Raw genomic sequence first — 57671 nt, 5'->3', positions numbered from 1 at the left:
TGGAAGAACGACTTGAACAGACCGCTGTACGCCGCGGCGAAGACGGGCGTGACCGCGACCAGACCGTCGGCCGCCGCCACCGCGTCGAGCGCGGCGGCGAGCCGGGCGGGCGGGAAGCCCGTGACGAAGTGCTGGGCGATCTCCGTGGCGAGGTCCCGCAGTTCGATCACCTCGACCTCGGCGTCCACCTGCTCCAGGGCCGCCGCCGCGAGGCGGTCGGCGAGCAGCCGGGTGGACGACGGGGAGCTCAGGCCCGCCGAGACGACGACGAGCTTCATGCGTGCGTGCCTTCCTTGTTCTCGGCGGCCGCGCGGGCCACACGGGCGGCGTGGGTGGGGGCGTCGGGGACGTTCGCCGGCTTGAGGTTCGCGAACTCCTTGCGCAGGACGGGGACGACCTCCTCGCCGAGCAGGTCGAGCTGCTCCAGGACGGTCTTCAGGGGCAGGCCCGCGTGGTCGATCAGGAACAGTTGGCGCTGGTAGTCGCCGACATAGTCGCGGAAGGACAGGGTCCGCTCGATGACTTCCTGCGGGGAGCCGACGGTCAGCGGGGTCTGCGAGGTGAACTCCTCCAGGGACGGGCCGTGTCCGTACACCGGTGCGTTGTCGAAGTACGGGCGGAACTCCCGTACGGCGTCCTGGGAGTTCTTGCGCAGGAACACCTGGCCGCCGAGCCCGACGATCGCCTGCTCCGGGGTGCCGTGTCCGTAGTGGGCGTAGCGCTGCCGGTAGAGATTCACCATCTGCTTCGTGTGGGACGCCGGCCAGAAGATGTTGTTGTGGAAGAAGCCGTCGCCGTAGTACGCGGCCTGCTCGGCGATCTCCGGGGAGCGGATGGAGCCGTGCCACACGAACGGTGCGACGCCGTCGAGCGGGCGGGGCGTGGAGGTGAAGGACTGCAGCGGCGTACGGAACTTGCCCCTCCAGGTCACCACGTCCTCGTCCCACAGGCGGCGCAGGAGGGCGTAGTTCTCGACGGCGAGGTCGATGCCGTCGCGGATGTCCTTGCCGAACCACGGGTAGACCGGGCCGGTGTTGCCGCGGCCCATCATCACGTCGACCCGGCCGTCCGCGATGTGCTGGAGCATCGCGAAGTCCTCGGCGATCTTCACCGGATCGTTGGTGGTGATGAGGGTGGTGGAGGTGGACAGGATCAGGTGCTCGGTGCGGGCGGCGAGGTAGCCGAGCATCGTCGTCGGCGAGGACGGGACGAACGGCGGGTTGTGGTGCTCGCCGGTCGCGAAGACGTCGAGGCCGACCTCCTCCGCCTTGAGCGCGATGGCCAGCATCGCCTTGATCCGCTCGTGCTCGGTGGGGGCGCGACCGGTCGTCGGGTCGACCGTGACGTCGCCGACGGTGAAGATCCCGAACTGCATGGCTGCTCACCTTCACTGGTTGTTTATGATTCAACTATATCAGCCGAACGGAGCGGCGGGTGCGGCTATTCCCCGGGCTCTCCCGGTGCCGGCGGCAGTGTCAGTGGGTCTGGCTAGGGTGCGCGCCATGGATCCGAGCGCCGCCGAGGCGGACACCCCGATCGCCGTCGAGCACGCCGCCCGTGCCCTGTCGGGTACCTGGAACGAGAGCCGGGAGGGCAGGGACGCCCTCGTGGCGCGCGGGGCGGACGCGGTCGGACCTGTCCTCGCGCTCCTCCTCGACGAGCGGGCGCCGGTGGAGTGGCGGTTGGCCCAGGACGTTCTGCAGAGGATCGGGGAGCCGGCGCTGGTGCCGCTGGTGCGGGTCCTGGAGGAGGCCGGATCGCGGGAGGCCGGAAGGCGGGAGGCCGGAACGGGGGAGGCCGGGGCGCAGGAGATCGAGCTCCGGTCCGGCGCCACCCTGAGCGGCCTGCGGGGGGCCGATCCGGGTGCCTACGAACCCCTGCTGCGCCACCCGCGTCCGCGTGTGCGGTCCGCCGCCCTGTCCTTCTTCCAGGGGCCGGCCGCCGCGGACCGGGTCGACCGGCTCGTTCCCCTGCTGGGTGATCCGGATCCGGAGGTGCGGCGGCAGGCGCTGCGGACGGTCGAGGCGGCCCGCGCCGCGGCGGTGCCGCGCCTGCGCGCCCTGCGCTCCGGGGCCGCCCCCGGCCGCTGGATCCGCGCGGGCGCGCTGGAGGCGCTCGCCGGCATAGCCGGCCCGGCGGGGCTCGACGGCCGAGACCTGGCTGCGTGGCGACGGCTGACCCGCATCAAGCAACGGGAGGAGATCCCGTACGGGCTGCACCTGTGCGGCAGTTGGTACGCCGTGGCGACCGCGGACCGGGACGCGGTGCTCGCGGCTTTCGACCTGAGCGATCCGGAGCCGGTCACGCTGCGCACGGGTGAGGCGGCCTGGAACCGCGACCATCACTCCTGGGACCGCACCTCCGCCCACGCCACGTGCGCCCGGCGCTTCGTCAGCCCGGTCCTGCACAGTGCGGACGGCACTGCGTGGACGCTGGTCTTCGGGCACACCTCCCAGGACGATCACCGCATCGAGGAGGACGACGACAGCGAGCGTGCGCACGACGTCGTGGTGCGCGAGCGGTGCACGGAGTTGAGCCGCCGCTTCGGAGTCGCGCACGCGTACGGGATGAGCTGCGGCGACGGGTGGACCATGTGGTGCATCGCCGAGGGCGGTGAGGTGGCGCGGCACTACGACGCGTACGCGGTGCACGAGGGGGAGGGCGCGGGCGTCGTCGGTCCCGCGCACCCGGCCGAGGACGGTTATCTCCTGCCGCACGAGGACGGGTTTCCCGACGATGCCTTCGACGGTGTGGAGCTCTCGGACCCCGAGGCGTTCCTGGCCCGCTACACGCAGGTCAAGAAGGAGCTCGGCATCCCTGACACCTGCTACGCCGCCGACATCGCGGCCCGCCTCTCCGTCGACCCGTCAGCCCTCGGCCCCGCGACCCGCCGCTCTGGTCCCGCGCTCCTCGCCCTGACCGCGTGCGGCCGCGGGCATGGTCACCCGGCGGGTGCCCTGCCTGCGTGAGGGCCTGCGGGGCAGGCTGTCGGTGGGAGTGGGTACCGTCGAGGCATGGGGAAGCAAGCACACATCGTCTGGGACTGGAACGGGACGCTGTTCCACGACATCGACGCCGTCATCCAGGCCACCAACGCCTCGTTCGCCGAGATCGGGCTCGCGCCGATCACGCTGGAGCGGTACCGGGAGCTTTACTGCGTGCCCGTGCCCAAGTTCTACGAGCGCCTGATGGGGCGGCTGCCGACCGCCGAGGAGTGGGTCGTCATGGATGAGGCCTTCCATCGGCACTACTGGGCGTTCGCCGAGTCATCCGGTCTCGCGGAGGGGGCGTCCCGGCTCCTCGCCGAGTGGCAGTCGGCCGGGCTGACGCAGTCGATGTGCTCGCTCGCCCCGCATGAGCGGCTGCTGCCGATCGTCCGTACCCACGGGATCGAGGAGCGGTTCGTGCGGGTCGACGGGCGCGTGGGGGACTCCACGGAGGGCAAGGCGCTGCAGATGGCGCGCCATCTGGCGGCGCTGCCCGGGGTCGATCCCGGGCGGGCCGTGGTGATCGGTGACGCGGTCGATGACGCGTTGGCCGCCGCGCATGTGGGCGCCCTTGCCGTGCTGTACACCGGGGGGTCGCACAGCAGGGCCAGCCTGGCCGTGGCGGGGGTGCCCGTGGTCGACACCCTGGCGGACGCGGTGGCCGAGGCGGAGCGGCTGGCGGCGTAGCCCCGCCCCGGTGTGCCGGACGGTCAGGTGACCGGCGCCTTCGCCCGCAGCACCGTGAGGAACTCGCGCATCCAGCGGGAGTGATCCGGCCAAGCACGCGCCGACACCAGCGTGCCGTCGACCACGGCCTCCGCGTCCTGGAAGGTCGCGCCGGCCGACTGCATGTCCAGCTCGAGGGCCGGATACGCCGTGACCCGGCGGCCGCTCAGGCCCCCGATCGCCGCCGTGAGCAGAGGGCCGTGGCAGATCTGGGCCACCGGCTTGTCCGTGTCGAAGAAGGTCTTGATGATCTTCCGGAGTTCCGGGTCGTTGCGCAGGTACTCGGGTGCACGGCCGCCCGGGATCACCAGCGCCACGTACTGCCCGGGGTCGACCTCCGAGAAGGCGAGGTCGGCCGGCCAGGTGTAGCCCGGCTTCTCCGTGTACGTGTCGAAGCCCGGCTCGAAGTCATGCACCACGAACTGGAGCTTCTTGCGGGCCGGCGCCGCGATGTGCACGTCGTAGCCCTCTTCGCGCAGCCGCTGGTAGGGGTAGAGGACCTCCAGGGATTCTGCCGCGTCACCCGTCACGATCAGGATCTTTGCTGACATCGCCGCTCCCGCTCCCCATGAGATGTGGACCCCGGGCGCCCGGTGGGACGGCCGGGCCGTCCCGGCCAACGTGCCCCCGCGGCGGGCGTTTGCCAAGAGGGGCCGTCACAGAAACGGCCCGATACGCCCCTTCCGTACCCCACGTCGCTGTCCGGAACGTCAAAGTTCACCCCCAGCTTTTGTGCCCATACGGCACATGCCGGTCCCGGGGGAGAGGGCGATAGCCTGTAGGGCGTGATCAGTGCGATAAGCCGCGGGGGCATCGGAGCCCCCTGCCTTCGCCCGGCCGACCGCCGGGCGCGGGAGGCCGCTGAGATCTCGTTCCGGGGCGCGCCAGTGACATTGGCCGATTACGCCCCTCGCTCTCCCGATTGCGGCATACCGTCGACAGCGACCCCCACCCCGGGCGCGACGTTGTGCCGTAATTTTTATGAATTCGGTGAGTTCGGTGCGTTTGCCGAGTTCACCGAGTTCGACCGATTCCTTCTACGTCACGCAACGGCGCGCGACAGGAGCAGAGGACATGCAGACCAAGCTGGACGAAGCCAAGGCCGAGCTGCTCGCAAGGGCCGCCCGAGTCGCTGAGCACAGCCCGGTCGGGGGACAGCTCCCGACCGGTGCCACGCGTGCGGACGACAAGCCGGACGGCGACACCGTTCTCACGTATCTCCAGCGCTACTACCTGCACACGGCGCCCGAGGATCTGACCGACCGCGACCCGGTCGACGTCTTCGGTGCCGCGCTTTCGCACTACCGCCTGGCCGAGAACCGGCCGCAGGGCACCGCGAACGTCCGGGTGCACACCCCGACCGTCGAGGAGAACGGCTGGACCTCCAGCCACTCCGTGGTCGAGGTGGTCACGGACGATATGCCGTTCCTCGTGGACTCGGTGACCAACGAGCTGTCCCGCCAGGGCCGCGGCATCCATGTCGTGATCCACCCGCAGGTGGTCGTACGCCGTGATGTCACCGGCAAGCTGATCGAGGTCCTCGCCGACAACACCGCGGCGCAGGCGGCCGCGGAGGCCGGGCACGAGACCCTTGTCGAGTCCTGGATCCACGTCGAGATCGACCGCGAGACCGACCGCGCGGACCTCAAGCAGATCACCAACGATCTCCTGCGCGTCCTGTCCGACGTCCGCGAGGCCGTCGAGGACTGGGAGAAGATGCGCGACGCCGCGCTGCGCATCGCCGAGGACCTGCCCGCCGAGCCCACCGCCGACGATCTGCGCGAGCAGGACATCGAGGAGGCCCGCGAGCTGCTGCGCTGGCTGGCCGCCGACCACTTCACGTTCCTCGGCTACCGCGAGTACGACCTCACGGACGACGACTCGCTCACCGCCGTGCCCGGCACCGGACTCGGCATCCTGCGCTCCGACCCGCAGCACGCCGGCGGCGACGAGGCCCACCCGGTCAGCCCGTCCTTCAACCGGCTGCCCGCCGACGCCCGCGCCAAGGCCCGTGAGCACAAGATCCTGGTGCTCACCAAGGCCAACAGCCGCGCCACCGTGCACCGCCCGAGCTACCTCGACTACGTGGGCGTCAAGAAGTTCGACGCCGAGGGCAACGTCGTCGGTGAGCGCCGCTTCCTGGGCCTGTTCTCGTCCGCCGCGTACACCGAGTCCGTGCGCCGCGTCCCGGTGATCCGCCGCAAGGTCGAAGAGGTGCTCAAGGGCGCCGGCTTCTCGCCCAACAGCCACGACGGCCGCGACCTGATGCAGATCCTCGAGACGTATCCGCGCGACGAGCTCTTCCAGACCCCGGTCGACGAGCTGCGCGAGATCGCCACCAGCGTGCTGTACCTCCAGGAGCGCCGGCGCCTGCGGCTCTACCTGCGCAAGGACGAGTACGGGCGCTACTACTCGGCCCTCGTCTACCTGCCGCGCGACCGCTACACCACCGGTGTGCGCCTGCGGATCATCGACATCCTCAAGGAGGAACTGGGCGGCGCCAGCGTCGACTTCACCGCCTGGAACACCGAGTCGATCCTGTCCCGGCTGCACTTCGTCGTCCGGGTCGCGCCGGGCACCGAGCTGCCGGAGCTCTCCGACGCGGACAAGGAGCGGATCGAGGCGCGGCTCGTCGAGGCCGCCCGCTCCTGGGCCGACGGCTTCGCCGAGGCGCTGAACGCCGAGTGCGGCGAGGAGCGCGCGGCCGAGCTCCTGCGCAAGTACTCGGGTGCCTTCCCCGAGGGCTACAAGGCCGACCACTCGCCGCGCTCCGCGGTCGCCGACCTCGTGCACCTCGAAGCCCTGGGCAAGAGCGAGCAGGACTTCGCGCTCTCGCTCTACGAGCCCGTGGGCGCGGGACCCGGCGAGCGCCGCTTCAAGATCTACCGCTCCGGCGAGCAGGTCTCGCTCTCCGCGGTCCTTCCCGTCCTGCAGCTGCTCGGCTGCGAGGTCGTCGACGAGCGCCCGTACGAGCTGCGCTGCAGCGACCGCAGCAACGACGCGTGGATCTACGACTTCGGTCTGCGGATGCCGAAGTCGAACGGCAACGGCGACTACCTCGCCGACGACGCCCGCGAGCGCTTCCAGCAGGCCTTCGCCGCCGTGTGGACCGGTGAGGCCGAGAACGACGGCTTCAACTCCCTCGTGCTGCGCGCCGGTCTGAACTGGCGGCAGGCGATGGTGCTTCGCGCGTACGCCAAGTACCTGCGCCAGGCGGGCGCCACGTTCAGCCAGGACTACATGGAGGACACCCTCCGCAACAACGTCCACACCACACGCCTGCTGATCTCGCTGTTCGAGGCGCGGATGTCCCCGGACCGCCAGCGGGCCGGCACCGAGCTGACCGACGGACTGCTCGAAGAGCTCGACGGAGCGCTCGACCAGGTCGCCTCCCTCGACGAGGACCGGATCCTGCGGTCCTTCCTCGTGGTCATCAAGGCGACCCTGCGCACGAACTTCTTCCAGGAGGCCGGGGGCGGCAGGCCGCACTCCTACGTCTCGATGAAGTTCGACCCGCAGGCCATCCCGGACCTGCCGGCGCCCCGCCCCGCGTACGAGATCTGGGTGTACTCGCCCCGCGTCGAGGGTGTGCACCTGCGCTTCGGCAAGGTCGCGCGCGGCGGGCTGCGCTGGTCCGACCGGCGGGAGGACTTCCGTACGGAGATCCTCGGCCTGGTGAAGGCGCAGATGGTGAAGAACACCGTCATCGTGCCGGTCGGCGCCAAGGGCGGCTTCGTCGCCAAGCAGCTGCCCGACCCCGCGAAGGACCGTGACGCGTGGCTCGCCGAGGGCGTCGCCAGCTACAAGACCTTCATCTCGGCGCTGCTCGACATCACCGACAACATGGTGGCCGGCGAGGTCGTGCCACCCGCCGATGTCGTACGGCACGACGAGGACGACACGTACCTCGTGGTCGCGGCCGACAAGGGCACGGCGACGTTCTCGGACATCGCCAACGCGGTGGCCGAGTCGTACAACTTCTGGCTCGGCGACGCCTTCGCCTCCGGCGGCAGCGCGGGCTACGACCACAAGGGCATGGGCATCACCGCCCGCGGCGCCTGGGAGTCCGTGAAGCGGCACTTCCGCGAGCTCGGCGTCGACACCCAGTCCGAGGACTTCACGGTCGTCGGCGTCGGCGACATGAGCGGTGACGTGTTCGGCAACGGGATGCTGCTCTCCGAGCGCATCCGCCTGGTCGCCGCCTTCGACCACCGGCACATCTTCATCGACCCGAACCCGGACGCGGCCGTCTCCTACGCCGAGCGCCGCCGCCTGTTCGAGCTGCCCCGCAGCTCCTGGGCCGACTACAACACCGAGCTGCTCTCCGCGGGCGGCGGGATCTTCCCCCGTACGGCCAAGGCGATCCAGCTCAACGCGCATATCCGCGAGGCACTCGGCATCGAGTCCGGCATCGCCAAGATGACCCCGGCCGAGCTGATGCAGACGATCCTCAAGTCGCCGGTCGACCTGCTGTGGAACGGCGGCATCGGCACCTACGTGAAGTCCTCGGCCGAATCGCACACGGACGTCGGCGACAAGGCCAACGACGCGATCCGCGTGGACGGCGCCGACCTGCGCGTCAAGGTCGTCGGCGAGGGCGGCAACCTGGGCCTGACCCAGCTCGGCCGCATCGAGTTCGCGCAGCACGGCGGGCGCGTCAACACCGACGCGATCGACAACAGCGCGGGCGTGGACACCTCGGACCACGAGGTGAACATCAAGATCCTGCTGAACGCGGTCGTGGCCGACGGCGACATGACGGTCAAGCAGCGCAACAAGCTGCTCGCCGAAATGACCGACGAGGTCGGCCACCTGGTGCTGCGCAACAACTACGCGCAGAACACCGCCCTGGCCAACGCCCTCGCGCAGTCCTCCAGCATGCTCCACGCCCAGCAGCGCTTCATGCGCACGCTGGTGCGCGAGGGCCGGCTCGACCGGGCCATCGAGTTCCTGCCGACCGACCGGCAGATCCGCGAGCGCCTCGGCAACGACCTGGGGCTGACCCAGCCGGAGACGGCGGTGCTCCTCGCGTACACGAAGATCACCGTCGCCGAGGAGCTGATCTCCACGGGTCTGCCCGACGACCCGTATCTGCAGAGTCTGCTGCACACCTACTTCCCGACGGCGCTGCGCAGCAAGTTCACCGAGCAGATCGAGGCGCACGCGCTGCGCCGCGAGATCGTCACGACGGTCCTGGTGAACGACACGGTCAACGCGGGCGGCACCAGCTTCCTGCACCGGATGCGCGAGGAGACCGGCGCCTCGCTCGAAGAGGTCGTACGGGCGCACACCGCGGCCCGCGAGATCTTCGGGCTCTCCGAGGTGTGGGACGGGGTCGAGGCCCTGGACAACGTGGTCGCCGCCGACGTGCAGACCCGGATCCGGCTGCACTCGCGCCGGCTCGTCGAGCGCGGCACCCGCTGGCTGCTCAACAACCGGCCGCAGCCGCTGGAGCTGGCCGAGACCATCGGCTTCTTCAGCGAGGGCGTCCACCAGGTGTGGGGTGAGCTGCCGAAGCTCCTGCGCGGCGCGGACCTCGAGTGGTACCAGCAGATCTTCGAGGAGCTGACCGCGGCCGCCGTCCCGGAGGAGCTGGCGCAGCAGGTGGCCGGGTTCTCCTCGGCGTTCCCGGCACTCGACATCGTGCTGATCGCCGACCGTGTGGGCAAGGACCCGATGGCCGTCGCCGAGGTCTACTACGACCTCGGGGACCGGCTCACCATCACGCAGCTGATGGACCGGATCAGCGCCCTGCCCCGTACCGACCGCTGGTCGTCCATGGCCCGCGCGGCGATCCGCGAGGACCTGTACGCGGCGCACGCGGCGCTCACCTCGGATGTCCTGTCGGTGGGCAACGGCAGTTCGACGCCGGAGCAGCGGTTCAAGTCGTGGCAGGAGAAGAACGCCGCGATCCTGGGCCGCGCGAAGACGACCCTGGACGAGATCCAGGGCTCGGACTCGTTCGACCTGGCGAACCTGTCGGTGGCGATGCGCACGATGAGGACGCTGTTGCGCACGCACTCGTAACGGGATAACGCCTCCTGGCCGAGCACCTCGGAGCCGACCGCTCCGGGGTGCTCGGCCGTTTTCCGGCGGGGGCCGTGGGTTTCCCCGGGCTGAGGGCCGTGGAGCTGACGCCCCTACACCGTCTTTATGCTGTTAAATCGGGCATTTGGGTTAAGGTGGGTGCGATTGTGTACGCGCACCGAGGACCTCAGATGCTGACGAAGACCCTTGAGTCACCGACGCCCCTGCCCGCGGCCTGGGCGGACACCGCGCTGACCGTCGTCATGCCCACGTACAACGAAGCGGGCAACCTGCCGCGGATGACCGAGACGCTGATGGCGCTCGGCCAGGAGCTGCCGGGCCTGAGCCTGCTCGTCGTCGACGACTCCAGCCCGGACGGCACCGGCGAGCTCGCCGAGTCCCTGGCCGAGCGCTACAACACGGACCGCGTCCGCATGCGGGTCCTGCACCGCACCGAGAAGGACGGCCTCGGCCGCGCCTACGCGGCGGGCATGAGCCGTGCCGTCGAGAACGGCGCCGCGTACGTGCTGCAGATGGACGCCGACGGCAGCCACCCCGCCGGGAAGATCGGCGAGATGCTCGGCGTCGCGCTGTCCACCGGCGCCGGTGTCGTGGTCGGCAGCCGCTACGTGCCGGGCGGCTCGCTCTCGGACGCCTGGGGCGCGCACCGCAAGCTGCTTTCGCGCTGGGCCAACACCTACGCGAGCGCGATCCTCGGCACCCGCGTCCGCGACATCACCGGCGGCTTCAACCTCTGGCGCGCGGACACCCTGCGCGCGATCGACCTCGCGTCGGTGGGCAGCGCGGGCTACAGCTTCCAGGTCGAGATGAAGTACGCGGCGCTTCGCCGCGGCTTCGGCGTCATGGAGGTGCCCATCCACTTCGAGGACCGCACGGTCGGGGAGTCGAAGATGAGCTTCGCGGTGCAGCTGGAGTCCATGGCGATGCCGTGGAGGCTGCGTGCCGCCGCCGCCCGGGGCCGGCGCTGAACACCCGCCGCGCAGAGACGAGTTGGTGAGCACTCCACGATGACCACTTTGCAGGACACCCCCACCGTGGCGCTGCCGGAGGCGGCGCCACGCCCTCGTGCGCGCCGCATGGTCCGCTACGGCAAGGAGCTGGCGAAGTTCGGGATCGTCGGCGGCAGTGGCGTCGGCGTCAACTTCGTCGTCTTCAACCTGCTCCTGCACGGCCTCGGCTGGGGCGCGATGACCGCCACGGTGCTCGCGAGCTGTATCGCCATGGGCACCAACTACCTCGGCTTCCGCTTCTTCGCCTACCGGGACCGCGACAAGCGCACCAAGCAGCAGATCCTGCTGTTCTTCGTGTTCAGCGGGATCGGGGTCGCGGTCGAGAGCGGCCTGTTCTACGTGGCGTACCACGGCATGGCGATGGACGGACCGCTCGGTTCGAACCTCGCCAAGGCCGGCTCGATCGTGCTCGCATCCGCGTTCCGTTTCCTGGTGTACCGGACCTGGGTCTTCCAGCATGACGCGCAGCGGGCATGAGGTGACGCGCACCGCGGCCGAACGGCCCGCCGCGCCCGCTCCGCACCGTCCCGCAGCGTCCCCACCGCTCGCGCCCGCAGCCGACTCGGCCGCGGCGCGGGCGGTAGCGCGTGCGGCGGTCCTGCTCATCGGGGCGCTGCTGCTGCTCGTCGTGGTCCGGCTGCCCTGGGTGGGCGACCTCGGGGTCCACGCGGCGACCATCGAGCGGCTGCGTACGGATCTGCTGTCGCCGGGCAATCCGATGGTCGACGCGGCGGGTGACAGCCCCTACTACTCGCCGTGGATGCTGCTGCTCGGCGCCCTCGCGAAGGTCACCGGGCTCGGCACGTTCACCGTCCTGCGGATCGCAGCCCTCGTCTCGCTCGCCCTGCTGCTCACCGGCATCCCGCATGTCGTCCGGACGTTCACGCGGCGCCGCTCCGCACCCGCCCTCGCCGTGCTCTGCGTGCTGCTCCTGTGGGGCCCCGGCCTCTTCGAGTGGAGCGGCTTCCTCGGCCTGAGTTCGCTCGCGCTCACCGTCGCCTATCCGAGCACCTTCGCGCTCGGCCTGTCCTTCCACTTCTGGGCGCTGCTCACCAAGGCCGTGCGGTCATCGGCGAGTTGGCCGGTGAGCATCGGACTCGGCCTGCTGTGGGCCGTGATCATGCTGAGTCACCAGTTCACCGGGGTGGTCGCCACCTTCGGGGCGCTCGGTGTGCTGCTCGGCGCGCGGCCGTGGCCGGGACGCGACGTCTGGCTGCGGCTCGGGGCGGGCATGGTGGCCGGGCTGGTGCTGCTGGTCGGCTGGCCGTACTACTCGTTCTTCGGGCTGTTCGGCGTGGGCGGCCTGGAGGAGATCCACCGTCCGCTGTACACCGGCCTGCTGCCGCACTTCGGGTTCGCCCTGATCGGTGTGGCGGCCCTCGCCCTGCGTCTGCGGCGGGACCGCCGCGATCCGCTGGTGATCTTCTTCGCGCTCGGGGCGCTGATGGTGACGGCCGGCTGGCTGACCGGGCACTACTCCTGGGGCCGGGCGCTGCCCGCCGTGCTCATCCCGGCCCAACTGGCCGCCGCGCTCGCTCGGGTGACGGGCGGCACCCGGCTCGTGCGCAACGCGTTCGCGGCGGTCGTGGGAGCGGCCCTGGTCGCGGGCGCGTGGACCCAGGCGGGGGTGCTCGGCTACGTGGTGCGCCAGGACGCGCTGCCGCCGGCCGTACGGGAGAAGACCAGGCAGCCGTGGGCCGGGTACGCGTGGATCACGCGCCATGTGCCGTACGGGGACACGGTGATGGTCAAGGGGCGGGCGGCGCGCCAGGCCCCGGCGTACGGGCCCTACACGGTCGCGCCCGGATACCCGGACTTCTTCCTGCCGGACCAGGAGCAGCGCCTGGCCACGGTGGCCGAATACTTCGCGCCGGGCAGCTCCCGCGCTCAGCGCCTCGACGCACTGCACCGCTACGGTGCGCGCTGGGTGCTCCAGTGGCGCAGCGACGGTGGCCTGCCGGCCGCGGACCCGGCGCTGGAGAAGGTGGCCGTCGGGCCGAACGGGCAGGTGCTGTACCGGGTCGTGGACGACGCCTGAGGCCGTGGTCCCGGCCGCGCGCCCCGGGGCAGCTCAGCCGAACGCCCGCCGCAGCTCAGCCGAACCCCCGCAGCCCAGCCGCCTCCGCCCGTAGCTCAGCCGAACCCCCGCAGCCCAGCCGCCTCCGCCCGCAGCTCAGCCGAACGCCCGCCGCAGCAGCGCCCCGCCCGGCCGTTCGACGAAGCGGTGGATCAGCCAGGCCGCGGCGAGCATCGTCGCGACGGCGGTGAGCAGCATCGCCCAGGGCGGCAGCTGCTCGCGCCACAGGTGGATGAGGTGCACACCGACCGCCTGGTGGATCAGATACAGCGGATACGAGATCGCCCCGCCGGTCGTCAGCCAGCGCCAGTCGACCCGGTCGAGGTACCCCAGCGCCACGGCCGCCATCAGGAGGTAGAACGCCGTCACCGCGGCCACGCACACCGTCCACGACATGCGCTGTGTGTCCGTGCTGTAGACCTTCGCCACCTCGATCATGCTGTGCTGCGCAAGCAGCCAGTTCACGCCGAGCAGCGCCCAGGGCGCGCCCTGGCGCGGGCCGTTCCTGCGGATCAGATAGAACGCGATCCCGGAGATGAACAGCGGTGCGTAGAGCGGATTCGCGAGCAGGCGGAGCACCGGCAGCCCGGCCGCCGGTGCGAGCACCGCGGCCACGGTCCACACCCAGCAGAAGGCGACCACCCGCTTGCGGGTCACACCGAGCCAGGCGACCACCGCGAAGAGCAGGTAGAAGCGCAGCTCGGACCAGAGGGTCCAGTACGAGTGGTCGACGTCGTCGACGCCGAGCGAGCTCTGCACCATCGTCAGGTTGGTGAGGATCTGGCTGATCGTCGGCCGGTCGTGGTCCGACGGCAGCCCCGGCAGCAGCAGGACGGCCCCGGTGGCGAGCACACAGAACCAGTACGCGGGGAACAGCCGCACCACGCGGCTGCGGACGAAGGACCTGAGCGGTCTGCCCCAGGCCGACATGCAGATGACGAATCCGCTGATCAGGAAGAAGAGTTCGACGCCGAGCCAGGTGTACTGGGCGAGGGGGCCGAGCACGGGAAAGGTCCGCGCGGGGTCGGACCAGCCGCCCTCGCGGAGGTAGTGGAAGAGCACCACGAGCAGCGCGGCGAGCAGCCGCAGGCCGTCGAGTACACGCAGCCGGCCGCCCGCGCGGGGGGTGTCGAGGGCGCGGGTGGGCAGGGACGGGGCGGTGAGGACAGACACGGTGAATTCTCCGGAGACGCGAACGCGGGGGCGGGCGGCAGCACGCGCCTAGCGCAGCGCCGCCGTCAGCTTGCGCAGCGCGCCCGCCCGCCGCTTCATCGGCCGCAGCGCCTTCGCCACCGCACCCACCGTCTCCCAGCGCACCTGAAGCCGCCCGGAACCCCGCCCCTCGGGCTCCACCGTCACCCGGTGCGCGATCCCGAACGAGGGCCGCATCACCGTGGTCAGCGCCGTGAACTCCAGCGGGGCGAGCAGCAGACCGGTGTTGCGCTGACGGTCCTGCTCCAGCTCCAGGATCGGGTGACGGACGCCCGTGAAGCCCTGCAGCGGCAGTCCGCCGGCGGACAGATCGAGGCGTACGGCCCCTCCGTAGACACCGGGGCCCCCCAGGTGGAGGCGGAGGCGCTGGGTGTGGCGGCGGCCGCCGGGGGCGATGTGCACGGCGGCCACATGCGGGCCGACGGCCAGCTGGCGCCCCGGGTCGTAGGTGCGGACCGTCAGGTCGAGCGTGCCCGCGGCGGCCGCCTCGACCGAGGTGATCTCGTGGCGGAAGTGCGCGGTGGTGAAGGGCCGGGTCGACAACTCCTCGTCGCTGAGGTCGAGTTCGCCCTTGGTCTGCTCGGTGACGGGGATCCGCGCGCCCCAGTACACCCGCCCGTTCTCGTCGGTGACCGTCTCGCGCGGCGCCACCCCGTGGCCCATGCCGCGCGCGGCGATCTGCGCGTCGGTCAGGCGTCCGTCGCGCAGCAGCTGGATCACCACGCGCTCGGCGCGCGGCAGCCGGGCCAGCGCGGCGGGGGAGACGGACTCCAGATACGGCACCACCGCGCCCGCGAACGAACGGATCCAGTCCTCGTCGCGGAACGGCAGGTCACCCGCGTACATTCGGAAGTCGTGCTTGAGGAACTTGTAGTCCTTGTCCTCGCGCAGCCCGCCATGCCCGCTGGAGACGAGGAACTCGTCGATCAGGGTCTGGACGTGGATACGGTCCCGTACGTTGCTGATCTTGTGGCGCTGATTCGAGATCGAGGCGGCGCCGGCGGCCGCGAACGGCTCGATGTACCAGCGGTAGACCGGCTCGGGCACGATCGTGAAGGCCTTGGCCAGGCAGTACGCCTGCGCCGAGAACAGCTGGTCCTCGTAGTGGATGCCCTCGGGGAAGCGCAGTTGGTGCCGGTCGAGGAAGTCCTTGGTGTACATCTTCGAGGTCGACAGGTGCTCGAAGAGCAGCCGCGGTTCGGCGTCGATGCCTTCGACCGTACGGCGCTCGGCGACCAGGTCGGGCATCCACAGGGTGCGCTTGCCGGTGTCGACGCGGACCCGCTCGACCTGTCCCATCGCGAAGTCGATCTCCCGCTCGCGGTGGGCCCCGAGGAGCAACTCGACGGCGCGCGGCGGCAGTTCGTCGTCGCTGTCGAGGAACATCAGATACGGGGCGCGCGCGATCTCCATGGCGCGGTTGCGGGGCGCGCTGCACCCGCCGCTGTTGACCGGGAGGCGCAGATAGCGCACCCGCCGGTCCTCGGACTCCAGCTGCCGCGCCACCTCGGGGGTGTGGTCGGTGGAGCAGTCGTCGCTGATGATGATCTCGATGTTGGCGTGGGTCTGCTCGCGCAGCGAGGCCACCGCGCGGGGCAGCCGGTCGGCGTCGTTGAAGACGATCACCGTGACGGTCACATCGGGCAGGGCGCTCATCAGGCTGCTTCTTCCGGGGTCGGTGCGGGCGTACGGTCCTCGACGGGAATGATCTTCGGCAGGGCCTCGGGCCGTTCGCCGAGGAAGACCCGGCGCACCACGCGCTCGGCCGCCGCCCCGTCGTCGAACTCGCAAAAGCGCTGCCGGAACGCGGACCGCAGCTTGGCGGAGCCGCTGTCGCGCCACGCGTCACCGCGCAGAATCTCGGTCAACTCGTCCTGGGTGCGGGCCACTTGGCCGGGCGGTTCGGCGAGCAGATCGAAGTAGACCCCGCGGGTGCGGGAGTACATCTCCCAGTCGTCGGCGTAGATCACGATCGGCCGGTCGAGGTTGGCGTAGTCGAACTGGATCGAGGAGTAGTCCGCGATCAGCGCGTCCGCCGCCAGACAGACGTCCTCCACGGGGTCGTACGCGGAGACGTCGATGACCCGGCCCGTGCCGCGAAGCCGGGCGAGCGGCGAGGCGGAACCGCCGTAGAAGTAGTGCCCGCGCACCAGGAGCACCGTGTCCTCGCCGAGCGATTCGGCGAGCGCGGCGAGATCCAGGCGCGGGGTCCAGCCGGCCTCGTAGTCGCGGTGCGTCGGCGCGTAGAGCAGCGCCCGCTTGCCGGGGGCGATGCCGAGCTTGGCGCGTACGGCCCGTACGTCGGCCGCCGTCGCCCGGTGGAACACGTCGTTGCGCGGATAGCCGTAGTCGAGCGGGGTGTAGTGCGAGGGGTAGGCGTGCGCCCACATCCGGGTGGAGTGGCTGTTGGCCGAGAGGCTGTAGTCCCAGCGGTCCACCCGGGCGAGCAGCGCACGGAAGTTGAGGCCCTTCGAGGCCGCCGGGAAGTCCATCTGGTCCAGGCCCATGCGCTTGAGCGGGGTGCCGTGATGGGTCTGGATGTAGGTCTGCTCGGGGCGTTTGACCAGCATGTTGGGGAAGTTGACGTTGTTCACCAGGAAGCCCGCCCGGCCCAGGACATCGAGGTAGGGCTTGCTGCCCGGCACCACATGGTCCGTGCCCGGCGGCAGCAGCGGCACCTTGTCCGCGCCGACCACCCACACCGGGTGGATCTCCGGGGCGAGTTCGGCGAGCTTCGCGGCGATCGCGCCCGGGTTGCAGGCCACGCCCCGGTCCCAGTACGCGGAGAACACGGCGAGCTCCCGGTCGACCGGCCGGCTGCGCGCCTTCTCGTAGCGACGGCGGCGCACGCTCGCGCCGAGCTTGCGCTTCCTCTTCTGCAGCGTCGCCGTCAGGTCGCGCTGCTTGCGATTGGCCTTCTGCAGGGTGCGATACGCGGCGAACTGGCCCTTGACCAGCAGGTTCTGCCGCACTCCGGCCAGCCCGTCGGGGGCGGCGTGCCCCTCGGGACGGAAGCGGACCGCGTGCTCGCAGGCGCGGCGGAAGAACTCGGGTGCCAGCTCCTCGGGCAGCAGCCCGGGGCGGGCGATGATCCGCAGATAGTCGGCCGTCATCCGGTCGTAGAGCACCCCGCGTACGGACGCCGGGGCGTTCTCGGCGAGCGCCCAGATCTCCTCGTACTCGTCGAAGAGCGCGTAGTGCTGCTCGGCGGTGAGGGGCGGCAGGCTCGCGCGGCGCAGCCGGCGCTCGGCGAGCAGCGCCGTGTCGAGGCAGGCGATGCGGTCGGCGAGCAGCAACGAGGCGTAGGCCGTGGCGAGTTCACCGGCCGGTGCCGGGTCGTCGAGCAGACCGCTGTCGAGGCGGTCGCGGTAGAACGCGGCGCGCAGCGCGCGGTTGCCGAGCAGCGGGGTGACATCGAGCAGGGTGGGCGCCGCGGAGAGCCCTCGTGCCTCGTGACCGGCCGCGGCCAGGAGCTTGGTGTCGGTGCTGGGGCGCGCGGGGTCCCACCAGTAGGCGCGGACATGGTCGAAGAGCAGCACGTCCGCAGGCGTGTCGGCGTGCTCGACGAGCGTGCGGACCGCTTCCGGGAGCAGCAGGTCCTTGCTGTCCAGGAACAGCAGCCACTCACCGCTCGCCGCCGCCGCGCCCGCGTGCCGGGCCGCCGGGGCGGAGGGCTCCACGGGCAGGACGCGAGCGGCATACCCGTCGCACTCGGTCCGGGCCGCCTCGTCGGCGGGCACGACGAGCAGCTCGGACTCGGCGCCCGACTGGCCGGCCACGCTGTCCAGGCACTCCCGCAGATGGCCCTGCACATCGGGCCCGGTCACGATCACACTGAGCTTCACCGTTGGGTCCTCACGGGTCGGTCCTCACGCCTTCGCGGGCTTGTCGAGTTTGTCGCCGAGCCAGACAAGCGCGGCCGGCACCTCGCGCTTCCAGGTGTTGAAGTTGTGGCCGCCCTCGTCCAGGATCATGCGCGCCATCCGCATGCGCCCCTCCTTGAGCTTCGACAGGAAGTCGAGGGTGTGGTGGTAGTCGTATTCGCCCTTGGCGCTGCTGGTCACGAGCAGTGACACGGGTGGCTGCGGCAGCTTCTCCATCCGCCACATCAGGTCGTTCTCCTGCTCCAGCTTCTTGTCGCCGTGGAAGAGATCGCCCGTGGTGTCGTCGGTCTTCGCCGCGAAATACGGGGAGAGCGCGGCGCCGGCCGTGAAGCTCTCCGGGTACGTCATGGGGAGCTTCAGCGCGCAGTAGCCCCCGGTCGAGTAGCCCGTCACGCCCCACTGCTTCGTGTCCGTGCCCACCCGGTAGTGCGAGGTGATCGCCTTCGGCAGGTCCTTCGCGAAATACGTCAGGACTTTGGGGCCGCCCGGGACGTCCACGCACTCGGTGTCCCGTGGCGGGGTCACCGCCGACCGGATGAAGATCATCACCGCGGGCGGCATCTTGCCCGTACGGGCTTTGTCGCGTGCGGTGTCCACGAAGCCCAGCTCGTTGATCATCCCGTCGACCGTGCCCGGGTAGCCGGTGATGGCGAGGATGGCCGGGAACTTCTTGTCCTTGTTGCCCTTCTGGAAGTACTGCGGGGGCAGATAGACCTTGGCGTCCGCGGCGATCCTCGAGCTCGTGCCGGTGATCTTCACGGACTCGAGGCGGCCGCCGCCGCTCAGCGCCTGGTCCGACTGGAGGGCCACGAGCTTGCCGCCCGGGCCGACCTCCTGGACCACGCCTTCGCCCTGCTCGGTGCCGAAGAGGTCGTCCCACGAGGCGTAGAACTCGAACTTGTCGTTCACATAGAGCAGCACCACGGAGAGCACCGCGAGCTGGGTGCAGACGAGCAGCAGGAAGCGGCCGAGCAGGGCCCGGACACTGCGTCCGGCCAGGCGCGGCCAGAGCCACATGGTGAGCGCGAAGAGCGCGATCGCCACGAGGACCGCGAGCAGCAGCAGCTTCTTGCTGGTGAGTCCCATCGGGTGCGTTCCTTGCTGGGGGCGAGGGGCTGCCCCCGACAAGAAGAGGCTAATTGTCCTATTTGGGTTCTACGAGTCGTGGGTGACGCCGGTCACGGGCCCCCGGATCCGCCGGAGGCTCACTTGCCGGTGAACCGCTCGTACTCCTCGAGGACCTCCTCGGTGGGCCCGTCCATCAGGAGCTCGCCCTTCTCCAGCCACAGGACCCGGTCGCAGGTGTCGCGGATGGACTTGTTGCTGTGGCTGACCAGGAACACCGTGCCCGCCTTGGCCCGCAGCTCGCGGATCCGCTCCTCGGAACGCTTCTGGAAGCGGGCGTCGCCGGTCGCGAGGGCCTCGTCGATCAGCAGGACGTCGTGGTCCTTGGCCGCGCCGATCGAGAACCGCAGTCGGGCCTTCATGCCCGAGGAGTACGTGCGCATCGGCAGCGAGATGAAGTCGCCCTTCTCGTTCACGCCCGAGAACTCGACGATCTCGTCATAGCGCTCCCGTACCTGCTCACGGGACATCCCCATGGCCAGGCAGCCGAGGGTCACATTGCGCTCACCGGTCAGATCGTCCATCAGGGCGGCGTTCACGCCCATCAGGGAGGGCTGGCCGTCCGTGTAGATCCGGCCGCTCTCGCAGGGGAGCAGTCCGGCGACGGCGCGCAGCAGGGTCGACTTCCCGGAGCCGTTGGTGCCGATCAGGCCGATGGCCTCGCCGCGGTACGCGGTGAAGGAGACGCGCTTGACCGCGTGCACCTCGCGCACGCCGGGGCGCTTGCCGCGGCCGACGATCCGGCTCAGGGCGGAGGTGGCACTGCCCCGTCCCGCGCCCGAGCCGATGACCCGGTAGACGATGTCGACGCCATCGACGATCACTGTCGGGACGCGCTCCCCGGTCCGCTGGGCGGGTACGGGGGAGGGCTCGGCGAGCGGGTTCGGGGTTGGGTTCGGGTTCACCAGAGGGGTGATCAGAGTGTCAGCCACGGCCGTAGGTCTCCTCTGCCTTCCAGAAGTAGATGAACCCGCCGACGCCCGCGAGCAGGGCCCAGCCCAGGGCCCAGGCCCAGACGTGGTGCGGGAGCTGGTTGCTGTGGAAGCTGTCGATCAGGGCGTACCGGATCAGGTCGATGAAGACGGCCGCCGGGTTGTGCTCGAGCGCGAAGTGGACCGCGTGCGGGACGCTCTTGCCCTTGGTGACCTGTTGCAGCGAGAACATCACGCCGGACAGGTACATCCAGGTGCGCAGCACGAACGGCATCAGCTGGCCGATGTCGGGGGTCTTGGCGCACAGCCGCGCCACGATCATCGCGAGGCCCGCGTTGAAGGCGAACTGCAGCACGAGGGCCGGGATCACGAGCAGCCACTTGGGTGTGAGCGGCAGTCCGAAGCCGAGGACGATCGCGACCAGGGCGATCATCGAGAAGAGCAGCTGCTGCAGCTGCTGCAGACAGAACGAGATCGGCAGTGCGGCCCGCGGGAAGTGGAGCGCCCGTACGAGGCCCAGATTGCCGGCGATGGCCCGGGTGCCCGCCATGATCGACGACTGCGTGAAGGTGAACACGAAGACGCCGGTGACCAGGAACGGGATGTAGTCCGGGACACCGCGCTTGACGTTCATCAGGACGCCGAAGATGAGGTAGTAGACCGCCGCGTTGAGCAGCGGGGTCATCACCTGCCACAGCTGGCCGAGCTTCGCCTGGCTGTACTGCGTCGTCAGCTTGGCCGTGGCGAACGCGGTGATGAAGTGCCGGCGCTGCCACAGCTGGCCGGCGTAACGGCCCAGTGAGGGGCGGGCATTGCTCACGGCGAGCCCGTACCGCGCGGCGAGCTCCTGCGCGGACGGGGTCGGGGTCGGTGCCGGGTGTTTCGGCGGCGCCTCGAGCACTTGACTCACTGACTTACCTCGCTTTTACGTCGGGACGGACCCGTATCGTCGCTTCGTGGAGCGTAGGACGGATCGACGTCGCAACGCAACCGTTTCGTCGTCACGGCCGTATGCTGGGGGCCATGACGTCCTCGACCTCCGCACCCGACCCGGCCCCCTCCGCGCCCAGAGATGAAGCGGCCAAGCCCGCCCGCCGCCGGGCTCCGGCCGGGGCCGCGGTGCTGCGCGAGGATGTGACCGAAGCCATTCGGGCGGCGGTCTTCGCGGAGCTCGCCGCGGTCGGCTACGGCCGGATGTCGATCGAGGGCGTCGCGCGCCGCGCGGGCGTCGGCAAGACCGCCGTCTACCGCCGCTGGCGCTCCAAGCTGCACCTCGTGCTCGACCTGGTCTCGGCGGTCGCCGTCCAGGGCCTGCCCGCCCCCGACACCGGCACCCTGGAAGGCGATCTCCGGCTGCTGTACGAGGTCACCTCGCGCGCCCTGCGTCACCCCGTGGCCGGCCAGATCATCCCGGACCTGCAGGCCGAGGCGGCTCGTAATCCGGAGATCCGCGAGGCCTTGGAGAAGGCGCTGCGCGAAGGCCAGCACTCGGTGGCCAGCGGGATCGTCCAGGCCGCGGTCTCCCGTGGCGAGCTGGACGCGGGCGTAGACGAGGAGCTCGCGCTCGACCTGATCTCGGGGCCCTTGTACTGGCGCTCGGTGGTGACGCGCGCCCCGCTGCCGAAGGGCTACCTGGACCAGCTCACCGCCGCCGCCGCGGCGGGACTGCGGGCGATACAGGGCCCGGGTGTGATGCGGGGCCCGGGGCCGGGGGCCTGAACCTGCCGCCCGGAGCCCGAAGGGTCGCGCGGAACCCGAAGCGCACGCCTAGCGTCGAACAAACTGGAACAAACCGTTACGGAAACAGGGTGACCATGACCTGGCTGATCACCGGCGGCGCCGGTCCCGTGGGACCGCCCGCCGTGCGCGCCCTGCCCGCGGCCGGCGAGCAGGCGGTCGTCTTCGACGACCTGTCGACGGGGATCGCCGAGCGGGTGCCCGAGGGCGTCGCGTTCGTCGAGGGCACGGTGCTCGACCGTGCCGCGCTGGACAAGGCGATCGCCGAGCACGGCGTCACCGGTGTCGTCCACCTGGCGGCCAAGAAGCAGGTCGGCGAGTCCGTCGAACTGCCGCTGCACTACTACCACCAGAACATCGAGGGCCTGCGCGTCCTGCTCGCGGCGGTCGCCGCCGGCGGAGTGCGCTCCTTCGTGTTCTCCTCGTCGGCGGCCGTCTACGGCATGCCCGACGTCGACCTCGTCACCGAGGACACCCCCTGTCTGCCGATGAACCCGTACGGCGAGACCAAGCTGGCCGGCGAGTGGCTGGTGCGCGCGGCCGGCCGCGCGCACGGCTTCGCGACCGCGTCCCTGCGGTACTTCAACGTGGCGGGCGCGGCGAGCCCCGAACTCGCCGACACCGGTGTCTTCAACATCGTTCCGATGGTCTTCGAGAAGCTCACCGAGGGCGCGGCCCCGCGGATCTTCGGCGCCGACTACCCGACGCCCGACGGCACCTGCGTACGCGACTACATCCACGTCGCCGACCTGGCCGACGCGCATGTGGCCGCCGCCCGCAAACTGGCCGCCGCGCCCGGCGACGACCTGACGGTCAACATCGGCCGCGGCGAAGGTGTTTGGGTGCGGGAGCTCATCGACCGGATCACGGAGGTCGCGGGCTACGACGTCGAGCCGGAGGTCGCACCCCGTCGCCCCGGCGACCCGGCCCGCGTGGTCGCCGCGGCCGACCGCATCGCCGGCGAGCTCGGCTGGGAGGCCCGCCACGACGTCCGCGACATGATCACATCGGCGTGGGCGGGCTGGGTGCGCCTGCACCCTGAGGCGGCGCGCAACTAGCGTCTCCCGTACGGGTAAGGGGCCGTCGTCCGCAAGGGTGGCGGCCCCGTCGCGCTACCGGCTGAGCACCCGCCGCACCCGCCGCCGCACCACCTGCGCCACCCCGCGTACCCCGGGCGCGACCCGCACCGCGAGGTTCCCGCCGCTCGTCGCGTACGGCTGCACCAGGCGCACCCCTCGCCGCAGATCGCGCACCGCGGTCCGGCGCAGCACCCCTGGCCCCGCCACCGCACGCGCCGCTGTCTCGCGATACGTGCCGTCCGCGAACCGCACCCGCAGGCGCAGATCCCACACACATGTCTGGGGGTGCCCCCGATCGAGCGCACCGAGATCGAGCAGCACCTCGGCGGTCCAACTCCCGTCCGGGGCATGCGGATCCGCGTCGGCGCGCCAGGCGGCCGTCCGCCGCATCCCGCTCGCGACCCGTGCCCGGTCCCGCAGTTCGACGTCCACGGTCGTGGGTCCGGCCCCGGCGACGCGTCCGTACAACTCGTACAGCCTGAGCGTGAGCACCGAGCTCCGCGCCCGCGGCAGCAGACTCGCGTCGACGGTGAGCGGGAGCAGCCGCATCGGCCGGACGAGCAGATGCTCCAGACTCACCTCAGGCAGCTGCTCGGACCACACCGGAGTGCCGTCCGCCCCGCGCGTGTACGGCGGCACAAGGCGCGCCGGGCGGGCCGCGACCTGCTGGAGGCGCGGCAGGTCCACGGGGTGCGGCGAGGCCAGGATCACGCGTGCGATCACCCGGCCGGGGGCCGGTGCGTGCTCCACATCGGCCTCGTCGAAGGTGGCCAGATAGGCGCGCGTGAGCTGCCACCACTCGGCGCGGTACTCCGGTGTGCGCTGATCGAGCTCGCGCGTGTACATCCGCAGACCGCGCTCGAGGAACTTGGCGCGCGCCGCCCGTGCCAGCTTCTTCTCACCGGCGTCGGTGAGGATGTCGACGGCCTCGCGGTGCGCGTCCATCCGCGCCTGCCAGTTGGCGATCCCCGAGCGGTCGAGGGAGATCGACAGCTTGGCGGCCGAGCGGCGTACATGCCAGATGTAGACGGGGTTGGAGATCAACGCGACCCTCGGCGCGGCCGCCAGGACCCGCGCGCTGAACACGAAGTCCTCGTAGACGTAGCGGCCGTCCGGGAAGCGGATGCCGTGGGTGCGCAGGAAGTCCGTGCGGTAGAGCTTGTTGACGCAGAGGGTGTCGTGCACCAGGCGGGGCCGCCGGCCGGGGTGCTCGACGATCGCCGGGGTGTCGTACAGCTCGGGCTCCCAGGGCACCTCGCGACCCGACGGCAGCTCCCGGCGCAGACACAGACCGGCCGCGACCTGGGTGCCGTGCTCGGTCGCGGCCGTGAGCAGCGCGTCCACGGCGCCCGGCGGCAGCACGTCGTCGCTGTCCAGGAACATCACGTACGGCGACGTACAGGCGTCGATGCCGTCATTGCGCGGGGTGCCGCAGCCGCCGCTGTTCGTGGGGCGGGCGACCACCCTGAGCCGGGGCGCGGTGGCGGCGAGGCGCTGCAGCACCTCGCGGCTGTCGTCGACCGAGCAGTCGTCGACGGCGATCACCTCGCGTACGGCGGCGCCCTGGGCGAGGGCGGAGCGCACCGCGTCGGCCACATGGGCCGAGTCGTTGTAGCCGATGACCACGACGCAGACCTGGGGCTCGGGAGACGGCAGGCTTTCCATGAAGGGAAATGTTAGCTGTATGCCTGAATTATCCGATTAAAGAGGGCGTCAATACGCTGCAATCGGCAGTTAATCGCACAAACTCCACTCCATGTACCGCACGCAGGCCTCCGCGTTCACCGGCACTCCGACCGCCTCCGTGCACCGTGCTGCCACGGCCACGGCCCGGGCCGGGGCAGCCGTGCCGTCCGGACATCTGCGCACGCTGGCCCGGCTGCTGCTCGTCCGCCCGGCCGCCACCGCCGCGACGGTGCCGGCGCTCGCGGCGCTCGCGGTCGGCCTGTGGGGGCTCGACCGGGGATCGATGTGGCGGGACGAGAGCGCCACGTTCCAGGTGGCACGGCGTTCGCTGCCCGAGATCTCGCAGCTGATCGGCTCGGCCGACGCGGTGCACGGCGTCTACTACCTGCTGATGCACTTCGTGCTCCAGGTGCACCCGGGCGAGGTGATGCTGCGGCTGCCGTCGGTGCTCGCCGCCGCCGTCGCCGCGGGCCTCGTCGCCATGATCGGCACCCGTCTGGCGCGGGCGCGCGTGGGGCTCTGGGCCGGTCTGCTGTACGCGGTGACGCCGGCCACCGGGCTCTTCGCGACGGAGGGCCGCTCGTACGCGCTGGTGTGCGCGGGGGCCGCGGCGGCGACGCTCCTGCTCCTGCGCGCGGTGGAGCTCGGCCGTACCCGCGACTGGTGCCGTTACGGCGCGGTCGTGGGCTGCACCGCGTATCTCCACGAGTTCGCGGCCCTGCTGCTCGCCGCGCACGCGGTCACTCTGGCGGTGTCCTGGCGGCGGGTCGACGGCGCCCTGTGGCGGGCCTGGGCGGTCGCCGCCGCGGCCGCGCTCACCGCGCTGCTGCCGCTGATCAGCCTGACGGCCGGGCAGAGCGGGCAGGTGGCCTGGCTGGAGGCGCCCGGCATCGACAGGGTCGAGGAACTGCTGCGGACCTTCGCGGGACCGTCCCCGCTGGTCGTCACCGTCGTGCTGCTGCTGGTCTGTGCCGCCCTGAACGCGCCGCTGCCGCGCCGGGGCAGGATCTCGCTCGGCGCCTTGGCACTGCCGCTGACCCTGGTGCCGCCGGCCCTGCTGCTCGCCGTCGCCCAGACAACACCCCTCTACCACCGCCGATACGTCCTGTTCGCGCTCGCCGGGGTGCCGCTGCTCGCGGCGGGGGGCGGGGAGCGCCGCCCCCCCGTCGTGCGGGCACTGCTGCCGGCCGGGCACCCGCCGCATCGCGCCGCGGCCGCGCTGGCCGGTGTGGCGGCGATCGCCGCGGCCTGCCTGTGGCAGCTGCCCGAGCACCGGATCAACGCCTCGGCGGACGGCCGGCCGGACGACCTGGCAGCGGTCGCGCGGGTGGCGGCACGGGAACTGGGGCCCGGCGACCCGGTGTTGTTCCTGCCGTCCGAAAGCCGGCGCGTCGCGCTGACGTACCCGGCGGGCTTCGCCGGTACGCAGGACCTCGCGCTGCGGACCACGCCGGCCGCGTCCGGGACGCTCTACGGCACGGAGACCGGTCCGATCGAACTGAGACGGCGGCTGGCGAACCTCGACCGTGTCTGGGTGCTCGCCGAACCGCGCGTGACCGCCGCGTCCTGGAACCCGCGCTCGGCGACGGAGGCCGCGAAACTGTCGGTGATCAACGAGCAGTTCGTCCTGCGCGGCGAGTTCAAGGAGCGCAGCGGAGTGCTGCGGATGTACGTGCGGCGAGCGCCGGAGCGGCCCGTGGACTGGCCGGCGGGCAAGCCCGTGCCCGTGGTGGATCCGGTCCTGGAGGCGTACGACAGGAACAAGGCGCGCGAGCGGGACCAGGGCACCGTGGGCTGGGCGGGGCCGCCCGGTTCGGGTGTGCCGCAGGGGTCGGGTGTGCCGCAGGGGTCGGGTGTGCCGCAGGGTTCGGGTGTGCCGCAGGGCTCGTCGGGCGCGCCGGGCACCGGTGAACGGCTGGAGCTGCCGCCGCTGCACCCGCACGGCACAGGCTGAGCGCCCGACCGCCCAACCGCGCCCGCTCAGCCCACCGCCCCGCTCAGCCCACCCCCGCTCAACCCACCCGCCCGCTCAGCGCACCCGCGCCAGCACCTCACCGGTTCGCGGCCCCCACGCCACGACGACCGCCTCCCGTGGCATCCGCTGCTCGGGGGTGAGCAGCAGCCAGCGCACGCCGTACCGCTGGACGATCGCGGCCCGTTCGGCAGGAGTGGCGCCAGGCGTCAGATAGCGCGCCACCGCCTGCTTCCGCAGGGCGCGCTCCGGCTCCGCCATGGAGGAGTCCGGCCAGGGGGGTGCCACGAGGTTCGGACCGTAGCCGGGCAGCGAGCGCAAGGCCTGGTCGCTGTCGGTCAGCACGACCTCGCCCGGTGCGATGTGCCGCGCGGCCCAGGAGTACGAGGGCCAGCGCGGCGGCTGGTCGAAGCCCACCGGATCCAGCGCGCGGGGGACCACCGCGCCCGCCTGGACCGAGAAGAAGCTGAGCGCGATCCCCGCACCGCAGGCCGCGGCGAGTACCCGTCGTCCCCAGGTCCAGGGCCGTGGCCCGGTGAGCTCGATGGCCAGGGCGAACTGCAGCGACATCATGGTCAGTTGGATGACCCGGCCGTAGATGTAGTGCCCGGAGACCCAGCCGTACGCGATGGTGAGTCCACCGAGGGCGAACATCAGCACCAGCGGGTCGCGCCGGTCCCGCCGCCATCTGGCCGCCAGGGCCGGAAGGGCGAGCAGCGCGAGCCAGAGGCGTTCCGGCAACGCCGTGTAGAGCTTGCGGTGCATGGCGTCCATGCTGCTGTCGCCCGCGAGCGAGAAGACCGAGTAGTAGGGCCAGGCCAGGACGAGCAATCCCGCGACGGCCACAGTGAGAGCCCACCCCGGCGCGATCCATCGGGCCCGGCCCAGCACCAGCGCGGCCACGCCGATGGCCGCCGCCGTCGCGGAGACGGGGTGCACCAGCAGGATCAGGCCGCACAGGGCGCCGAGCCCCGCGTACGAGAACAGCGAACCGCCGTTGCGCGCGAGCCGGGCCGTCAACGCCCAGGCCCAGAAGGTCAGACCGATCGCGAAGGTCGACGGGAACGGCAGATGGCCGGTCATCGACATCAGGCCCAAGTACCCGCTCCACCACGCCATCTTGGTGCCCCAGAGGAGCACCATGCAGGCCAGGGCGAGCAGCGGCGCCCACCGGTTCGGCGTCAGCGCCCTCATGAAGCGGCCGAGTCCGGTGAGCAGCACCAGGAGGTTGACCGGCCCGGAGAGCTTCACGACCTGCCAGCCCGCGAGCCCGGTCACCTTGGCGAACAGGCCCTGCAGGAGCGCGTACGGGGAGTAGTACGCGCTGCCGTCGCCGGGTGCCGCGGCCATCGGGTGCGCCGGGTCGAACAGATCGGCCTTGAGCCGTTCGACCACGGCCGCGTGCTGTCCGAAGTCACAGCAGATCGGCACCCGCCAGGCGGCCGCCGACATCAGCACCCAGAACAGCGTCCCGAAGACCAGATACGGACTCGGGCGCAGCGAACGGCGCCCGCCCATGACGGCGGTCGCGCCGCGGGCGAGGCCGGCTGTCAGTGGGCGCCGATAGCCTTGACAGGGCTCGGCCCCCGGGAGGGAGGGGTCTGTCCGGCTTGCGGGGAGGGCAGGGTCCGTCCGGCTCACGCCAAGATCCAGTCCGCGACCCGTGCCGCCGCCCGCCCGTCGTCCAGATCCCCGTACGCCTGCCGGAACGCGGCGTAGGCGTCCGCATGTCGCGCCGCCATCGTGTCCAGGTCGCGCAGTGCCTCGACGATCTCGCCGGTGGACGTGAGCAGTGGGCCGGGTGCGGCCGCCTCGAAGTCGAGCGTGAAGCCGCGCACCGTGTCGCGGTAGTGCTCCAGGTCGTAGGTGTGGAAGAGCATCGGGCGGCCGGTGTGTGCGAAGTCGAACATCAGCGACGAGTAGTCGGTGATCAACACATCGGCGATCAGCAGGAGTTCGGCCGCGTTCGGATAGGTGGTCACGTCGCGCGCGAAGGGGGCGTGCGCGCCCAGGAGCCGGCCCGCGGCGAGCGGGTGGCGGCGCACAAGGAGGACGTGGTCGTCGCCGAGCGCACGCTCCAGGGACGGGAAGTCCAGGGCCGGTTCGTAGCGGAAGCGGCCCGCCGTGTGGGCGAGGTGGTCGCGGTACGTGGGGGCGTACAGGACGATCCGGCGGTCGTCCTCGGGGGCCAGGCCCAGCTCCGCGCGCACCCGGTCGGCGATCTTCCCGCGGTCCTCGGCGAACAGGACGTCGTTGCGCGGCGATCCGGCGTCCAGGACATCGCCCTCGTACGAGAGCGCGCGCGGCAGCACCGACGAGGCGTGCCGGCTGGGGGAGACCAGGACGCTCCACTGGGCGGACAGACGGGGCAGGACGTCGAGGTGGGAGTGGTCGGCGTAGAGGGTGTCGGTGAGGTCGAGGCCGACGCGCTTGAGCGGGGTGCCCTGCCAGGTCTGGACGACCCGCTGGCCCTCGCGGCGCTCGAACCAGTCGGGCAGATGCCCGGAGGTGACGATCACGCGGGCGCGGGCCAGCGCCTCGTACCACTCGCGGCTGCCCTCGGCGATGCCGCGGGCGGTCGGCGGGACCTTGGTCTGCTGGTCGCGCGTGACCCAGAGGTGTTCCGACTCGGCGCCGCGGACGAGGAGTTCCTCGTGGACCGCGCGGGGTGACTCGCCGTCCAGGTAGAGGACCGTGTCGTGCAGCGGCAGGGCGCGCTGCACCGGATAGTGCCGGGTGCGCAGCCGGGCCTGGCCAAAGGCGCCGCGGTCGGTGGCCGCGAGGGCCGGTCCCGAGTCGATGAGCAGCCGGTCGCCGAAGCGCCGGCCGATGCTGAACTCACGGCCGTCGCACTCCCGGGCGGCCGGCAGCGCGGCGCCGAGCGAGGCGAGGACACGCACCGGCACCCCGTCGCCCGCCTCGTGCTTCTCGCGCAGGAACAGATACCAGCGGCCCTCGGGCAGCGGCAGGCCACCGTGCGCGGTGGCCGGTACGAGCCGGGCGCGGAAGCGGTCGGCTGTGGGGGCACCCTCTGCTCCGGGGGCACCTCCCGGCCGAAGGCTGGGGGAGGAGCCGAGAGCTTGGGGGCGTTCCAGGGGGACGGTCACCTCGGTGAGGTCGGTGCTGTGCCGCAGCACCAGTTCGGCCGGGCCCCAGCTGTCCTGGGCCGCGGTCCCCTCGATGACCAGGACGCCCTCGTCGGGCCAGTGCGCCACGTCGGCGACGGGCTGCCGGGTCAGCTCGACGACCAGCTGCCCGTTGTCGTTGGCCGTCGCGCACAGCTCGCGCCCCACGGCATAGCGGGCGCGGCCGGTGGCATAGCGTCCGGGCGGCAGATCGGCGCTCGCCGCAAGGGACTTGAGGTCCCCGCCGGGCAGGACGAGGTTGGCGCTCCAGCGGTCGCCGTGCTGCGGTTCTACCTCCTTGGGCGCGCGATGCGGTGTGGGCGGCACCTGCTCCAGATCCATCAGCGGCACCCGCACCGTGAACTCGTCACCGGCGCGGGCCAGCGGATAGTCGTACGTGTGCTCCTTGTGCGTGAGGCGCAGCTTCTCGGGCCGCGCGGTCCCGCGCAGCCGGCCGCGCAGCACCAGGTCGTCGCCGTCGCGCTCATGGCCCTCGACGCGGGCCGCGTACTCCTGGACGCGCAGCACGAGGCGCCCCTGCGAGTAGCCGAGCACGAGACGCAGTCCGTCGCCGAGTTCCCGTACGACGGACTGCGCGGACGCGCCGTCCAGGGCGCGCACGGCCGCCCGGCGCACCACGCCGTGGCCGGCGACGACCACGCCGAGCAGCCAGTTGCCGGGGCGCCAGCGGCCGCCCGTCTTCAGCTGCTCGGGGTCGATGGTCATCTCGAAGCCCGAGTAGTCGTAACAGTGCAGCTGCTGCCCGGAGTTGACGGTCGCCTCCGGCCGCGGGACGGTCCGCGTCGCCACCCGGCGGAACTGGCCGCGGCTGTGCGCGGCTTTCAGCAGACCGGCCTTGAGCGACTGTCCGGGGCGGGTGGCTTCGAGGTTGCGGACATACGCGTATCCGCTGATCCGGAGCTTGCCGTCGTCGTCCCAGCGGGCCTCGTTCACCCGCGCCACGACGGGCAGTTCGCCCTTCTTCAGGCCGGACAGGCGCCGGGGCACGCCCTCGATGCCCGGGTAGACGGCGCGCTTGCGCAGGCCCTCGCGTACCTCGAAGGCCGCCTTGTTGCGCTGCTCGTACGAAAGGAGCTCGATCAGTTCGGCGGCGCGTCCCTCCCGTACCAGCTGCCACTTGATCCGCAGATCGACCGGCAGTTCACGCGTCAGCGAGGAGTCGGCGCGCGCGAGGAAGGCGGCGGTGTCCTCGAGGAAGGCCGCCCGGTACTCGGGCCCGCCCATCGGCAGGCCGTCCAGGAAGTAGATGAAGTCGTCGCGCAGGCACGACAGGTCGTACGTCCGCTTGTGCTGCGGGAAACGCTCGCTCAGGAAGCGGCTCACGCTGTCGCACGCGGCGATCCGGTCGCGCACCCCCTTGACCTCGGTGCGCCGCCGGGTGATCGACCCCTCGCGCACCCGCCAGTAGTAGACGTGGTCGCTCAGCACGTCGACGGACCCCGCGAGGAAGTGCGCCGGGATCATCACCGGGGTGTCCTCGTAGAGCCGCCCCTCCGGGAAGCTGAACTCGTGCGCGTCCCAGAAGGCGCGCCGGAACACCTTGTTCCAGGCCACCCGGTCCGCGAGCAGCTCGGGGTCGCGGGTGATGTGGGTGCGGGTGCGGTCCTTCGTCAGCCACTTGTACTGCCAGGCCTGCTGCCGGCCGCGCTCGTTCAGCCGCCATACGTTCCCGCTGACGAAGTCCGAGCCCGAGGAGTCCAGGCTCGCGACCATCCGCTCGTACGCGTCGTGCGGCACGATGTCGTCGCTGTCCACGAAGGTCAGGAACTCCACCTGCGGATCCGCCTGACGCACCCCGGTGTTGCGGGCGGCGCTCAGCCCCGCGTTCTCCTGCCGGACATACCTGAAGCGCGGGTCGCGGGCGGCGAAGGCGCGCGCGATCCGCGGGCTGTCGTCGGTGGAGCCGTCGTCGACGAGCACGACGTCGAGGCTCTTGAGGGTCTGGCCGGCGATCGAACGCAGGCAGTCCTCGAGGTAGTCCTGGACGTTGTAGACGGGGACGACGACGGTGAGACGGGGCAGGGAAGAAGCGGGCGTGTGCTGCACGGGGCGGACCTTTCTGCGCAGAGCGAGACCGGTGGTGCCGTCCGCCCTGTTTGCCCGCTTTCGTCAACCCCCTGTCGCTCATTACCTGGAACGAGTGACCCGAGCGAGGTCTATTGCCGTATTAGGCACACCGCAGCCGCCGACTTCCCAAACGGAACCTTTCCGCAACGGCCTGCGATGTCTTCGACAGCACCCGCACACGTGACTACCTTCGTGAGGTATGGCCCGCTTCTCTGTTGTCGTACCCGCCTATCGAGTCCAGGGCTACCTGCGCGAATGCCTGGAATCCGTCCTCACGCAGTCCTTTCGCGAGTTCGAACTGATCGTCGTCGACGACTGCTCGCCGGACGCCTCGGCCGCGATCGCCGCGGAGTATGCGGAACGTGATCGACGCGTCCGTCTTGTCCGCCTCGAACGGCACAGCGGCACCGGTGCCGCCCGCAACGCGGGTGCCGAGCACGCGGACGGCGAGTTCCTGCTCTTCCTCGACGGCGACGATCTGCTGCTCCCCGGGGCCCTCGACGCGATCGACGACGCCCTGGACGTGATGGCGGACGTCCTGCTCTTCGGGCACGACCGGGTCGACTGGTGGGAGACGGTACGGCCCGGCGGCGACCGGCTCTCCGGCGAAGCCGACTCGCTCGCGGTGACACCGGCCGCGTGGAACCGGGTGATCCGCCGTTCGTTCTGGCTGACCCATGGGCTGCGCTTCGACGACGGCCCGTACGAGGACGTGATCCCCGTGCACCGGGCGACGCTGCTCGCGGGCGACCGGCTGCGCCTGCTCGACCGCGTCTGTGTCCGCTGGCGGCTGCGCCGCGGCGGCAGCCACTCCACCACACCGGGCCGCGCCCACTTCGCGATCACGGACCGCTACGAGCGGCTCCTGAGCTCACCGTCCGGCGGGCGTCTCTTCCCGTACGCCGTCGATCACTTGCTCACCGTCCTGGCCGACCCGGGCCGGATCCGCCCCGCCGACCGCGCCGACTTCTTCCGCGCCGCCGCCCGGCTGCACCGCACCTACCGTCCGGCCGGCCACGAACCGTCCGGGGAAGCCCAGCGGGCCCTGGCCGCCGGCTCGTACACCGCGTTCGAAACCCTGCGTACGGCCAACGGGCGGGTGCGGGCGGCCCGTTCGGCGATGGCGCGGCACAAGAAGCGGCTGCGCGCGCGGGTGATGAAGCTCGCCTACCGCGCCGACCGCCGCCGCGCCCTCGACCCCCACCTCGCCGTCTACAGCGCGTACTGGAACCGGGGCCTGGCCTGCAATCCCCTCGCGGTCTACGACAAGGCCCGCGAACTCGCCCCGCACATCAAGGGCGTCTGGGTGGTCAGCAGCCGCCACCGCGACAAGGTCCCCACCGGCGTCCCGTACGTGATCGAGGGCTCACGCCGCTACTGGCAGACGATGGCCCGCGCCACGTATCTGATCAACAACGCGTCCTTTCCCGGCGGTTTCGTGAAGCGCCCGGGCCAGGTCTACCTCCAGACCCACCACGGCACCCCGCTCAAGAAGATGGGCCTGGACCAGCGCCGCTATCCCGCGGGCACGCACGGCATCAGCTTCCAGAAGGTCCTCGACCACACCGACCAGTGGGACTACAGCCTCTCCGCCAACCCGCACTCCACCGAGATCTGGGAACGGGTCTACCCGTCGGCGTACCAGGCCCTGGAGCTCGGATATCCGCGCAACGACGTCTACTTCACGTCGACCCCGCACGACGTGGCGCGCATCCGCTCCTCGCTCGGCGTGGAGGCGGGCCGCAAGGTCCTGCTCTACGCGCCGACCCACCGCGACTACCAGAAGGGCTTCCTGCCCCGCCTCGACCTGCTCCGGCTCGTCCGGGCGCTCGGCCCCTCCTGCGTCGTCCTGGTCCGCGCCCACTACTTCTACGGCTCCTCGGCGGAGCTCGCCGCCCACCCGCAGATCCTCGACGTCACGGGCCATCCCCGGGTGGAGGACCTGTGCCTGGCGGCCGACGCGCTGATCACCGACTACTCGTCCCTGATGTTCGACTACGCGTGCCTGAACCGCCCGATCATCACGTACGCCCCCGACTGGCAGGCCTACCGCCTGGCCCGCGGCACCTACTTCGACCTGCTCTCCGGTGCGGCGGGCGAGACCCCGGGCGCGGTGGCACGGACCGAGGACGAGCTGATCGCGCTGCTGCGGGACGGCGGCTGGGACACGGAGGAGACGGCCAAGCTGCGGGAGGCCTTCCGGGCGCGGTTCTGTCCCTACGAGGACGGGCGGGCGTCGGAGCGGGTGGTGCGGGCGGTGTTCGGGGTGTGAGCTCCGTGAGCCGTATCCCCGGCGGGTCGTTTCATCGTATGCATCATCACTTGGGGTGGAACGCCGCACGGCGGTCACAACATCCGGTGTCCAGCGGCAGTTGAGAGCTAGCCAGTCCACCTGGCTCTCCCCAGCGTTCCCAGCTGCCGAATCGGAGCCCATCCCATGAGCGGGTCAGCCCCTGCCATCCCGGCCGCGCGGCCGGTGATCGGCGAAGCCGAGATCGAAGCCGCCGTACGCGTGCTGCGCAGCGGACGGGTGGTCCAGGGGCCCGAAGTGGCCGCCTTCGAGGAGGAGTTCGGCGAGGAGCTCGTCGGCGGGCAGCACTGTGTCGCGGTGAACTCCGGGACTTCCGCGCTCCAGTTGAGCCTGATGGCCCTCGGTATCGGCCGCGGCGACGAGGTGGTGGTGCCCTCGTTCTCCTTCGCGGCCAGCGCCAACGCGGTGCGTCGGGTGGGCGCGGACCCCGTCTTCGCGGACACCGCCCCCGTCACGTACTGCCGGCCCCCGAATGCGGCGGCCGCCGTGATCGGGCCGCGGACCGTGGCCGTGATGCCGGTCCATCTCTACGGTCACCCGGCCGCGATGGACCGCATCGTGAAGCTCGCCGGGCGCCACGACCTCGCCATCGTCGAGGACGCCTGCCAGGCCCACGGCGCCCAGCTGCACGGCCGGCCCGTCGGAAGCTTCGGCGGCGCGGCGGCCTTCAGCTTCTACCCGACGAAGAACATGCACGCCCTGGAGGGCGGCATGATCACCACGCCCGACGCCGAACTCGCCCGCACTCTGCGGCTGTTGCGCAACCAGGGCATGGAGCAGCGGTACGCCAACGAGATCGTCGGCGCCAACATGCGGATGACGGATGTGGCCGCCGCGATCGGACGCGTCCAGCTCGGGCGGCTTCCCGAGTGGACCGAGCGGCGCAGGGCGAACGCCAAGACCCTGGACTCGCTCCTGGAGGGCGTACGGACGCCGCAGGTCATGGACGGCGCCCGGCACGTCTACCACCAGTACACGGTGGGGGTGCCGGACGGCCGCCGGGACGACCTGGCCGCACGGCTGCAGGAGCGCGGCATCGGCTGCGCGGTCTACTACCCGACTCCGATCCACCGCCTCCGCCCGTACGACGACCCGGCGCGCCCGCCGCTGCCCCAGACGGACCGGGCGTGCGAGGCGGTGCTCTCGCTGCCGGTCCATCCCGGGGTCGGGGAAGGGGAGTCGCGGCGGATCGCCGAGGCCGTGAACGAGGTCATGGCGGAACCGGAGGCGACCGTATGAGCACGCTCAGGGCCGGACTCGTCGGCCTCGGAGCGATGGGCCGCAACCACGCGCGCGTCCTGGCCGGCCTCGACGGTGTGGAGCTGGTGGGCGTCATGGACCCGGCGGGCGATCCGCACGGTGCGGCGCGGGGCGCGCCGGTCGTCGCGACGCTGCCGGAATTCCTCGCTCTCGGCCTCGACTACGCCGTGGTCGCCTGCCCCACGGCCCTGCACGAGGAGGTGGGGCTCGCGCTCGCCGCGCACGGTGTGTGCGCCCTGATCGAGAAGCCCCTCGCCCACAGCCCGCGGGCGGCGCGCGGCCTCGTCGACGCCTTCGAGCAGGCCGGTCTCGTGGCCGGCGTCGGCCATATCGAGCGCTTCAACCCGGCGCTGCGGAACCTCCGTCGGCGCCTGGAGGCCGGTGAACTCGGTGAGCTGTTCCAGGTCGTCACCCGCCGCCAGGGGCCCTTCCCGCACCGCATCGCCGATGTCGGTGTGGTCAAGGACCTGGCCACGCACGACATCGACCTCACCGCCTGGGTGACCGGCCAGGCCTACACGAGCGTGTCCGCCCGTACGCTCACCAAGTCCGGCCGTCCGCACGAGGACATGGTGATGGTGACCGGGGACCTCGCCGACGGCACGCTTGTCAGCCATCTCGTCAACTGGCTCAGCCCGCTCAAGGAGCGCTTCACCGCGGTGACGGGCGAACGCGGCTGCTTCGTCGCGGACACCCTCACCGCGGACCTGACCTTTCACGCCAACGGGGCCGTCGCCACCGAATGGGAGGCCATCGCGGCCTTCCGCGGGGTCAGCGAGGGCGACATGATCCGCTTCGCGACACCCAAGCGGGAACCGCTGCTCGTGGAGCACGAGACGTTCCGGGACGCCGTGGCCGGCAAGGACGCCAAGGACGGCACGGGGATCGTGACGCTCGCGGAGGGGCTGCGCACCGTGGAGGTCGCGGATGCGGTCCTGGAGGCGGCGCGGGGGCGGGGCGTGGTGCGGCTGCCGGGGGCCCGGCGGGCCGCGACGGAAACAGCCACCGGGGTGCGGCCTTTGGCGTAGGGCCTGTCTCCTTGATCCGCGGGGATCAAGGAGACAGGCCCTGGGCGGGCCCGGGGTGGCGGTGTCACTCCGGCGGGGCGGCGGGCGGCCGGCCGCGGACCTTCCGGCCACGGCTCTCCGTATCGCTCCCGGTCATCGCTCCCGGTCTCAGTGCAGACTCATGGAGGCGGGCGCGCGCCGCTGCTCCTGGACCCGTACGGAAGGCGGCGTGGCGCGCTCGGCCCAGGCCGCGGGCAGCAGCGGCAGTCCCAGGACGACCGGCAGCCACATGAGGGCGCCGAGCCGGTCGGCCTCCGCCAGGAGGGGGTGCCCGGCCACCTGGGCGACGCCGACGCCCGCGCACGCCACGGCCAGGAGGCCCAGGGCGGGCGCCCGGCGTACGAAGGCCCAGCAGGCGAGCGCGGTCAGGACCAGGAAGTACGGACGGGCCGCCTGCTCGCCCCACCAGTGCCGCCACAGCGCCAGGTTCAAATCCCACAGCCGGGCCCAGGGGTCCTCCACCAGCGGCCTTCGGAAGTGCAGCGTGAAGGTGTCCTGCAAGGTGATCTCGGCCGACGGCAGCCGCAGCATCACCATGACGGCGGGCGCCGCCACCGCCCCCCCGGCAGCGGTCCCGGCCGCCCCCCCGCCGCCCGCCTCCCGCCCGGCCCCCGGCCTCTTGCCCGGCGCCGGCCTCTGGGCGGGCGCCGTCTTCTCGTCGGGCGCCGCCTTCTCGCCGGGCGCCGGCCCGCCGCCGGGCCAGCGCGAGTACACCGGCGGCCACGGCCAGCGCTCCGGCGATCAGCAGCGCACTGGAATAGCGCAGGAGGAAGCAGCCGCCGATGGCCAGACCGAGGGCCACGGCGTTCGCGGTCCGCGTGCCCTGCCCGTGGACCAGCCGCACCGCCGCCCACAGTGCGCCCAGGACGCACGCAAGGACCGGGCCCTCCGTGAGCGGCTGCACCGCCCACCAGCCCAAGGGGGTGGCCACCAAAGCGACTTGGCCCGCCATCGACGCCTTGCGTCCGGCGCCCGCCGCGCGCAGCAGCCCGTACGTGAGGAGCACGCATCCTGCGGCGACGAGCAGCGCACACACCCGCAGCCCGGCGCCGAGACCGAACACCCCCACGAACGGCGCCAGCAGCCACGGGTAGGCCCAACGCGAGGCGAAGATCGACTGGTAGCGGGGGTCGTCGGTGGTGATGTCGTCGACGCCCGCGTAGCGCTGCAGGCACGCCTGCTCCTGCGTATGGCGCACCACATCGGGCGCGGGCGGCAAGGGGTCCAGGCGCGACTGCCGGACGGCCGCGTCCGCTCGCGCCGCGCACAACTGCGCCTCGACGTGCCGCTGGGCGGTGGCGCGGTCGACGCCGAGATGCTGCTCGGCGGTGCGGGCGTAACGCGTGGTGTCCGACCACAGGTTCGGGGGCGTGGCGCCGGTCAGCTGCAGCAGGAGGAACAGGAGCGGCACGAGGAAGGGGAGCATGAGCCGGCGGCCCGTACTTCGTGTGCGCGGTTGCACGAACGGGAGGCGGGCGCCGAGGGTGCCGAGCAGCTTCATGACCGGTCCGCACCGGGGAGCGACTGACCGCCGTGCAGCAGCACGTTGTCGAAGTCGTTGCGTACGACCGACCAGTCCCAGGTGGACAGGGCGTGCTTGGACGCCGCGGCGCCCTCCGCCTGCCAGCGGTCGGCGTCGGAGGTGACCCGCAGAATGCGCTGGGCCGCCTCCTCGGGGTCGCAGACGACCCAGTCCTCCGGGTAGGTGGTGCGGGCGCCGTGCGCCTTGCCGGCGTAGAACGGCCAGTCGCGCACCACGGGCACGGCCCCGCTCGACGCGCCTTCGAGGACGGCGACATGGCAGCCTTCGCGTACGGAAGAGCTGAGGATCACGCCGATGCCGACGAGTGCCGAGGCGACGTCGTCCGTGCGGCCTCTGCGCTCCACGGCTCCCGCCCGCACCAGAGGGGCGAGCCGCTGTTCCAGTGCGTCGCGGTACTGCCGGGACGCACCGCTCTTCTCCGGATCGACCACATCGCCGACGAGCACCAGCCGGTACCGCTCGTCGTATGCGCGGACCCGCTCCAGGACGTCCAGCGCCCACAGCGGATCCTTCGCGATCTGGCCGAGACCGATCAGACCCAGCGTGAAGCGGGCGTCTGCCGGCTTGGGCCGGTCGAACGACGACAGATCGGTGGCGTTGTGCATGACGCGCATACGGGGAGCGGTCGCAGAGGACAGCTGCGGGACGTAGGAGGTGCACAGGTCACGCACGTGATCGGCGATGAAGAGCAGCTCGTCGACGCGGGAGAAGTCCACCAGGAGCGGCCACTGGGTGTACGCCTCATAGCTGTGCAGCCGGACCACGACGCGCGTCGTGCCCGGGTCGATGGTCGTCAGCATCGCTACGGGGCCCTCGCACCAGTCGAAGAATACGGTGTCGGCCCACTTTAGATGGGGGCGCAGCAGGCGCTCCAGGCGCTCCCGGTACCAGGTGGCGGCGTCCAGCCGGTCGGCGATGACGCGCCAGTGCGCCCTGGCCAGCCTCCGCAGTTCCGGGTGCTCCGCCGTGTCGACGAACCGCAGCTCCACGTCCGGGCGTTCCTCGTAGTGACGCAGCACCAGGCGGAGGAAGTTCGCGTTGCCGTGCGTCATCACCAGGAGGCGCAGCGGCGGGGCGGTGGGCGCGGGCGGGCCCGCGGCCGCCCGGCCGCGCGCGGTGCCGGCCACGGTCCGCAGGGCCCCCGATGCCAGCAGCGGACGCGTGTACGCCGGTGCGTCCCGCGCCATCGGAGTGGTCAACTGGTCGATGTGCAGCGCCCGGTGGAAGGCCAGCGGCAGGGCCTGGTGCAGCGCGGTCGCCGCCTCCCTGCGGTCGTTCGTGCCCAGCCGCGCATCGGCCAGGGACAGCCAGCCGCCGACCGCTTCGGTCAGTGCGAGGGGCGGGCGTCCCGCGGCGATGTCGGTCCGTACCGACTCCTCCAGGAGCGTGGCCCGCAGCTCGGGGCCGGCCGTGCGGCGGGCCGCGCCCAGCAGGGTCAGCGCCGCCCCGCCGCCCCGTCCCGCCCAGCGCATTCCCTCGGCGGCTTCCCGCGCGAGGGGCGCGCGCACCCGGTCCGGCAGCGCGGGCAGAGCCGCGACGGAGCGCCACGGGCGGGCGCCGGGGGAGGTGCGCAGAACGCGCCGGACGGTGGCCGCGCGGACCACCGTGCCGGGCAGCCGGCGCACACTCCGGCGCAGGTCACCGGCGAGCACGGAGGGGGACGGCAGCCCATGCCGTACGCGGGTGAGGGCGGAGGGCGGCGTCGCGTCGGCGCGGACCGCACGTACGGCCGGAGCGAGCCCGAACACCGCATGCGCCCCGCGATGGCGCCGGGCCAGACGCCACACCGTATACACCGCGTCGGCGTCGAGGGCGACGAGTACATGGGCGTCGCGCGCGAGCCGGCGAAGGTCCTTGTCGCCCGCGCTGCGCAGCCACAACTGCTCGCCGGAGCCCAGCAGTCGGGCCTCGCGGCGCACCACGGAGGAACGGCCGTGGAAGGTGCGCGGCAGCTGGTGCAGAGCGGCGCAGCCGGTCCGCGCCAGGGCGTCCCGGTGCTCGTCCAGGTCGAAGCCGGCCGCGAGGCGAACGGTCGCGCCCAGTGAGGTGAGGGTGCCCACCGCATCGGTGAGCAAGGCGAGTTCGGGACAGGCCGAGGCGATCAGCAGAATCTCGGTCACGGGGTCGGTACTCCGGTGAGCAGGGTCCGGCGGTCCATGCGTGCGGTGAGGTCCCGTGCCCCCGCGGCCATCAGCGCCGAGCGCTCGAACGGCCGGGCGTGGGCCTGCGCGGCGAGCCGCTCGGCGGGGCCGGACCCGACGGCCAGGCGGGCCGCGTGCGCGAACCCGTCCGCGAGCTTGCGCCGGTCGAGGCCGCAGGCCCCGGTCCACAGCGGGTGCCCCTCCAGGACGCTGGAGGCGTCGTGGTCGTCGGCGTGCGCCGAGACGATGGGCAGTCCGGCCGCCATGTACTCGTACACCTTCCCGGAGGTCATGTACCGACCGCCGAGCACGAGGAGGACCAACGCGTCCCACCCGGCGTACACGCCGGCCACATCCGCCTTGTTCACGGGCCCGCCGAAGTGCACGCCGACGTCCTCGGCCCGGCGCAGCAGCTCGATCTTGGGGCCGCCACCCCGGTCGGCGCCGAAGCCGCCGTGCCCCCGCACCTCGAAGCGCGCGTCCGCGAGGAGCGGCTCGGTCGCGCGGGCCAGCCGCCAGGCGTCGAGCAGCGCACGCAGCTGCCCGACGGGGGAGCTGAGGAGGCCGAGATAGCCGAAGGTGAGGGGGAGTTCGCAGGGCTCGCGGCCCGCAGCGTCGGGCGCGCTGTCGACGTCGTAGCCGTTGCGCACCACCTTCACGCGGTCGGCCAGATGCGGATAGCGCGTGCGGTAGTGCTCGGCGATGGGGTCGTTGACCACCCACAGGGAGAGCGCCTCGTCGAGGACCTCGCGCTCCCAGCGCCCCTCGGGGCTGTCCGGGCCGAACGCGGTCCTGCTGCCCACGACGTCGACGGACCATCCGTCGCGGAAGTCGACGGCGTAGGGGATCCGGTGCCTCTCCCACAGAGCGCGCGCCGCGCAGAGCGTCACGTACGGGGTGCTGGTCGTCAAGGTCAGGTCCACCGGCCGCGCGCGGTGCAGATCGAGGACCGCGCGTTCGAGGGCCGGCCGCCAGCCGCCGAACACGGGCTCGGGGAAGGACTCCTGGTTACGTGCCCTCCATTTCTTGACCCAGCCCACGGGGTCGGCGGCGCGCGCCTCGGGGAAACGGCGGATGTCCGTCTCCAAGTCGGCGCGGCGCAAGGGGAGTTCGACCACGCGCACCCGGGGGTCGACGCCGTCGAGGAGGCTTGTGTCGATGCCGGACTCCAGCTCCCAGGAGTCCCGGGCGATGGTCACGACGGTGACGTCCCAGCCCGCGGCGCACATCTGGTTGGCCGTCTCGCGCAGACGGTACGTGGAGCTCTTGGCCGCGGGCGGAAAACCGATGGCCACATAGAGGAGATGGCGGCGACGGCCCGGCCCGTCCGGTGGTGCTGGCATGGTGCCGCACGCTAGCACGCAGAGTGACGGATCAAGTGCTCTGCGTCATGGTCATCTCATTTACGGGGTGCCTCGGAGTGATCTGCCCCTGTACGGCGTTGCCGCGCCTCGGCCGTGCTCGTTGAAGCTCGGTCCCGGCACCCTCATCGGAGGTAACCGCCCATGCGGATCTGCGTAGTAGCCCTCGGCAAGATCGGTCTCCCCCTGGCGGTCCAGTTCGCGGCCAAGGGGCACGAAGTCGTCGGCGCCGACGTCGACGGACGGGTGGTGGATCTCGTGAACGAGGGGGTCGAGCCCTTCCCCGGGGAGCGTGAACTCGATGTGCGGCTCAAGAAGGCGGTCGCGGACGGCAGGTTGAGGGCGACGACGGACACGACCGCCGCCGTGGCGGGCTCCGACGCGGTCGTCCTCGTCGTCCCGCTGTACGTGACCGCCGACGGCACCCCCGACTTCGGCTGGATGGACGCGGCCACCCGCGACGTGGCCCGCGGACTGCGTCCCGGCACGCTCGTCTCGTACGAGACGACGCTTCCGGTCGGCACGACCCGCACCCGCTGGGCGCCGATGCTCGAGGAGGGCTCAGGGCTGCGGGCCGGACGCGACTTCTCGCTGGTGTTCAGCCCCGAACGGGTCCTGACCGGACGGGTCTTCGCCGATCTGCGCCGCTATCCGAAGCTGGTCGGCGGTGTGGACGAGGCCTCGGCCCGGGCGGGCGTCGCGTTCTACGAGGAGGTCCTCGACTTCGACGTACGAGGCGACCTGCCGCGCCCCAACGGGGTCTGGGACCTCGGCTCGGCCGAGGCCGCCGAGCTGGCCAAGCTGGCGGAGACGACCTACCGGGATGTGAACATCGGGCTCGCCAACCAGTTCGCGCGCTTCGCCGACCGGTCCGGCATCGACATCCGGGCGGTCATCGAGGCCTGCAACTCGCAGCCGTACAGCCATATCCACCAGCCGGGGATCGCGGTGGGCGGACACTGCATCCCGGTGTATCCGCGGATGTACCTGTGGAACGACCCGTCGGCGACGGTCGTGGCCGCCGCCCGCGAGGCGAACGCGGCGATGCCCGGCTATGCGGTGACGCGGCTCGCCGAGGCGTACGGGGATCTGGCGGGCGCGGAGGTCCTGGTGCTCGGCGCGGCGTACCGGGGCGGGGTCAAGGAGACGGCGTTCTCCGGGGTGTTCGCCGTGGTGGGCGCGCTGCGGTCGGCGGGCGCCGTGCCGTACGTCTCCGATCCGCTGTACACCGACGAGGAGTTGGCCGCCCTCGGGCTCACGCCCCACACGGGGCAGGCGGTGACGGCCCTCGTGGTGCAGGCCGACCACGAGGAGTACGCGACGCTGGGGACGGGGGACTTCCCCGGAGTGCGGGTCCTGGTGGACGGCCGGCGCGTGACCGATCCGGAGCGGTGGGGCGGGGTGCGGCGGATCGTGCTCGGGGCGCCTGCGTAGACGGTGCGCTGCCCGCCGCGCATGTGGTCGGCGTGACGTCCGCAGCAACGAGCGGCGCGCTCGGTCGTTTGCAGGGCATGCCGAACACGCCCGGCGCTACGCCGGATGTCAGCGTCATCGTCGCCGTCTACAACACGATGCCGTATCTGACCGACTGTCTGACCTCGCTCGTTTCGCAGACCATCGGGACGGACCGGATCGAGGTCGTCGCGGTCGACGACGGGTCGACGGATGGCAGCGAGAAGGAACTGGAGCGGTTCGCCGGACAACACCCCGGTGTCCTCAGGGTTGTTCACCAGGAGAACTCCGGCGGCCCCGCCGTGCCCAGCAACCGTGCCCTCGATCTGGCGCGCGGGCGGTACGTCCTCTTCATCGGTGCCGACGACTATCTGGGCGTCGAGGCGCTGGAGCGCATGGTGAGTGCCGCGGACCGGCTCGGCTCCGACATCGTGCTCGGGCGGATGGTCGGCGTGAACGGGCGCTGGGTGTCGAAGGCCGTGTTCCATGAGAGCCGGGACGAGGTGACGCTGTACGACTCGGCGCTGCCCTGGGCCCTGTCCAACACCAAGCTGTTCCGGCGGGAGTTGATCGAGGAGCACGGGCTGCGCTTCCCCGAGGACCTGCCGGTCCTGAGCGACCAGCCGTTCACCCTGGAGGCCTGCTTCAGGGCCGGGCGCATCACCGTACTCGCCGACTACGACTACTACTTCGCCGTACGCCGCGACGACGAGACCAACGCCACCGTCTCCTTCCGCGCCCTCGACCGGCTGCGCGGCACCCGGCAGCTCTTCGAGCTCACGCGGCGCCTGTCGGAGCCGGGCCGCGGCCGGGAGTGGATCCATCAGCGCCACTTCACCTGGGAGGTGGCGCGGCTGATCAGCCCGGACTTCCTGAAGCTCGGCCCCGAGCAGCAGCGGACGGTCTGCGGCGGGGTGGGTGCCCTGCACGCGGCGTACGCCAGCGAGTACGCCCTGCGGAAGCTGTCGCAGGAGCAGCGGCTGCTGCTGCGGCTGGCCGGGCGGGGAGAACTCGGCGCGCTGGTCGGTGTGTTGGAGTGCGCTGCGGCCGGAGGGCCGCCGCTGGTGGTGGAGGGCGGGCGGGCCTATGCGGGCTATCCCTGTTTCCGGGACCCCGGGCTCGCGTTGCCGGACGCCTGGTTCGACCTCACCAAGGACACCCGCAAGCGGTTCGCCGAGCAGGAGTTCGGCCCGGCGCGCGTGCGCGTGCGGGACGGAATCCTGCTGCTCGAGGCGCACAGTTCGCTGCCGGACCTGAGCGCGTTCGGGGCGGACGCGGTGCGCGCCGAGACCGTGCTGGAGCGGGCGGGGGAGCGCGTGGTGCGGTCGTACGACGCGGCCGTGGCCGCCGACGGAGAGGGCAGCGTCGTGCGGGTGGAGCTGCCGCTCGACGACCTGTTCCCGGTGAAGGAGACGCCCTGGGAGCGGTGGACCGTACGGCTCGTCGCCGCCGCACTCGGCACGAGTCCCCGGATCCCGCTCGCACCGGTGGCCGCGGACGCGGGGCTGCCCCGACCGCGCCGGCACGGGCTTCGGCCCTACGGGGTCGAGGTGGCGGGCGCGGACGATGCGGACGTGCTGCAGGTCACCGTACGTCCGCTTCCGGTAAGGGAGTTGCTGCGCGCGCGGGGATGAGCCGCGGACGCGGGGCCGCTGCCTTCACCCGGACGGCCGAGTGCCAGTGACTCGGCGTGCGCTCGGTGGTTGGTCCCTCGATGAAGACCTTCAGCCGCCCCGCCGCCGCCCCCTCGCCGCGCCCTCCGGCCGTTCCCGGGGCACGCCGTACCCCAGCCCCTCCCGGACGCGCGGCCGCACGGTGGCTCATGCCGTCCGCGGTGGGCTTCGCCACCCTGCTTGTCGGGCTGCGCGCCGCCGCCCTCGGGCAGTGGATCGTCGACGACGCCGCGGTCACCTTCGCGTACGTGCGCAGCATCGGCGAGGGGCACGGACCGGTGCAGCAGCCGGGGGCCGATCCGGTCGAGGGGTACTCGAACCCGGCGTGGCTGGTGCTGCTGCTCATCGGGCGGGTTCTCGGACTCTTCGACCACGGCGGCTGGTTCGGCATCAGCGACCTGGCGCTCTTCCCCAAGCTCCTCGCGCTCGCCTGTGTCGCGGGGACCCTCACCTGCGTCGGAGCGATGGCCCGGGTCGCGCTGCCCAAGCGGGCCCCGTTGGTGGTGGTGCTCACCGGCGCGCTGCTCGCCGCCAACTACTCGTATGTGGTGTGGAGTTTCTCCGGTCTGGAGAACCCGCTCTACGGCCTGCTCGCCGCGGCGCTCGCCCTGCGCCTCGTGCGCGGGACCGACGGCCCGGGTGCCGCGTGCGGCGCCGCGCTGATCGTGCTCGCCGCCGCGCTGACCCGGCCCGACGGAGCCGTGCTCGCCGCCGCGTATCCGCTGATCGTGCTGCTGCGGTGGCGGCGTGACGCGGTCCGCCTCGCGCTCCTCAACTGCGGTGTCTTCACGGCGTGTTACGGCATCTTCCTGCTGACGCGGTGGCTGCAGTTCGGACTCTGGGTGCCCAACACCGCCGTGGCGAAGGCGCAGGAGCCCCCGGAGCTCGGCGAGCTGGCGAAGGTCGGTGCGCTTCTCGGTTACGCGGGCTGGGCGCTGGTGCTGCTCTGCGCCGGCTGCGCCGGTCTCGTCCTGGCACGGAGCGGGCCCGTCCGGCAGGTCGCCGCCGTGCTCTGCGTGCCGCTCGCGCTCACCCTGGCCGCGTACGGTGCGCTCGCCGAGGACTGGATGCCGCTGCACCGCTTCGGGACCCCGGTGTGGGTGCTCGGCGCGGCGCTCGCCGCGCTCTGCCTGACCGCCGTCTGGGACGGGGCGCGGTTCCGGCCGCGGCTGCTGCTCGGCGGGGCTCTCGCGGGCGCGCTGACGCTCTCCCTCAGCGCGCAGGATCTGCGCAACGCCGGCTTCAGGAACGAACCCACCCTCTCCATGTGCTGGGTCGCCGACCGGTACGGCCGCACCTTCAACTCGTACGCCGACCAACTCGAGTTGGCGCCGGGCGCCACGGCCGCGCTGCCCGACCTCGGCGGCATGCTGCTCACCACACGGCTGCGGGTCGTGGACGTCGCCGGCCTCACCGACCGCAGGATCGCCGAGGCGTACGCCGCCAAGGACAAGGAGGCCCTGCGCACCTACGTGCTGCGCGAGGTGCGGCCCGAGCTGATCCATGTGCACATGGCCTGGCTCGGCAAGTCGGGTCTGACCGACGACCGGCTGACCGCGGCCGGCTATGTGCCCCTGTACCGCGAAGGCGCCGGCGGCGACTACGTGCTCTCGGCCGCGGTGCCCGGCGGCCCGGCCCGGATCGACGCCGTACGGCAGTGGGCGAAACCACGGCTCGACAGGATGTCGCACCAGAAGCACCACCAGGGCGGCCGGCTCGGCGACTGCGGGGCGCAGCTGCGACCGGGGCAGACCGAGGTACGGGACGCGGCCGCGCACGGCTCGACGCGGGAGGCCGCCGTATGAGCAGCATCCTGCTGCCGAAGCAGTCCTCCTCCCCGAAGCCCAGTGCCTCCGCCCCCCGCAACGAACGGCTCGACTCGCTCACCGGTCTGCGCTTCCTCGCCGCGTTCGCCGTCTTCGTCCACCACTTCACCGGTGTGAGCGCATCGGGCGGCGTCGCCCATGCGCCCCTGCTCTTCCCGTACTCGACGATGGGCGTGTACGGCGTCGGCTTCTTCTTCGTGCTCTCCGGCTTCCTGCTCGCCTGGGGCCACCGCGCCGGCACACCCGCCCGCGTCTTCTACTGGCGCCGGGCCGGGCGCATCCTGCCGCTGCACATCGCCGCGACCATCCCCTGCGTCTGGGTGTTCCACCTGTGGGGCGGGGTGCCGTGGGACCTGCCGAGCTTCCTTGCCTCACTGGTGCTCGTGCAGGCCTGGTTCCCCGGCGTCGTCCCCATGTTCCCGGGCAACGGGGTGTCCTGGACGCTGAGCGTCGAGGTGTTCTTCTACCTGCTGTTCCCGCTCGTCATCCGCGGCGCCTACCGCCTGCGCACCCGCACCCTGCTCGCCCTCGCCGCCGCCGGACTGATCGCCATGTGGGCCGTCAACTGGTGGGCGGCCGCGCATCTCTCGCCGTTCCACTGCGAGTGGCTGATGCGCCACCCGCTGGCCCGGCTCCCCGAGTTCGGTCTCGGTCTCGCCCTCGCGCTCGCCGTGGGCCGAGGGCTGCGCGTCCCGGGGCGTCCCGCGCTGCTCGCCGCCGCGTTCGCCGCGTACGCCGTGGTGTACGTCCACCGCGGCGACTGGCTCCCGGGCGCCGTCGCGGACCAACTCTCCTGGTCCGTAAGGCCGGTGGTCGCCGTCTTCTCGGTCCTGGTGATCGCGGCGTACGTACAGCGCGAGCGCGCGGGCCGGCGCGGCTGGCTGTGCACCCCGGTCATGGTGCGGCTCGGCGCCTGGTCGTACGCCTTCTACCTGCTGCACCAGACCGTGAACCGGCTCGTCATCGACCACTGGGGCCGCCCCGCACCGTCGGACCTGTCCCTCTTCACGCTGCTCGGCGTCGCGGCGGCGGTCACCGCTCTGTCTTGGGCGGCGTACCGGTATGTCGAGGAGCCGGCCCGGCGCTGGTGGATGCGGCACCAACCTACGTAAAGTAACGGCCAGTTGACGCAGTGTGACATGCGGGGTGAATTGCGCGTAGTGTCCCGCCCCATGGCATGGAAGAACGCCGTGAACGGCGCACTCCGGACGCTCACCGGATATCAGCTGACCCGACCGCAGCTGCCCGCTCCCCGCAGCGAGCAGGCCCCGACCGCGCCCAAGGTGAAGGCGAAGGGCAAGGGGCTCTCGCTCCCCGTCGACTACGACGACGAGGCCAAGAACACCATCCGCGCGGTCAAGCCGTGGACCATGACCTCGCCGGAGCGGCTCAACGCCTTCATCCTCGCCACCCGGCATGTCGTCAAGCACGAGATCCCCGGCGACATCGTCGAGTGCGGGGTATGGCGCGGCGGTTCGATGCAGGCCTGCGCCAAGACCCTGCTCCACTGCGGTGCCACCGACCGCGACCTGTACCTCTTCGACACGTACGAGGGCATGACCGAGCCCACCGAGGAGGACCTGCGGCGCGACGGCAAGTCCGCGGCGGACCTGCTCTCCGTGCAGGGCAAGGACCGTCCGATCTGGGCCGTCGCCACGCTCGACGACGTCAAGTCCGGTTTCGAGAACGTGCCTTACCCCGCCGAGCGCGTTCATTACGTACAGGGCAAGGTCGAGGACACCGTGCCCGGTGAGGCGCCGGAGCAGATCGCGATCCTGCGCCTGGACACCGACTGGTACGCGTCCACCAAGCACGAACTCGACCACCTCTACGAGCGGTTGGTGCCCGGCGGCGTTCTGCTGATCGACGACTACGGCTACTGGCAGGGCTCGCGCCAGGCCGTCGACGAGTTCCTCGAGGAGACCGGCGAGCGGCTGCTGCTGCTGCGCATGGACGAGGGGCGTATCGCCGTGAAGCCGTGAACTCACGCCACGTGACGATCGGTTGACCTCCGGTCCCCGTGCCACGGCCCCGGCCGGGCGGCACGGGGGCCGCTCCATGTGATCACCCGTATGGCCCATGCAAGGTGACCCCGCGCCCGGACACCGGTTGTTCACGGGAAGGCCCATCGCCGTTCTCCGGAAGGAATGTGCGCAGCGCATGACAGCCCGACTCAGCGTCGTCGTCCCCATCTACAACGTCGAGGATTACCTCGGTGCCTGCCTCGAGTCGCTGGCCGGGCAGACCATGCCGGATCTCGAGGTCATCATGGTCAACGACGGCTCCACGGACGGCAGTCGGGAGATCGCCCGCCGCTACGCCGAAGGCGACCGCCGCTTCCGGCTCGTCGACCAGGCCAATGCCGGGCTCGGTGCCGCCCGCAACGCGGGCGCGCGCGAGGCGGGCGGCGCCCATCTCGCCTTCGTCGACAGCGACGACGTGATCCCGGCCGAGGCGTACGAGCGGATGCTGGGCATGCTCGACGAGACCGGATCCGACTTCGTGACGGGCAACGTCCACCGGCTGCGCGCGGACGGCACGCAGCAGCAGTCCCCGATGTTCCGCAAGATCATGGCCACCACCCGCAGCGCCACCCACGTCACGCGCGACTGGGAGCTGCTCGGCGATCGCATCGCCTGCAACAAGGTCTTCCGGCGGGACTTCTGGGACCGGCACGCCTTCGCGTTCCCCGAAGGCGTGCTCTTCGAGGACATCCCCGTCGTCCTGCCCGCGCACTTCGAGGCCCGCAGCGTGGACGTCCTGAGCGACACCGTGTACCTGTGGCGCGACCGGGACGGCTCGATCTCGAACCGGCGCGCGGTACCGCGGGCCATCAAGGACCGTACGGCCTCGGTGGCTTCGGCCAGCCGCTATCTCGGCGAACGCGCGGCGAAGGCGCCCAAGGACGCGCTGCGGGCCGAGGCCAAGCGGCGTTACGACGCCAGCGTCATCGCGGGTGACCTGTGGATGTTCATGGAGGCCCTGCCCGACGGCGACAGCGACTATCACCAGGCCTTCCTCGACGAGGCCAACCCACCTCCTTCGTGGACGGGGCCGATCCGGCGGCCCTTGACGAGCTGCCGCCCGGCCTGCGCGTACGCTGGCGGCTCATCCGGGAGCGCCGGATCGACGAACTGCTCGCGTTCATGGCGTTCGAGAAGGTCCACCCGAAGGCCTTCCGCGTCCGCCGCACCTGGCGTGGACGCCGCGCGGACTTCCCCGTGCTCAAGGCGCCGCTGCCCGCGCGCATCACCGCCGTGGGCCGCGGCGACATGCCGCTGGAGGCGAGGATCACCCAGGCTTCCTGGGACGACGACGGCCGGCTGCGTCTCGCGGGCCACGCGTATGTACGCAACCTTCCGCCCGGCCGGATCGCGGCCCGCGCCCGGACCGTCTGGCTGCGCGCGGGGCGCCGGGCGATCCCGTTGAAGCTGCGCACGGTCACCTCGCGGGAGGCGACCCTCGCCTCCCGGCAGGGTCTGCACACCTACGACCGCACCGGCTTCGAGACCGTCGTCGACGTACAGAAGCTGGTCAGCGGCCGGGCGAGCACCACCTGGAACCTGGAGATGGCGGCCCTCGCGGGCGGACTGCGGCCGCACACCGGACCGCTGCGCATGAGCGGGCCCTGCGCCGTCCCCGTGCGCTACCTGGAGGACTTCCTGCGGATCGTGCCCACCCTCAGCGGCGGCCGCTTCCGGCTACGGGTGGACCGCGTCGAGCAGCGCCTGGTCGAGCACCGTGCGGCGGGCGAACAGCTGCGGATCACCGGCGAGTTGGCGCCCGGCGCGGACACCTCCCTGGAAGCGGTCCGCGTCGAGAACTGGCGCACCCGCGAGAGCCGCGACCTGCCGGTCCGCGTCGAGGGCCGCACCTTCACCGCCGAGGTGCCGCTCGACCTCCTCAAGGCCGGTGAAGGACCCGCCGACCCCTGGGGCGTGGGCGTGGTGCGCAAGGGCGGCGGCTGGGCCTCGCTCGCGGTGCTTCCCGATATCGCACCGGGCCGCTACGGTCTCGGCGGCGGCCGCGAACTCATGGTCCTGGCCAACCCCTCCGGCAACACCGAACTGCGCGCACAGGACGTACGCCCGGTGGTGGACGCCCTGCGCTGGACGGACCAGGGCGGCCGCCTCGAGCTCGAAGGCAGCTTCCCCTGCGCCGACGACGTCTCCCGCGAGCTGGTTCTCGTGCACAGCGGCCACCAGGAAGAGGCGCTGGGCGAACTGACCGTCGCCGACGGCAGGTTCAGTGCGGCCCTCCGGCCCCAGGCCGTCGCGGGACCGGCCGGAGTGCTGCCGCTCGCCGAGGGCGACTGGTACCCGTTCCTGCGGGCCCGCGGCGACCACGATCCCGACCGCCGAGTGCCGCTCCTGGTCGCCACGGCGCTGCACGGCGAACTGCCCGTCGTACGCGAGCTGCACGGCAGGGACTTCACGCTGCAGCGCCGCCACCACGACCAGCTGCTCATCACCTCCGGCTCCGAACTGCCCACGGAGGACCGCGGACGCGCCGCCCAGGACCGCCTGAAGGAACGCTACGCACAGCTGCGGGCGCAGCCCCTGCGCGAAGCCGTCCTGTACGCCGGCTTCGGAGGCCGCCAGTACTCCGACTCGCCGCGCGCCGTCCACCAGGAACTCCGCAGGCGCGGCAGCGAGTTGGAGCATCTGTGGGTGGTCCGCGACCAGCAGGTCGAGCTGCCCTCCGGGACGCGTGCCGTCGCTCTGTGGAGCGCCGAGTGGTACGAGGCGCTCGCCCGCAGCCGGTACATCGTCACCAACAGCCAGCTGCCCGACTGGTTCGAACGCGCTCCCGGCCAGTTCGTCGTCCAGACCTGGCACGGCACTCCGCTGAAGCGGATCGGCCGCGATGTGGCCGGCACCCTGTCGGCGGACGCGCGCTATATCGACAGCCTGCCGCGCCTGGCCGCCCAGTGGTCGCTGCTCGTCTCCCCGAACAGCTTCTCCACCCCGGTGCTCTCCGGAGCGCTCGGCTACACCGGCGAGGTGCTGGCCAGCGGCTATCCGCGCAACGACATCCTGCACGCCCCCGACCGTGCCAAGGTCGCCGCGTCCGTACGCGAAAAGCTCGGCATCCCCGACGGCAAGCGCGTCATCCTCTACGCGCCCACCTGGCGGGAGGACCAGCCGCGCAAGGCGGGCCGCTACGGTCTCGACCTCCAGCTCGATCCGGCCGCCGCTCAGGCGGCGCTCGGCGAGGACCATGTGCTCCTTGTGCGCCGGCACTACCTGGTCGGCGGTTCGGTGCCGCAGACCGCTTTCGTACGGGACGTCTCCCGCCATCCGGACGCTGCCGAACTCCTCCTGATCGCCGATGTGCTGGTCACCGACTACTCGTCGATGATGTTCGACTTCGCGCAGACCGGCCGCCCGATGATCTTCCACACGTACGACCTGGAGCACTACCGCGACGGCCTGCGCGGCTTCTACTTCGACTTCCCCGCACAGGCCCCGGGCCCGCTCCTGCGGACCGGCGAGGAGGTCATCGCCGCCTTGCGCGGGCTGCCCGGATCGGCCACCGCGTACCAAGGCGCGTACGACCGCTTCCGCGACACCTTCTGCGATCTGGACGACGGGACCGCGGCCGCCCAGGTGGTCGACGCGATGCTGCGGGGCGGGGTGGACGGACGATGAGCACAGCGGATCTCTTCTTCGTCAGCGTTGCCCTCACCTGCGACGCGAACACCTCGGCCGAAGCCGTCGGCGCCTCGGTGCGCTCGGTGCTCGCCCAGACGCTCGCCGGCACCGAGGCCGCGCTCCTGGGCGAGCCGTCCGAGGCGGTGGCCGCACTCGCCGCCGAGCATCCGCACCGGGTACGGATCGGCCCACCGCGCGGTACCTATGTGATCCCGCTGGCGCCTGGTGAACTCCTGGACCGCAACGCCGCGCGCAACCTCCACGCCGCCGCCGTGAGCACGGACGCCGACTTGGTTGCGGGCCGGTGGAGCCGCCTGACGGGCAAGGGCCGGAAGGAGGCCGTGCCCGCCTGGCAGGCGGACCTGTTCGCGCGCTCCCGCGTGCTCACCGATGTGGGCCAGGCCCCCGAGCTGGTCACCCGCGACACCCTCGGCGCGGGCCTGTGCGTACGGCGCTCGAAGCTGGACTTCACCGCCGACGGGCTCGAACTCGCCCTCGGTGCCGAGAGGATCGCCCTCGTACCGAACCTGATCACGACCCGCCGTGCCGCCCCCGACCCGCTGCGGGACCTGCCGGCCGCGGCCGCCGCGCAGCGCCGGGCGGCCGCGCTCCTGGACGACCCCGCCATGCGGCGCGCGGCGCGCGAGGCCTTCCTCGCCGACCACGTCCTGCCCGCTGTGCACGCCCTGCCCGGCCTCGGCCACGAGGCCTGCGCCACGGCCGTCGCCGAGCTCGCCCGCACGGTGGCGGGACTCGTCGACGACACCGACCTCGCCGGACTCCCGCCCCTGGAACGGGTGGCGGTCCGCCTGCTCGCCGACGGCGACGCGGACGGGGTGCGGCGGGCCGCGTACGCGCTGGCCCACCCCGGCACCGTGGTCTGTCCGCTCGTGCACCGCGAGGGCCGGGTGTACTGGGGGCCGGACCACACCACCGCGGTGTACGACCTCACCGAACTCGGCCACCAGTACCGCACCCCGGCCGAACAGCGGTTGCTCGGCCGGGTCACCGGCTGCCGACGCGAGCAGGGACGCCTGGTCGTCGAGGGCGAAACGGCCCTGCCCTTCGACGCCTCGGCGTATGAGAAGACCACCGCATCCCTCGTCTTCAAGGTGCGCGACGCGGGGGACACCACGGTCACCCTGCCGGTGGCCGAGGTACGGGTGGAACGGCACACCCTCGTCTGGCGGGCGCGCCTCCCGCTCACCGACGGCCTGCGCCCCCGCGGTATCGGCGACCGGGTCTGGGACCCCACCCTGCGCCTGGTTGTCGACGGTGAACCGGCCCCGCCCTGCGACCTGTTCGCGGACGAGGAGACGGTCCCGGGCCAGTCGGGGGCCCTGCCCGGCAAGCCGCGGCTGACGCGGCTCACCGCCGACACCTGGCAGCCCTACGTCACCGCGAAGCACCACCTCGCCGTGACGCTGCTGCCGCGCAGGAAGGCGGCCCGCAAGGCCAACGCGGCCGCGCACTACCTCGCGAACTTCCGGCCGGCCCGCGTGCTCAAGGGCATCGCGAAGAAGCTGCGCAAGCGGCGCGACGTCCTTCACTCCCAGCGCTTCAAACTGCGCGTCTACCGGGGGCTGCTGTCCCGCCTTCCGGCCCGGCGCGGCAGCATCGTCTTCGAGAGCCATATGGGCAAGTGCTACGGAGACAGCCCGCGCGCCCTGTACGAGGAACTGCGCGCCCGCCGCGCCCGCGTGCACGCGACGTGGTCCTACGCCTCCTCGCCCCAGGGGTTCCCCGCCGACGCGAAGCTGGTGCGACGCTGGTCCTGGCCCTATCTGTGGGCGCTCGCACGGGCCGAGTGGTGGGTGGACAACCAAGGGTTCCCGCACGCCCTGAACAAGCCGGGACACACCACCTATCTGCAGACCTGGCACGGATCCGCGTACAAGCGCATGGGGTACGACGAGATCAGGCACAAGATGCAGAACGCGCCCCAGCGGACGCAACTCGCCCGTGCCATCGACCGGTTCGACCACTTCCTCGTGCGCTCCGAACACGATGTGGGGACCCTCGCGCACGCCTACCGGATCCCCGAGGAGCGGCTCCTGAGAGCCGGCTACCCGCGCAACGACCGCCTGGTCGAGGCCCGGCTGCGCGACGAACGCGAGGGACGCTTCCCGCGCCCCGCCCTCGCCGGGGAACTCGGCATCCCCGACCACAAGACGGTCGTCCTGTACGCACCGACCTTCCGCGGCACCCCCCGGAACAAGAAGGCCCGACTCGCCCTGGACGTCCGCGAGTTCGCCGAGCGCTTCGGCGACACCCACGTGCTGCTCGTACGCGCGCACTACATGGAGACGGCCACCCTGCCCGCGACCCCGCCCGGCACCGTGATCGACGTCTCGGCACACCACGACGTCAGCGAGATCCAGTGCCTCGCCGACGTCCTGATCACCGACTACTCGTCGATCATGTTCGACTTCGCGCTCCTGGACCGGCCGATCGTCCACTTCGCGCCCGACCTCGACACCTACGCCGCCGAACGCGGCAGCTACTTCGATCTGCGGTCCTGTTCCGGCGGCCCGGTCGTCGAGACCCAGGAGGAGCTGCTGCAGACGCTCGCCGGCCTCAAGAAGTCCGACGGCGAGTGGCAGCAGGCGCGGCGGGAGTTCGCGGCGAAGTTCGGCGCGTACGACGACGGGCGATCCGCGCGGACCGTCGTCGATCAGCTCTTCAGTGACCGCCTTGGCCGGAAGGACCGTACGCGATGAAGCAGCGTGAACTGTTCCTGCTCGGCAACACCGTCGACGAACTCGGCGGTGTCGCCGGCTGGACCCATCAGATGGCCCGCCTCTTCACCGGCCGGGGGCACAGCGTCCACGTCATCGGCGTGCACGAGGCCGAGCTCAAGATGCCGCTGCCCGACAATCCGGGCTACCCGGTGACCCCCCTCTATCCGAGCCACCCGCGAACAGCGCGCAGGATCAGCGGAGTTCAGCGCCTCAACCCCGCCGCCCGGCGGCAGGAAGCGGCCCGCGTCGCCGACAAGAAGCGGGCGGTCGCCCAGCTCGGCGGCCTGCTCCAAGGCGCGCGCCGCGGCTCCGTCGTGATCGCCACCCAGGTCTGGCCCATGGAGTGGCTGCGCGAGGTCGACACCTCGCATCTGCGGATCGTCGGCATGAGCCATGAGTCCTTCGCGTACTCCCGGGCCTGTCACCGCTACCACTGGATCAAGCGGCACTACCCGCACGTGGACCGCTGGCTCGCCCTCACCCAGGAAGACGCCGACATCTGGATCCACGAGGGTCTGCAGAACGTCGGCCATATGCCCAACGCCCTCGCCCATCTGCCGGCCGTTCCCTCGCCGCGTACGGAGAAGGTCGTCGCCAGCATCGGACGGCTCGCGGACCAGAAGGGGGTCGACATGCTGCTCGACACCTGGGCCAAGGTCGCGCCGTTCCGCCCGGACTGGGAGCTCAGGATCCACGGCGCCGGCGCGGACGAGCCCCAACTCAGAGCACAGTGCACGGAATTGGGGCTCGACGGATCGGTGCGCTGGATGGGCCGTACCTCCGATGTACCCGGCGTGCTCGCCGAGTCCTCGGTGTTCGTGCAGTCCTCCCGGGGCGAGGGCTTCCCGCTCGCGCTGATGGAGGCGATGGCGAGCGCGGTGCCCTGCGCGGCCTTCGACTGCGCTCCCGGCGTACGGGAGATCGTGCGCGACGGCGAGGACGGGCTGCTCGCTCCCGCGGGCGACATCGACGCGCTGGCCGACCGGCTGCTGAGGCTGACCGGCAATCCCCGGCTGCGGGACGACATGGGGGACCGGGCCCGGGTGAACGTCCAGCGCTTCTCGCAGGAGCAGGTGCTCGACCAGTGGGAGGAGCTGTTCGAGCTCCTGGAGCGGTGAGGAGCGCCGCGGGGGCGTGCGCTAAGGCTTGCGCCCCCACACGTACACCTGGTCTCCCGACCTGAGGACGGCCCACAGCTTCTTGGCGTCCCCGAACGTCATGTTCACGCAGCCGTGCGAGCCCGGCGGCCGGTGGACGCTTCCGTAGATGCCGTGGAAGGCCTGGCCGCCATTGAAGAACTGGCTGTAGGGCATGGGCGCCTCGTACAGCGTCGAGTAGTGGTTCTTGTGCCGCCAGTAGATCTTGTGCCAGCCGGCGCGGGTGCCGTACCCGGCCCGGCCGGTGCGCACGGGCACCGGGCCGAAGACGCGCTTGCCGGCCTTGGTGACCCACATCAGCTGACGCTTCAGATCGACGCACGCCACCCGCCCCGGCCGCTTCGGGCAGAGGCTCTCGGGGTCCTTCAGGGCCTGCAGCTGCCGCACCCGCGCGTAGGTCACCGGTCCGGCGAAGCCGATCGCGGGCCGGATGCCCTGCTTCTGCTGGAAGGCCTTGATGGCACGGCAGTCGGCCGCCGACTGCCGCCCGTCCGCCTTCAGCTTCAGCCAGCGCTCGACCTGCTTCTGATACGGGCCGGTGCTCGCCGTACAGGCGGGCGCGCGCGCCGCGTCCGCCGGCGGTACGTACTCGACCGGGGCGTACGAGGAGGGCGGGGGAGCCACCGGTTCCAGGGCGTCCTCGGCCGCGCTGGGCCGGTAGACCTCAGGGGCGAGGGCCTGGTCGGGGGTGTCGGGCTGCGGGGGCAGCTGCCGGATGCCCGGTACGAGTCGCTGTGCGCCGGACAGCGGCCAGGCCTGCGTCATATCGGGGGCGAGCACCCCGGAGTGCTCGGCCGGGTGCGGCATGAACTGGGGGACGGCCGTGGCCGACGGCCGGGGAGCGGGCGGCCCGGGGTCGGCCGCCGCCCGGTGTGCGGGGAGCAGCGCCGCCACCGCGACGAGCAGGGCCAGGCCCATAGAGGTCTCCCCTGCTCGAACGAAAGGGAGAGCTCGGGGAACGGTTCTCTTGCGCATCATGGGCAAAAGGGAAACGCCGAAGCACCCGCCGCCGGGGGAGCGGCGCGTCACTCTCCCCCGGGTGGCGGCAGGCTCGGAGTCTTACGGCAGCGCCTTGCTCACGGCGCGCAGGACGACGGGAGGCAGCAGCTCCTGGGCCACGCGGCGGGCCCCGCGCGGCGGCGGCAGCTTCGACGGGGCGATGCGCAGCACCGTGCCGCCGTGGATGGTGTCCTCGCCCACGGTCCGGTCCGTGCGCTCCGCCGCCCAGGTGCGCAGCGCCCGCTGGAACGGCCCGGGGTCGCCCCAGGTCGCGTACAGCTTGGCGGGCGAGACGCACACGGGATGCAGCCCTTTGGTGAAGACCGCCTCCCACACCGCCGCGGCGACACCCGGCACATGTTCGGTGCGGTAGTCGTCGAGCGCGACGATGCCGTGCGGGCGCAGGGCGCGCCGAGCGATGTCGATATCGCCGCTGACGTCCTCGTACTGATGCGAGGCGTCGATGTGCACGAAGCGGCAGCTCTTCGCGGCGAGCTCCTCGGCGAGTTCCACGGTGCGGCCGTGGACGATACGGGGCAACTCCTCGTGGAACGCGAGGTAGTTCGCCTCGAACGCGTCCCGGGTGAGCCGCTTGCGGTAGTACGCGAGCGTGCCGCGGCGGCTGTAGCTGCCGTGGGTCTCGTCGCCGAACAGATCGCAGACCGTCAGCACGTCGCCGGGCCCCAGATGGCGCCCCATGAGGATCGCGCTCTTGCCGAGATAGCACCCCATCTCGGCCAGATCGCCCGGCTCGGGGCCGGTCGCCTCGATCAGTACGCCGAACAGGTCCTGGTCGGA

At 71.8% G+C, this 57671-nt stretch carries 37 protein-coding genes and 1 pseudogene (1 of these 38 only partly in view); 21 read left to right on the top strand and 17 right to left on the bottom strand.

Going from position 1 to position 57671, the window contains the following annotated elements:
* Together JAO81_RS20395 and JAO81_RS20390 are read right to left on the bottom strand one after the other, a co-directional pair.
* Positions 1 to 278: the beginning of a CE1759 family FMN reductase gene (locus JAO81_RS20395; RefSeq protein WP_199549328.1), read on the bottom strand. Its footprint begins 400 nt before the window's first position; 278 of the gene's 678 nt are visible here — the first part of the coding sequence; the start codon lies at positions 276 to 278; its stop codon lies beyond the left edge, outside the window.
* Positions 275 to 1375 (bottom strand): LLM class flavin-dependent oxidoreductase, encoded by a 1101-nt coding sequence (locus JAO81_RS20390; RefSeq protein WP_199549327.1) that lies wholly within the window; start codon positions 1373 to 1375, stop codon positions 275 to 277. Before JAO81_RS20390 ends, JAO81_RS20395 begins: the two co-directional genes overlap by 4 nt.
* A 127-nt stretch (positions 1376 to 1502) precedes the next feature.
* On the opposite strand from JAO81_RS20390, the gene JAO81_RS20385 reads away from it, so the two are divergent.
* Together JAO81_RS20385 and JAO81_RS20380 are read left to right on the top strand one after the other, a co-directional pair.
* Entirely contained in the window at positions 1503 to 2969 is a 1467-nt protein-coding gene (locus JAO81_RS20385) for a HEAT repeat domain-containing protein (RefSeq protein ID WP_199549326.1), read from the top strand.
* Positions 2970 to 3014: 45 nt separating this feature from the next.
* Entirely contained in the window at positions 3015 to 3674 is a 660-nt protein-coding gene (locus JAO81_RS20380) for an HAD family hydrolase (protein ID WP_199549325.1), read from the top strand.
* Positions 3675 to 3697: 23 nt separating this feature from the next.
* Here JAO81_RS20380 and JAO81_RS20375 read toward each other — a convergent pair whose 3' ends face one another.
* Complete coding sequence (locus JAO81_RS20375; RefSeq protein WP_199549324.1) at positions 3698 to 4264, bottom strand: DJ-1/PfpI family protein; 567 nt, start codon at positions 4262 to 4264, stop codon at positions 3698 to 3700.
* A 523-nt stretch (positions 4265 to 4787) separates the two neighbouring features.
* Here JAO81_RS20375 and JAO81_RS20370 point away from each other — a divergent pair.
* From JAO81_RS20370 to JAO81_RS20355, 4 genes are all read left to right on the top strand, one after another.
* On the top strand, positions 4788 to 9740 hold the full coding sequence (locus JAO81_RS20370; RefSeq protein ID WP_199549323.1) for an NAD-glutamate dehydrogenase: 4953 nt from the start codon (positions 4788 to 4790) through the stop codon (positions 9738 to 9740).
* 191 nt (positions 9741 to 9931) lie between these two features.
* On the top strand, positions 9932 to 10729 hold the full coding sequence (locus JAO81_RS20365; RefSeq protein ID WP_199549322.1) for a polyprenol monophosphomannose synthase: 798 nt from the start codon (positions 9932 to 9934) through the stop codon (positions 10727 to 10729).
* Positions 10730 to 10768: 39 nt separating this feature from the next.
* Complete coding sequence (locus tag JAO81_RS20360) at positions 10769 to 11248, top strand: GtrA family protein (RefSeq protein WP_199549321.1); 480 nt, start codon at positions 10769 to 10771, stop codon at positions 11246 to 11248.
* Positions 11229 to 12809 carry a hypothetical protein gene (locus tag JAO81_RS20355; RefSeq protein ID WP_233415655.1) on the top strand — a complete coding sequence of 527 codons (1581 nt, stop codon included), beginning with the start codon at positions 11229 to 11231 and terminating at the stop codon, positions 12807 to 12809. The genes JAO81_RS20360 and JAO81_RS20355 overlap by 20 nt, the downstream gene beginning before the upstream one ends.
* Before the next feature lie 135 nt (positions 12810 to 12944).
* Here JAO81_RS20355 and JAO81_RS20350 read toward each other — a convergent pair whose 3' ends face one another.
* From JAO81_RS20350 to JAO81_RS20325, 6 genes are all read right to left on the bottom strand, one after another.
* The gene (locus JAO81_RS20350) at positions 12945 to 14021 is read right to left on the bottom strand and encodes an acyltransferase (RefSeq protein ID WP_199549320.1); all 1077 of its coding nucleotides are present in this window, start codon (positions 14019 to 14021) and stop codon (positions 12945 to 12947) included.
* Positions 14022 to 14069: 48 nt separating this feature from the next.
* Positions 14070 to 15716, bottom strand: coding sequence for a glycosyltransferase family 2 protein (locus tag JAO81_RS20345; RefSeq protein ID WP_199549319.1), 1647 nt, complete (start codon positions 15714 to 15716; stop codon positions 14070 to 14072).
* A complete protein-coding gene (locus JAO81_RS20340; protein WP_199549318.1) occupies positions 15716 to 17905 on the bottom strand; it encodes a CDP-glycerol glycerophosphotransferase family protein in 2190 nt (729 codons plus the stop codon). The genes JAO81_RS20345 and JAO81_RS20340 overlap by 1 nt, the downstream gene beginning before the upstream one ends.
* A 24-nt stretch (positions 17906 to 17929) precedes the next feature.
* On the bottom strand, positions 17930 to 19030 hold the full coding sequence (locus tag JAO81_RS20335; protein WP_199549317.1) for an alpha/beta hydrolase family protein: 1101 nt from the start codon (positions 19028 to 19030) through the stop codon (positions 17930 to 17932).
* 119 nt (positions 19031 to 19149) lie between these two features.
* Positions 19150 to 19893 carry an ABC transporter ATP-binding protein gene (locus JAO81_RS20330; protein ID WP_307813510.1) on the bottom strand — a complete coding sequence of 248 codons (744 nt, stop codon included), beginning with the start codon at positions 19891 to 19893 and terminating at the stop codon, positions 19150 to 19152.
* 100 nt (positions 19894 to 19993) lie between these two features.
* Complete coding sequence (locus JAO81_RS20325; protein WP_199549316.1) at positions 19994 to 20911, bottom strand: ABC transporter permease; 918 nt, start codon at positions 20909 to 20911, stop codon at positions 19994 to 19996.
* Positions 20912 to 21012: 101 nt separating this feature from the next.
* On the opposite strand from JAO81_RS20325, the gene JAO81_RS20320 reads away from it, so the two are divergent.
* Both JAO81_RS20320 and galE read left to right on the top strand, forming a co-directional pair.
* Positions 21013 to 21720 (top strand): TetR/AcrR family transcriptional regulator, encoded by a 708-nt coding sequence (locus JAO81_RS20320; RefSeq protein ID WP_199549315.1) that lies wholly within the window; start codon positions 21013 to 21015, stop codon positions 21718 to 21720.
* A 95-nt stretch (positions 21721 to 21815) separates the two neighbouring features.
* Positions 21816 to 22796, top strand: a complete 981-nt coding sequence (gene galE / locus JAO81_RS20315) for a UDP-glucose 4-epimerase GalE (protein ID WP_199549314.1) — start codon at positions 21816 to 21818, stop codon at positions 22794 to 22796.
* A 54-nt stretch (positions 22797 to 22850) separates the two neighbouring features.
* On the opposite strand, the gene JAO81_RS20310 is transcribed toward galE, so the two are convergent.
* On the bottom strand, positions 22851 to 24482 hold the full coding sequence (locus tag JAO81_RS20310) for a glycosyltransferase family 2 protein (protein ID WP_199549313.1): 1632 nt from the start codon (positions 24480 to 24482) through the stop codon (positions 22851 to 22853).
* Positions 24483 to 24573: 91 nt separating this feature from the next.
* Between JAO81_RS20310 and JAO81_RS20305 the strand changes: the two genes are divergently transcribed.
* Entirely contained in the window at positions 24574 to 26457 is a 1884-nt protein-coding gene (locus tag JAO81_RS20305; protein WP_233415653.1) for a glycosyltransferase family 39 protein, read from the top strand.
* A gap of 75 nt (positions 26458 to 26532) precedes the next feature.
* On the opposite strand, the gene JAO81_RS20300 is transcribed toward JAO81_RS20305, so the two are convergent.
* Together JAO81_RS20300 and JAO81_RS20295 are read right to left on the bottom strand one after the other, a co-directional pair.
* Positions 26533 to 27993, bottom strand: a complete 1461-nt coding sequence (locus JAO81_RS20300; protein WP_199549312.1) for a hypothetical protein — start codon at positions 27991 to 27993, stop codon at positions 26533 to 26535.
* A 119-nt stretch (positions 27994 to 28112) separates the two neighbouring features.
* Complete coding sequence (locus JAO81_RS20295) at positions 28113 to 31667, bottom strand: CDP-glycerol glycerophosphotransferase family protein (protein ID WP_307813506.1); 3555 nt, start codon at positions 31665 to 31667, stop codon at positions 28113 to 28115.
* 220 nt (positions 31668 to 31887) lie between these two features.
* Here JAO81_RS20295 and JAO81_RS20290 point away from each other — a divergent pair, with 220 nt between their 5' ends.
* The 3 genes from JAO81_RS20290 (at position 31888) to JAO81_RS20280 (ending at position 36287) form a co-directional block, all read left to right on the top strand.
* Positions 31888 to 33960: a CDP-glycerol glycerophosphotransferase family protein gene (locus JAO81_RS20290; protein WP_199549311.1), complete on the top strand. Its 2073-nt coding sequence runs from the start codon at positions 31888 to 31890 to the stop codon at positions 33958 to 33960.
* 165 nt (positions 33961 to 34125) lie between these two features.
* Positions 34126 to 35238 carry a DegT/DnrJ/EryC1/StrS aminotransferase family protein gene (locus JAO81_RS20285; protein ID WP_199549310.1) on the top strand — a complete coding sequence of 371 codons (1113 nt, stop codon included), beginning with the start codon at positions 34126 to 34128 and terminating at the stop codon, positions 35236 to 35238.
* On the top strand, positions 35235 to 36287 hold the full coding sequence (locus JAO81_RS20280; RefSeq protein ID WP_199549309.1) for a Gfo/Idh/MocA family protein: 1053 nt from the start codon (positions 35235 to 35237) through the stop codon (positions 36285 to 36287). The genes JAO81_RS20285 and JAO81_RS20280 overlap by 4 nt, the downstream gene beginning before the upstream one ends.
* Positions 36288 to 36434: 147 nt before the next feature.
* Here JAO81_RS20280 and JAO81_RS42595 read toward each other — a convergent pair whose 3' ends face one another.
* Positions 36435 to 36881: a hypothetical protein gene (locus tag JAO81_RS42595; protein WP_233415652.1), complete on the bottom strand. Its 447-nt coding sequence runs from the start codon at positions 36879 to 36881 to the stop codon at positions 36435 to 36437.
* A 64-nt stretch (positions 36882 to 36945) separates the two neighbouring features.
* On the opposite strand from JAO81_RS42595, the gene JAO81_RS42590 reads away from it, so the two are divergent.
* The gene (locus tag JAO81_RS42590; RefSeq protein WP_233415651.1) at positions 36946 to 37854 is read left to right on the top strand and encodes a hypothetical protein; all 909 of its coding nucleotides are present in this window, start codon (positions 36946 to 36948) and stop codon (positions 37852 to 37854) included.
* Here the strand turns inward: JAO81_RS42590 and JAO81_RS20270 are convergent.
* On the bottom strand, positions 37824 to 39989 hold the full coding sequence (locus JAO81_RS20270) for a glycosyltransferase family 4 protein (RefSeq protein ID WP_199549307.1): 2166 nt from the start codon (positions 39987 to 39989) through the stop codon (positions 37824 to 37826). The genes JAO81_RS42590 and JAO81_RS20270 overlap by 31 nt on opposite strands.
* Positions 39986 to 41353: a glycosyltransferase gene (locus JAO81_RS20265; protein ID WP_199549306.1), complete on the bottom strand. Its 1368-nt coding sequence runs from the start codon at positions 41351 to 41353 to the stop codon at positions 39986 to 39988. The genes JAO81_RS20270 and JAO81_RS20265 overlap by 4 nt, the downstream gene beginning before the upstream one ends.
* Before the next feature lie 162 nt (positions 41354 to 41515).
* Here JAO81_RS20265 and JAO81_RS20260 point away from each other — a divergent pair, with 162 nt between their 5' ends.
* The 8 genes and pseudogenes from JAO81_RS20260 (at position 41516) to JAO81_RS20225 (ending at position 55835) form a co-directional block, all read left to right on the top strand.
* Positions 41516 to 42805, top strand: a complete 1290-nt coding sequence (locus JAO81_RS20260) for a nucleotide sugar dehydrogenase (protein ID WP_199549305.1) — start codon at positions 41516 to 41518, stop codon at positions 42803 to 42805.
* A gap of 77 nt (positions 42806 to 42882) precedes the next feature.
* On the top strand, positions 42883 to 44457 hold the full coding sequence (locus JAO81_RS20255; RefSeq protein WP_199549304.1) for a glycosyltransferase: 1575 nt from the start codon (positions 42883 to 42885) through the stop codon (positions 44455 to 44457).
* A 188-nt stretch (positions 44458 to 44645) separates the two neighbouring features.
* Positions 44646 to 46301, top strand: coding sequence for a hypothetical protein (locus tag JAO81_RS20250; protein ID WP_199549303.1), 1656 nt, complete (start codon positions 44646 to 44648; stop codon positions 46299 to 46301).
* On the top strand, positions 46298 to 47434 hold the full coding sequence (locus JAO81_RS20245; protein ID WP_199549302.1) for an acyltransferase: 1137 nt from the start codon (positions 46298 to 46300) through the stop codon (positions 47432 to 47434). Before JAO81_RS20250 ends, JAO81_RS20245 begins: the two co-directional genes overlap by 4 nt.
* Positions 47435 to 47461: 27 nt before the next feature.
* Positions 47462 to 48304: a TylF/MycF/NovP-related O-methyltransferase gene (locus tag JAO81_RS20240; RefSeq protein WP_199549301.1), complete on the top strand. Its 843-nt coding sequence runs from the start codon at positions 47462 to 47464 to the stop codon at positions 48302 to 48304.
* 178 nt (positions 48305 to 48482) lie between these two features.
* Positions 48483 to 51973: pseudogene (locus JAO81_RS20235) on the top strand (CDP-glycerol glycerophosphotransferase family protein).
* Positions 51970 to 54696 (top strand): CDP-glycerol glycerophosphotransferase family protein, encoded by a 2727-nt coding sequence (locus JAO81_RS20230; protein WP_199549300.1) that lies wholly within the window; start codon positions 51970 to 51972, stop codon positions 54694 to 54696. Before JAO81_RS20235 ends, JAO81_RS20230 begins: the two are co-directional and overlap by 4 nt.
* A complete protein-coding gene (locus tag JAO81_RS20225) occupies positions 54693 to 55835 on the top strand; it encodes a glycosyltransferase (protein ID WP_199549299.1) in 1143 nt (380 codons plus the stop codon). The genes JAO81_RS20230 and JAO81_RS20225 overlap by 4 nt, the downstream gene beginning before the upstream one ends.
* A gap of 21 nt (positions 55836 to 55856) precedes the next feature.
* Here the strand turns inward: JAO81_RS20225 and JAO81_RS20220 are convergent, their stop codons facing one another.
* Together JAO81_RS20220 and JAO81_RS20215 are read right to left on the bottom strand one after the other, a co-directional pair.
* A complete protein-coding gene (locus JAO81_RS20220; RefSeq protein ID WP_199549298.1) occupies positions 55857 to 56792 on the bottom strand; it encodes a L,D-transpeptidase family protein in 936 nt (311 codons plus the stop codon).
* A 141-nt stretch (positions 56793 to 56933) separates the two neighbouring features.
* The coding region (locus JAO81_RS20215; protein WP_199549297.1) for a class I SAM-dependent methyltransferase at positions 56934 to 57671 on the bottom strand (738 nt) is incomplete at its 5' end.

Origin of the sequence: Streptomyces sp. N35, from assembly GCF_016464295.1 — a bacterium.
In the GTDB taxonomy this organism is placed as follows: domain Bacteria; phylum Actinomycetota; class Actinomycetes; order Streptomycetales; family Streptomycetaceae; genus Streptomyces.
Note: the sequence above shows the minus strand (reverse complement) of the source record. Positions and strands in the feature narration are given on the sequence as shown.

What these genes read in the sequence shown, in the direction of transcription:
- JAO81_RS20300 (WP_199549312.1), bottom strand. Translation starts at nt 27,993, where the DNA reads ATGGGCGGGCGCCGTTCGCTGCGCCCGAGTCCGTATCTGGTCTTCGGG.
- JAO81_RS20225 (WP_199549299.1), top strand. Translation starts at nt 54,693, where the DNA reads ATGAAGCAGCGTGAACTGTTCCTGCTCGGCAACACCGTCGACGAACTC.
- JAO81_RS20370 (WP_199549323.1), top strand. Translation starts at nt 4,788, where the DNA reads ATGCAGACCAAGCTGGACGAAGCCAAGGCCGAGCTGCTCGCAAGGGCC.
- JAO81_RS20285 (WP_199549310.1), top strand. Translation starts at nt 34,126, where the DNA reads ATGAGCGGGTCAGCCCCTGCCATCCCGGCCGCGCGGCCGGTGATCGGC.
- JAO81_RS20365 (WP_199549322.1), top strand. Translation starts at nt 9,932, where the DNA reads ATGCTGACGAAGACCCTTGAGTCACCGACGCCCCTGCCCGCGGCCTGG.
- JAO81_RS20355 (WP_233415655.1), top strand. Translation starts at nt 11,229, where the DNA reads ATGACGCGCAGCGGGCATGAGGTGACGCGCACCGCGGCCGAACGGCCC.
- JAO81_RS20290 (WP_199549311.1), top strand. Translation starts at nt 31,888, where the DNA reads ATGGCCCGCTTCTCTGTTGTCGTACCCGCCTATCGAGTCCAGGGCTAC.
- JAO81_RS20305 (WP_233415653.1), top strand. Translation starts at nt 24,574, where the DNA reads ATGTACCGCACGCAGGCCTCCGCGTTCACCGGCACTCCGACCGCCTCC.
- JAO81_RS20230 (WP_199549300.1), top strand. Translation starts at nt 51,970, where the DNA reads ATGAGCACAGCGGATCTCTTCTTCGTCAGCGTTGCCCTCACCTGCGAC.
- JAO81_RS20260 (WP_199549305.1), top strand. Translation starts at nt 41,516, where the DNA reads ATGCGGATCTGCGTAGTAGCCCTCGGCAAGATCGGTCTCCCCCTGGCG.
- JAO81_RS20390 (WP_199549327.1), bottom strand. Translation starts at nt 1,375, where the DNA reads ATGCAGTTCGGGATCTTCACCGTCGGCGACGTCACGGTCGACCCGACG.
- JAO81_RS20280 (WP_199549309.1), top strand. Translation starts at nt 35,235, where the DNA reads ATGAGCACGCTCAGGGCCGGACTCGTCGGCCTCGGAGCGATGGGCCGC.
- JAO81_RS20255 (WP_199549304.1), top strand. Translation starts at nt 42,883, where the DNA reads ATGCCGAACACGCCCGGCGCTACGCCGGATGTCAGCGTCATCGTCGCC.
- JAO81_RS20240 (WP_199549301.1), top strand. Translation starts at nt 47,462, where the DNA reads ATGCGGGGTGAATTGCGCGTAGTGTCCCGCCCCATGGCATGGAAGAAC.
- JAO81_RS20335 (WP_199549317.1), bottom strand. Translation starts at nt 19,030, where the DNA reads ATGGGACTCACCAGCAAGAAGCTGCTGCTGCTCGCGGTCCTCGTGGCG.
- JAO81_RS20320 (WP_199549315.1), top strand. Translation starts at nt 21,013, where the DNA reads ATGCTGGGGGCCATGACGTCCTCGACCTCCGCACCCGACCCGGCCCCC.
- JAO81_RS20220 (WP_199549298.1), bottom strand. Translation starts at nt 56,792, where the DNA reads ATGGGCCTGGCCCTGCTCGTCGCGGTGGCGGCGCTGCTCCCCGCACAC.
- JAO81_RS20380 (WP_199549325.1), top strand. Translation starts at nt 3,015, where the DNA reads ATGGGGAAGCAAGCACACATCGTCTGGGACTGGAACGGGACGCTGTTC.
- JAO81_RS20245 (WP_199549302.1), top strand. Translation starts at nt 46,298, where the DNA reads ATGAGCAGCATCCTGCTGCCGAAGCAGTCCTCCTCCCCGAAGCCCAGT.
- JAO81_RS20345 (WP_199549319.1), bottom strand. Translation starts at nt 15,716, where the DNA reads ATGAGCGCCCTGCCCGATGTGACCGTCACGGTGATCGTCTTCAACGAC.
- JAO81_RS20360 (WP_199549321.1), top strand. Translation starts at nt 10,769, where the DNA reads ATGACCACTTTGCAGGACACCCCCACCGTGGCGCTGCCGGAGGCGGCG.
- JAO81_RS20310 (WP_199549313.1), bottom strand. Translation starts at nt 24,482, where the DNA reads ATGGAAAGCCTGCCGTCTCCCGAGCCCCAGGTCTGCGTCGTGGTCATC.
- galE (WP_199549314.1), top strand. Translation starts at nt 21,816, where the DNA reads ATGACCTGGCTGATCACCGGCGGCGCCGGTCCCGTGGGACCGCCCGCC.
- JAO81_RS20385 (WP_199549326.1), top strand. Translation starts at nt 1,503, where the DNA reads ATGGATCCGAGCGCCGCCGAGGCGGACACCCCGATCGCCGTCGAGCAC.
- JAO81_RS20265 (WP_199549306.1), bottom strand. Translation starts at nt 41,353, where the DNA reads ATGCCAGCACCACCGGACGGGCCGGGCCGTCGCCGCCATCTCCTCTAT.
- JAO81_RS20375 (WP_199549324.1), bottom strand. Translation starts at nt 4,264, where the DNA reads ATGTCAGCAAAGATCCTGATCGTGACGGGTGACGCGGCAGAATCCCTG.
- JAO81_RS20250 (WP_199549303.1), top strand. Translation starts at nt 44,646, where the DNA reads ATGCCGTCCGCGGTGGGCTTCGCCACCCTGCTTGTCGGGCTGCGCGCC.